Raw genomic sequence first — 57,671 nt, forward strand, 5'->3', positions numbered from 1 at the left:
GGCCTCTGCCGCTGTGGCGAAGCGAGAGCGCAACATGGCGAAGACCGAGTCATTGAGCCGACACGGCTGCGCGTCGTCCAACAAGGCCTGTACGCGGGCGACACCTTCTTCGCGCTTGAAGCCCTGTTCGCGCAGATAGCCCCCAGCCAACGTCAGCTCCTCGTGTAGACGATGGTGATTGCCGCCAGTGATCACCAAGCGTGACACGACCACAACCGCCGGGGCCTCGAGACGACCGTCAGGCAACGTTCGCACCGTCACTCGGTGCAAGCGCTTGTTGTCTTCCTGCGCCCAAACTTCAGCACGCAGCAAACGCAAACACATCTGCACCAAGCGATGATTTAGATGGATGAGCACCAGGTCATCTCGTCCATTGGCGACTTCATGATCGAAGGTCACCGGGCGGATCTTGCCGGTGAATGGATGCTCTAGCCCTTCGCGGCAACGTTCCCAGGCGCCCCCCAGGGGCGGCAGCTCGAAGACTTTACCCGGCGTAATTCCCGCCAATGTCCACGGCTTGAGAGCCGGTTTCTCGGCCAATGCCAAGCCGGTTTCGACCGCCTTCAGGATGTGCTCTGGAGAGAGATGGAAGTCCTCCCGAGTCTCGACCAACTTCTCATGTAGCTTAGCTATTCGGTTAGCGAGGTCTTTTTCAGCCCGGACGAAACTGCGGGCCTGGGCGATCTTCGCGTCCGCCAGTCGGGTATCCAGATTCCGCAACGTCCCTTCGATGAGCCCAGACATCTGCGGTGCGATCACGGGGTTCACGCTGCCCATATCCGCACGCATGGAATCGAGCTTGCGCAAGGCACGCAGGATATCGTCCTGGTGACCACCGACAGCATCCTGGTCTTGGCGAGCATCGACCGGATGCCAAATCACTACCTCTTTCTCACGCTGGCCATGGCGGTCGATACGACCGTTGCGCTGCTCCATGACGTTGGGGTTGTACGGAATCTCCAGGTGAATGAGGTAGTTACAGTGGTTCTGCAGGTCGATACCTTCGGAAGCGGCGTCGGTGGCCAGCAGGATGCGCACGGGAGAAATGTCCGGAGAGGCCTGGAATGCTGCCTTCACTTGCTCTCGATCGTCATGATCCATGCCGCCGTGCAAGATCATCAGGCGATCGCCACCCAAGTCATGAGACGCCAGAATCTGATGCAGCCAGTCGAGCGTGGTACGGTACTCAGTGAAGAGAATCACTCGCTTACCATTCCAGAATCCATCGGTCTCCAGATGCCGATCAATCCAAGCGAGTAGAGCTTTGACCTTGGAGTCGACCTGATTCATCGCCTGCTGAGCCCAATGCCTGAGCTCGTCGAGTAAGATGCGCTCATCTTCACTCAACGGACGTGAGTGGCGCGTGGCTTCCTCGACGGCCTCTTGCTGCGCAACCTCGACATCTGCGTCATTGGCGTAGTCTTCTTCGGCGCGTTGGATAGCCTTGAGCAAGATTCGCTCGGACAAATCCGTCCGCCCCTTGCTAGCTCCGCCACTTTCCAAGGTCGCGAGATGTTTTTCCAGGGTCGACGCGAAGGCAGCCGGCGACGAAAACAAGCGCTTGCGTAGCAGCTGGTTGACGAAGGATGCGCCGGTCACGCCGCCCAACTCCTCATCAGCAGCTTCCCTACTGGCACAGAACTCTTGCAGCTTGCGATGGATCTCTCTTTCTTTGGCGGTGTAGTCGACGGGCAATGCTTCGAGCTTGCGCTGTGCGTAAATCAGGTTCCCGTCCTTATCAGTGATTTCGCTCTTGAGGCGACGAATCATCACCTGAGACAGCTGCTTCGGTTCAGGCATGATATTGCGGGCGAAGCGCTGATCGTCTAACAGTTCCAACAGCGAAGTGAAGGACTCGGTGTAGCCGTTATGCGGCGTCGCAGTGAGGAACAGATGGTGCTGGAAATGCGGAGCGATGATGCGGATGAAACGAGTACGTTGGCTTTCGATAGCGTATTGAGCGCTCGCTGACGGCGCGACGTTGTGGGCCTCGTCGACGACCAACATGTCGAACTTGCGTGGATAGCTGACATGCGCCGGGAGGATATCGCGGAAAGCACGTAAGCCATCACCAGCCTTGGCCCAATCCATCGACGTGATCAGGCGTGGGAACGAGGTCCAGGGATTGGCATGGATTCCACGTTCGCGCCGCATCTCCTTGATGTAAGTGCTGTCGACGATGCGGAACTCCAAACCGAACTTTTCCATCATCTCAACACGCCACTTTTCTTGCAGCGACGCGGGGCAGACGATCAGTACGGTGCGGACGCGATGACGTAGCAACATCTCCTGGATGACCAAACCTGCCTCAATGGTCTTGCCAAGACCTACATCATCTGCGATCAACAGATTGACGCGCGCCATGTCGATCGCACGAACCAGCGGATCCAGCTGGAAGTCCTGAAGGCTCACACCACTACGAAACGGTGCTTGGAGAAAACCACGATCAGCATTGGTAGCGCCTCCCCAACGCACGGCATCGAGAAAGGCTTCCAGAGTATCGGAGTCGTCCTGTCCGGTGATGTCTGGCAAGCCAGCGCGTTCGATGACATGTGCGCCCGGCTCAATCTCCCAGATCACCTGAAGCTCTTCGCCGAGGGCATCCTCATCAATGGAAGCCAGCGTGACGGCATGCTGCTGTACGCTGCCCAACTTGGACGCATCCACTTCAGCCACCACCCACTGCCGACGTCTAACCACGACGAGCTGGCCTGGTTCCGGGATATTGCGGTAGCTGCTGTCTTCCGCAGTTACAGTCATTCTTAACTCCCTAGCACCGTAACCACCTAACTGATGACTACGGATGAGCAAAAGCTTATACGCGACGCACTCCAAGAGCACGCAGGACTAAATACAGTTGGGAATAGGTGCGGAGTCGAGGGCTGAAACGGCAGCGTTCGTGCTGGTAGAAACGCTGTAGATCAATCATCCCTGGGATACCACGGCCTGCCATGATGCGATGTTTGTCACCTTATCCATTGGCTGAGGATGGGTAAAGCCACACTCACAGCTTTTTGCCAGCATGGTCGGCTTACCGGTGCATTCATGCCGAAGGAACAAGCGACCAGAAAGCTAGGACTCTTCCAGTAAGGCTCTCAATGACTCACATGCAGTGGTTGCCAATGCTTCAGATTCGAGCATTGCATCAGCTCACAGGTTTTGAGGACTTCACCTGGCAACAGTGCTTGCGGCAGATGCGCTACTTGATCGCCCTCAGAATTTTCAACGCAATGTCTGGCACCGAGCAGCCATCATGAATTCAGCGAAAAATGCTTCTCCTGGTTAGATCGGAATGCAAGGTTATGGGGCCTCGTAGATGGCCCTTCTTCTCTCCTCCAGCCAGAGTAACTGGCTTCTAGGCAAGATCATGAAGGGCGGTGTTTGAAAATACAAAGCTTCGCAATGCTGGAGATTTCAAGAATAAATCTGTCGTCGAGTACGCCATCATCAGAGTCGAGCCCACACGAGAGTGTCAGATTTTTTGTGTGCGGGCCGATAACGGCTTGCCGTCAGGCTGGCCATGCTTTTACCAGGTCGGCCTGATAAATCGATCTCCGTACAGCATCGCGAATTGATTCATCGCATTTTTCCAATCATGGGCCGCTGAGCCCCAGTTTGCCGTGATGTTCCAAATCGCTTTGTTGCGCACAAGGCCTTCTTCGCGAATCTTGACTCGCAGCGCATCAAAGAAAATGACCGGGTACATCGGCTCCAGCGGCCGCTGTTGCCACGCGCCGATTTCCTCCATCACCTCGGCCGTGACCGAACTGATGAAGTCATGCGAAACATCCGTTCCGTACTGCTCGGAGAGGAATGCGCGAATTTCCCGAACGGTCATGCCTCGGGCATACATGGCGATGATCTTGTCATCGAAACCGGTGTAACGGCGCTCATGTTTGGGAATCAGAATGGGCGCAAAACTACCGTCTCGATCACGGGGGATATCCAGCCGCAGCGGCCCCTCTCCAGTCAGAACCGTCTTGCCAGTCCTGCCGTTGCGCTGGTTGGTTTCATCCACCGGACGCTGCGCGCCCGGCAGATACCCCAGATGGTGACTGAGCTCGGCGTTCAAGGCTCGTTCGATCAGCGCCTTCTTGAACGCCGCAGAGGCATCTTCGATAGCCTCCGCAGTCATCAGGCCCTCACCGAACTGCTCAAGCAGCTCCTTGGGGATTTTTGGTAGGTCACGCAGGGGTTTCTTCTTGGTTGGCATACATGCACCTCTTGCTCATGTTATGCCCGAACACAAAATTTCTGACATGCCCTGGCGGAGAGTTTATCACCGCTTCTGGCTATGCCGAAAATTACAGAACCATCGTCCAGATGCTCGTGCGATTGCATCTCAAGCTCAATTAATAATGGCTCAATGACTTGCCGATCCGAATAATCGATTCAACTACTGTATTCGACCAGTGCTGGAATAAAGGATATTTAAAGGGATAGAACACTTCAAATAACCAGATAAAAGCTATAAGAATCATACATATAAAACATAGTTCGACTCCTGGTGTCGCCGCACTTGATTTCCACAGACTAGGCCCCTCCCGTCACACCCCCGACAACACCCGCATAGCCGCCGAAGCCAAAAACCCTGACCGGCTTTTCTGCTCAGGATGATTAGCAACATAGTCATCAATCCGCTGCAACAGATGCTCGGGCAGGGTGGCATTGAAGCGTACCGATTTACCCAGGTACGGCGTGACGTCGAAGTCCACTACAGCCCACACACCGCCTGCATAGTCTGGATTTTCCAGATGTGCGTCTATCGGCCGACCATTGGGGAGGGGCTCTCCCTCAGCAATGGCGCCCTCGCAGTAAAGCGCCAAGGCTTCGAGCACTTTATCCAGCGCTTCCTCGACCGTTTCGCCACCGCTGAAGCAGCCGGGGGCGTCCGGGACGGTCACGCCGTAATCAGAATCGGGGTCCTTATGGACCACCACTGGAAATTTCATTGAGTTCTCCTGATGGAAGCGGAGCCGGTCACCCCATGGATGTGCAGCACAGCCGCTCCAACAACCGGCCATTTTTCAGGGCCGCGATCAGATTTAGAAAGCGCGCCGGAGCTGTTGCGCCTGATCAGACGCATGTCCTATCCACCACTCTGCATGCCCGTTAAATCAGCGATATGACACATCAAAAATAATACACATCATACACACCATGCTAATGCATACGTGTCGGGCCTACACCGCTAAACCCTAGAGCCAAACAGAGCGATCAGCGCTCACACAGCCTCCACCTCACGCAAAAAATCCCCTTCTCCTTGACCCCAATCACCCCCACCCTAACCACCCCCACCTACCCTATCCAACCCCCCCACCCCAGCCCCCATGGCCAAAAAATTCACCACCCACCCCGCCCACCCCGAACGCATCTGCTGGGGCTGCGACCTCTACTGCCCCGCCAAATCCCTGGCCTGCGGCAACGGTGCCGACCGCACGATGCACCCCGTCGAGCTGTTCGGCGAAGACTGGACCACGTTCGAACCCGATCCACCCTCCACTTCACCGTCCCCCAAAAACAACAATGCCGGTCACTAGGACCGGCATGCCGACACACATTTAAACAACCCTCACCCAAATCACCTCAAAAATTCGTACTCACCGTCAACGACAAACTCCGCGGATCCCCATAGATCGCCCCCGCGTAGAACCCGTAGCGGGTGTAGTACCGCTTGTCGAACAGGTTGTCGGCATTGAGGCTGACGCTGGTGTCGTCGGTCACCTGATACTTGGCCATGGCGTTCCAGATCGCATAACCCGACCAGTTCACGTCAGTGGCGCTGCGGCTTACGCCATTGGTCGGCTGCCCTGCCGGGGTGGACAGTGCGCGGATGTTGGTCTGCGCTGTGACGCCGGCGCCCAGGGTCAGGCGGTCCAGCGGGCCGGACAGGCGATAGGTGGTGGAGGCCTTGAACAGGTGTGACGGGTCGCTGCGGCCGTCGCTGTCGAGGCGGCGGAAGTGCAGGTAGGTGTAGCCGCCGTAGACGTTCCAGTTTTCGGTCAGGGCGCCGGCCAGTTCCAGGTCGATGCCGTCGGTTTCCTGGCCGGAGCCGGCCTTGTAGGCCGTGGCGCCGGTCGGGGTGAGCAGGTCGCCGTCGGTGACCGCCTTGTTTTCCTGCTTGGTGCGGAAGTACGCCGCCGAGGCGTTGAGGCGACCGTCGAACCAGGCGGCCTTCAGGCCGGTTTCGTAGCTCTGGCCACGGATCGGCTCGACCTTGCTGCCGCTGGCGGTTTCCTGGGTTTGTGGATTGAAGATATCGGTGTAGCTGGCGTACAGCGAGTAGGTGTCGTTCAGGTCATACACCGCGCCCAGGTAGGGGGTGACGATGCCATTGTTCTGCTGGTTGCTGCGCACGCCGCCGACGCTGCGTGTGGTCGAGGAATAGTCGGTCACGCGGGCGCCGAGAATGACCGACAGCGGATCGGTGATGCTCAGCCGGGTGGCGGCGTACATGCCCTGCAAGCGCGTGGTGGTCTTGCTGTGGCGGCCGGTTTGCGAGGCGAGCATGTTGTAGTCGCTGTCCACGCCGTTGAGCCAGTTGCTCAGCGGGAAGCCGTTGTTGGCGCGGAACTGACAGCCCAGCGCCGGCGCGCTGACGCGGTTGGCACTGGTCAGGGTGCAGGTGTACTCCGGCGACCAGGCCACGGTGCGGCTGTCGTTGTAGCCGACCATCGCCTGATGGGTGCGGCCCAGCAGTTGGAACGGGCCGGAGAGGTCGATCTGCGCTGATTGCTGGGTGGTGTCGCTGGAGCTGTGCAAACCATTGAGCACGGCGCCGCTGCCGTCCTGGTCCCAGTAGCCGCCGTACACCCCGCGTCCCGATGAGTTGACCTTGGCCAGGCCGCGATGGTTGAGCGCATCGGTGGTGCTCTGGGCGCCTTTGAGGTCCAGGGTCCAGTCGTTGTCGAAGCGGTGCTGCAGCGAGCCGAAGGTGGTGCGGGTGATGTATTCGCCGAAGCTCCAGCTCGGCACCACGTTGCTGCTGCGTGGCAGGTGGGTCTTGCTGCCGTCGCCGTACCAGATCGGGATGTTCGCGCCCCAGCCGCCGCCGACCACCTTGTTGTACTCGTACTGGTAGCCGGCGCCGAGGGTGGTGGCGTCATCCAGGTCGAACTCGAAGTTGGCCAAGGCGGCGCGCGCGCGCTGGGATTCGTTGTCGCGGAACGAGTTGGCGTCTTGTTGGGTGACCACGAAGCGCGAGCGCAGGCGGCCGTCTTCGGACAGCGGAACGTTGAGGTCAGCGCCCAGGCGCCGTTTGTCCCAACTGCCGTAGGTGGCGTAGGCGCTGCCGCCGAAAGTGCGGGTCGGGGCCTTGCGAATCAGGTTCACGGTGGCCGACGGGTCGCCCGTGCCACCGAGCAGGCCGTTGGCGCCGCGAACGATGTCGATGCGCTCGTACAGGTCGAGGTTCAGGGCGTTACCGCTGCCGCTGAAGTCCGAGCCGCCCGGAAATTGCAGGCCGTCGAGTTTCCAGTTAGTGATGGCGTAGCCACGGGCGCGGAAGTCGGTACGTCCGCCCACTTCCATTTTGCTGACGCTGATCCCCGGCGCCGTCTCCAACGCCTGCTCGATGCTGTGCACATCGCGGTCGTCCATTTGCTGACGGGTGATCGTGGTCACCGACTGCGGGGTCTGGCGTGGGGTAAGATCGAGCCCGGTGGAGCTGCGTGTGCTCTCGACCGTGTAGCCAAGCTGCCCGGTGGCGTCGGCGCTGGGCAGCGCGCTGTCCTCGATGCTGGTCGCGCTCAGTTCGATGGGCTGGCCGTCAGCGGCGTAGGCACTGGTGCACAGGCTGAAGGCAACGCACAGGGCGAGCGGCGAGAGACGACTGCCGCCACGGCTTGAGCGTGCGCAATCGCTGGAAAGATTCAGGTGATTCATTTGGGAAGGTTTCGTATTCGCAGATGGTTTTTGCTACGATTCTAGGGATGTGCCCTCCGGGCTCCATGCCCGACATGTACGGGGATGTAATGGAACGTAACGGCGCGCCAGCGCGCGCCACACAGGTGCCCCCGCAATGAGCACGACTCTGCTGGTCGTCGACGACGACGACGAGATCCGCGAACTTCTCTGCGATTACCTGGCAGATGCCGGCTACCACGTGCTGGCTGCCGCCGACGGCGAGCGCATGCGCGAGCAACTGGCGCAACACAAGGTCGAGCTGGTGGTGCTCGACCTGATGCTGCCCGGCGAAGACGGCCTGAGCCTGTGCCGTTACCTGCAAACCCAACCGGGCCTGGCGGTGATCATGCTCTCGGCCAAGGGCAGCACCCTGGACCGCATCATCGGCCTGGAAGTGGGCGCCGACGACTACCTGGCCAAGCCCTTCGAGCCGCGCGAGCTGGTGGCGCGGATCAAGGCGGTGCTGCGCCGCCCCCAGCGCCTGGACGCCCCTGCCGAAGATCAAGCCCAGTCCCTGCAGCGCTTCGCCGGCTTCAGACTCGACCACATCAAGCGCCTGCTCACCCTCCCCGACGGCCAGACCCTGAACCTGCCCCGCTCCGACTACCGCGTGCTGCGCGAACTGCTGGACGCCAACGACCGTGTGGTGTCGCGCGACCACCTGACCCGCAGCGCCTTCGGCCGCGACCACCTGCCCGACGACCGCTCGGTGGACATGTGCATCAGCCGCCTGCGCCAGCAACTGCGCCGTGGTGCCGAGGGCAGCGCGCAGATCCTCACCATCCGCAACGAAGGCTACCTGCTCAGCATCGCCGAGAGGCCGGGCGTCTAAGGTGCGCTTACTGCGCCGGCTGTGGCCCCGCACCCTGTTCGGCCAACTGCTGCTGATCATGATCAGCGGCACGCTGCTGGTGCAGTTGGTGTCCAGCAGCATCTGGTTCGACGTGCGCTTCGCCCAAGTGTTCGAAGCGCCGGTGCGGCTGATCGCGGCGCGCAGCGCGCCGTTGATCGCCCAGGCCGATTGCCACGCCACACCGCCGCGTATCCCTGCCCGTTATCACCTGCGCTGCGCCGAATCACTGCCCTCGCCGCAGGCCGACGACCCGCACAGCCGCCACCGCATCGAACTGCTGCTCAATCAGGCCCTGAGCTACGAACTCGGTCACGCGCTCAAGGCGCGCGTGCTCAAGCTGCAGCTCACCGACGAACTGGGCCGACCGGTGCTGTGGCGCAGCCTGTTCGGCCTGCGCATCGCCCAGGCGCACTTGCAGTTCGCCGTACCGCTGGAGGACGGCCACTGGTTGCTGGTCGATGGCGAAGAGTTGCAGGGCTGGAGCGGTGAGTCGGCCTGGGTGCTGATCAGCGACTACCTGCTACGGGTCTATGCCCTGCGCATTCTGGCCGTGCTGCTGGTGTGCCTGGTGGCGGTGCGCCTGTGCCTGCGCCCGCTGCGGCGCCTGGCCGACGCCGCGCTGGGCCTGGGCCGCAACCTCGAACAGCCGCCACTGCCGCTGGAGGGCCCGGAGGAAGTGCGCCAGGCCGCCCAGGCGTTCAATGCCATGCAGCAGCGGCTGATCGCCATGGTCAACGACAAGGCCTACTTCCTCGCCGCCGTGTCCCACGACTTGCGCACCCCGCTCACGCGCATGCGGCTGCGCCTGGAACGACTCGAGGACGGAGAGCACAAGGTACGGCTGCAGCAGAACATCGCGCAGATGGACGCGATGATCGGCCAGGTCCTCGATTACCTGCATGCCGGGGAGCAGCAGAACCTGCAAGAGGTCGATCTGGACCGACTGGTGGCGCGGGTGTGCGCCGATTTGGCCAGCGCCGAGGAACCGCTGCCGGTGCAGGGCAGTGTCGGCAAGGTGCGCGTCGATGCATTGCTGATGCAGCGCTGCCTGCAGAACCTGCTGGTCAATGCGCTGCGCTATGGGCGCCAGGTGACGCTGCGACTGGACGCTGACTCGACACACATCCGCCTCCACGTCGAAGACCGCGGCCCCGGTATCGACCCGGCATTGCTGGCGACCGTCACCGACCCTTTCGTCCGTGGCGAGACCTCGCGCAACCACCGCTCCGGCGGCTACGGCCTGGGCCTGAGCATCGCCCAGCGCATCGCCGCCAGCCATGGCGGCGCGTTGCATCTGGAGAATCGGGAAGGCGGCGGACTGGTGGTGAGGGTGACGGTAGCGCGGTGATTCAGGGTTTGCGTGCGGCGCGCCGCTGTTCGCGGTAGTACGCCAGGCCTCGGCGCATTTCGCGGTAGCGGCGAGTGTTGAATACCAGCAAGGCGACCAAAATAAGCAGCACGATCGCTATCAAGGAGCCTCTGAACGAGGTGTATGCATAGCAGGGAGCCACCGCGACCATACCTGCGGCCAATACCGCCAACATGACCCATGCACCCCAATAGCGGCCTCGAACGATAGCGATGTGTGATCCTGCAACAATCAGAGCAATGCCCAACGTCACAGCGAAGGAGAACGTCCCATCTCCCTCAAAATCGCGAAGGTAGGTGGCGAATGTCAGCGACACTACGCCACTCAAGCTCACGCAGGACAATAGAAAGCCCAGAATGAACATCGGAAAATAACGGCGCAGGAACGAAGACCGTTCAGAGTCGGGCGATGGATTTTCGTTGTGTGACTTAGTGCTCATGGTTTCGGGGTACGCCCTTTTGAATCTCGCCCCGCACGCTCCTGCCTACGCTTGGCTCGATACTCCGCCAACACGATCCGCATCTGCCGATAAGTGCGGCTATTGAGCACCAACAAGCCAAGCAACGCTGCGATCAAAATGCTTGTGAAGACCATTTTGTGAGGTCCGTAGGCATAGGTCGGAATCAGAAATGCAATTGATCCGATACACAGCCCAGCGACCCACCATGCCCCCCAGTAGAAGCCTCGAACTACCGCAGCATGCGCCGTGGAAAGTGCCAGGATCAAAACGGCTAGACTCGCAGGGTAGGCGATCTCCCGAGTGCATTCGCGGCAGTACGAACTCCATACCAGTGAAAAGGTGCCCGCCATAGCAAAGAGGGACAGAAAGTAGGCGGCTAGAAATATCAGCAGATACCGATCGAGAAATCTTTGCAGCTCAGGATCACGGCTCATTCGCCGAACTCCTCGTAAAGCCCCAGCGCGATACTTTGAGCTTGGCCTTGGACAGTGCTGCTGCCGACGAAGCCTAGGGATGCACCGATCGAATCCTTGATCAGCGTCTGGGTGGCGTGCTTGATTTCGGTGGGCGTGTATCGCTTGGTGAGTGCGCCCGTGCTCTGCTTCAACTTGATCTGCTTGGCCGTCAGTGAAGGATGCTTGATTGCCAGTAGTTCTTTGGTCAACGCACTACGCTGTTGACGGCTGAGGGAGCGAGTAAGGTCGAACCAACTGGCACCAGTGGCGGCCTTACGCACCTGCAGAAAACGCACTGTCGTCAGCGTGGAAGATCCGACGCCGATCAGCGCGACGCCATCCAGAACATTGGTTGCGGCGCGATACCACTCGGACTGATCCAGAGCGTCGTTGGCGGCTGGGTCATTGAGCTCGTTGACGGTCCTGGCTGCCCCAATGAAGCATTGCGCAGTACTCGCCGTTGCCGCCGCATAGCCGGCCACGGCAAGCACTGCGCTGGTACCACCGGAGAACGGCACCGCGATGCTGCCGCTGAACATTACCACCCAGCCAATGATCGCCCCTACGCATGCAAGCGAGGTGTTGACCGCCTCCTTCACCACGCGTGACTCTCGCGGGCTGGTAACAAGCTGATCCATGAATTGCTGAGGCGCTATATAGCGTGGCGCCTCCCGCAAGATGATCCGCTTGGGCTTGATACTGCAAATCGGCTGGAACTCGCGCAGGGTGATGACGTTGTAATCAGCGTCTATGTAGACCACGCCAGCACCGACGATGCCTGGATCGGCATCGATGGCCTTGAACAGTTTGGGCAGGTCGATACGACCTTGAAGACGCTGCCGCGCCATGAATTGCGAAGAGTTGGCCAGTTGATTGACCAGAAGATCCGTCATTGAAAGCGTCCCCGTTCAACACGCAGCGCAGCGCCTGAAACCTCGGCGCTGCACCCGACGCGCCACCGGTCGCACGGGGCGGACCGGCGTCGCGAAAAGGGGCGCGCAGCGCCCCATGGCATCCCATCAAACGTTCGGGCAAGGCACCGGTGCCCAGTCGCCCATGTCCGGGTTGCGGCACATGCTGTTGACCTGATCGGTACCGGCCTTGGCCACTTGCTGGGCCTGGGCCTTCTTGCTGCTGGCGTTCTGCAGGGTCTTCTCGGTGGCCACGGCCTCGCTAGGCACGGTGCTGCTGGCCTTGGACGAGGCTTTCTTGCCAGCCGCTTTGCCGGTGGCCTTCGGCGGCTCGACCGCGGCGACCACTTGCGAGCGCTGCACGCCCACTTGCTTGAGGTCTTGCTCGTAGGCCTGGGTGTAGTTGTTCAGGTTCTCACCCAGACGACCGTTCACGGCGGTCAGCAGGTTGTTCGATTCCTGCAGGCCCGAGACGATCTCGGCCAGGCGCTTGCGGCCTTCGGTGTCGTTGATGCGGTTGGCCTTGCGATTCTGGATCAGGCTGGCGAACTCGCGCTGATAGCACGACTGCGAGGCCTTGGCGTACTGGGTGGTGCGGTCCAGGTCGGCGGCGCTCTTGTCGATGTCGGCGGCGTAGGAGGCGATGCGCTGCTTGTCGTCGCTGATCTGCTTCTGACGCTCGGTGTAGTACCCCGCCGCGCCGCCCACCAGGGCACCGCCGGCCGCGCCGATGGCAGCGTTACGGCCACGCTTGTCGCCATCGACCATGGCACCGGTCAGGGCACCGCCGACAGCCCCCAGCAGCGCGCCGGTGGCGACCGAACGGGTCATGTCACCGTCGGTGGAGCGCAGGTGCTGCACCGGCTCGTAGCAGTTGGGGTAGTACTCCACCTTGGTGCTGGCGCCCACCTTGGACACCGGCGAGCCGGCGCAGCCGGTCAGCAGCACGGTGCTGAAGCCGGCGGCGAGCAGCAGGGCAGTTCGAGCCTTGGAAGCGGAGATCAGTGAGGTGCGATTCATGCGCATGGTCGGGTTCTCTCTCGGGTTGTGCAAATCCGGCCAGCGTCATGCCGGCCGGAGGTTGGGCAAAGGGTTCAGGGTCGTGGAGCGGCCGAGGCCAGCAGCTCCTTGAGAATCGTCGCCGGGTCGGCCCGCCGGTTCTGGCGGTATTCGCCGACGTGGCGAACGAACAGGGTCGCGCGCGCCTCCAGGCTTCGGCCCAGTACCGGCTTGCGCTCCAGTTCCTGCTTGACCTGCTGGAACTGCGCCTGGATCACCGCATCGGTGTAGCGCGTGCCGCTGGCCAGGTTGTCGATGTAGATCGCCAGCGCACCGTCCAGCGCGCTGCGACCGTTGGCGATGGCCGCGCCGTACAGCTTGGCGCTGGTCTGGTCGCCCGCCGCCTGGGCCTTGGCCTGGGTGTTCTGCAGGTTGGTCAGGCGGATGTTGTAGTTGTTGATGGTCTCGGCCACCAAAGCGGCGGACTGGATCAGGTTGCCGGCCGCTTCCTCGCGCTGGCGGGCGATCAGCGAGACATTGCGCTTGAGTTCTTCGTTGACCAGGCCCAGCTCGGCTTGCAGGCGCGGATCGCCGGAACCGGCGATGATGCTGTCCAGGCGTTGGGTCGGGTCGGCGGCGGCGTCGATGTCATCGGTCAGGCCCGCCAATCGGCCTTCCTTCTGCCACTGCTCGAACAGTTCCTGATAGCGCGAACGCGGCGCCGACAGCGCACCGATGGCGACCCGGAAGCCGGTGGTCTCGTTGCGCTGCTCGGTGCCGTCGGCGCCGAACAGCGGGTACTCGCGGCGCATGCCGGTGAACAGTGTAGTCTCGCCTTCGAGGTAGTTGCCGCCCTTGACCACGAAGCCGCCATAGGCACCCTGGCGACGCCCGGCATGCACCAGCTGGAACGACTCCTGGACCATCTCGGCGGCATTGCCGATCACATCGAACAGCCCCAGCGGGTTCGGCAGCTTGGTGCCGATCGGCATCAGCCGCGCCGCCTGGCCGGTGCCGCCGGCCACTTGGTTGTACACCGCCCAGTCGGCAAGCGGCCCCTCGCTGTCGCTGCCCTCGACCTGGCGCGGGAACAACCGACCGTCGAGCTGCTGGCGGCTGACCGCCGAGCCGCCACGGGCCGCGAATTCCCATTCCACTTCGGTGGGCAGGCGCACGAAGCCGATGCCGCCGTCCTCGGCCTTGCTGCCCCGGCCACTGACTGGCAGCAGGTCGCGGTGATGCTTCATCAACCAGGCGCTGTACACCGCCGCGAAGCGCTCGGCCTCGAAGCGCGACAACTTGACCTTGGGCAGGCGCCCGGCCGCTTCGGTGACCGGCTCGCAGGTCGGCGCCGCCTCGCCACTGGCCAGCGACTGGGCCTGGGCCATCACCTGCGCGTACTGCCGCGCGGTGACTTCGTATTTGCCGATGAAGTACATCATCGGCTTGAGCGGGCTGCCGGCCTCGACCTTGGGCAGGCTGCCGGCGATCTGTTTCTGCCAGTCGGACGACAGGTCCTTCACGCTGAACTGACCGTTGATGAAGTCGCGGCGATAGCCGGAGATGAACGACTGCTTGTAGCCCGCCTCGCCCTCGCTGAAGGGATAGCCCAGGTTGACCTCGCGGTCGTCGAGGCTGCCTTGGGCCAGTACGTAGACGTGGCGGAAGACGATTTCGCCGCCGCACGGCAGCGGCAGGCTGACGTCGTCCGGCAGCGGCTTGGGGTTGTCGAGCTTGCTCAGGGCTGCGGGGTCGGGCGTGGCCGCAGCGGCGCTGGAGGAGGATTTGGGCTTGTCGTCGCCATCGGCGGGGGAGCAGGCGCCCAGCGCCATCGCGGCCACGACCAGGGACAGCACCTTCAGCAGCGCGGGGGCCGCTGCGGTTGATTTACACATCACGAATTCCTTGCGAAGCGTCGATCCGCGCCACTCGCCAGCCGCCCAGGGCGGCGGCGGCGGTGCTGGCCAACAGCACGGCCAGCAGCGCGACGAGATAGTGCATGGGCAGCAGATGCGCGGCGTATTCACCCGGCACCTGCATGAACAATCGGTTCAGGCCTTGCTCGGCCAGCAGGTACAACAGTGTTGCCAACAACACCGCCAACAACCCGCTGTACAAGGCCTGCAACACCACGAACAGCAACAGCGCGGCGGTGCCCAGGCCCAGCAGGCGCAGCACCGCCAGTTCGCGCTGCTTGCGCTGCACCGCCGCCACCGCACCCGCCGCCGTGGCCGCTACGGCGCCGGCCACCGCCAGGCTGGCGATGATCCAGAACACCAGGTCCAGGTTGCGGCCCAGCGACTGCACCTGGGCGATCTGCGCGGCCTGGGTCGACACCAGCAGCTTGCGCTCGGCGAAGAAGCGCCGCAGCGGCTCCACATCGTCGAGCGTGCGGGCGTAGAGGCGAAACGCTGGATAGACCCGCGCCGCAGCCGCCACCGCGTCCGGCGCTTCGCCGCTCCAGCCCAACGCAGGCACCGCGCGGCCGTCGCGGTAGTCTTCGGCTGCCTCCAGCAACGCCAGCGAGGCAAACAGGCCGTCGCGCTCGAAGGCCGCCAGCGGCAGCACCGCACGCACATGCAACGGCGTCTGCCGCCACTGCACATCGCCGCCCTGCTGGCGATTGAAACTGCCCAGCAGACGATCCCCCGCCCGCGCGCCAAGCTTTTCTGCAGCGGTGAAGCTCAGCACCACATCGCGCAGATCGGCGGGGTCCGGTGCCACCGCGCCATCGAGCAGCGGATCGCCCGCTGCGGTGGGCAGCATCTCGACCGTCACCCCGCGCCCCTGCGCCGGCAGCAACAGCTCGGCGGTGGCAGCGATCTGCCGGGTGCGCGGGATGGCGAAGGCCACGTCGGAGCGCGCTGCCAGGCGCGCAATGAACTCGGCGCTGAAACGCCCGCCGCCCAGCGCGATGATTTCGCGCACACCGGGGTCGCGTTGCAGGCGCTCGGTCAGGCTGCCGATCAGGCCGAACTTCAGACCGAACAGCACCAGCAGCGGCGCGATCACCGCCACCAACGCCAGCACCGCGCAGGCCGACAGCCGCGCGTCGGTGCGATAGTCCTGCCAGGCCAGCCTGGCGATCAGCAGCGGGCGCATCAGGCGGCCTGCTCCAGGGTGGTGGTGACGCCGCCATCGGCATCGCGGCGGCACTGCATGCGCAGCACCCGCAGCCCGGCGTTGCGCGCCAGCGTCTCGTCGTGGGTGGCGATCACGCAGGTCACCCGGTGCGCCTCGGCCTGGCGCAGCAGCAACTGCATCACCCGCTCGGCGTTGAGCGGATCGAGCGCCGCGGTCGGCTCGTCGGCCAGCAACAGCGTCGGTGCATGGACCAGGGCACGGGCACAGCTGACCCGCTGACGCTGGCCCAGGGAGAGATCTGCCGGCCGCTTGTCCAACTGATCGCTGACGTCCAGCGCCGCCGCCAGCCGCTCCACGCCACCGTCATCGGCCAGGCCGAGCAATTGGCGCGGCAGGCGAATGTTGCCGCGCACATCGAGAAACCCGAGCAGGCCGCCCGCTTGCAGCACATAGCCGAGATGGCGGCTGCGCAGCGCCGCCAGGCGATCGAGCTGGCGCGCCCGCCATAACCCGGCGATGTCCTGCGCGGCACCGTCCACTTCGAGACTGAAACGCTCGGCAGCGTCCGGCGCCAGCACCAGCGCCAGCAGGTCGAGCAAGGTGCTCTTGCCGCAGCCGCTGGGGCCGACCAGCGCCACCTGCGCACCGGCCGCCAGATGCAGCTCGCCGATCTCCAGGCTGTAGCGCTGGGCACCCTGCCCGCGCGTTTTGCGCACCCCCTGCACGTTGATCATCACGGCAGCGTCGACAGTGGGACACGGTACAAGGCGTCGCCCGGCTCGGCCTTGCCGAAACGCACCCAGTTGGCCATGTCATTGTGGAAGGTTTCGTAGAGGCGAATCTTCGACTCCAGCTCGTCGATGAAGTCTTCCTGCTCGGCCACCGACAGCGACAGCCACAGGTCCTGGGTCATGCTCAACGACTTGCTGCGATACGGCAGGCCTTCGAGGTACTCGCCGAGCACGCCACCCTGGGCCAGGTTGGCGCCCTTGCTCAGTGCACTCGGGTCGCGGCTCATGTAGGCGCTGGCGCTGGCGATCTCGTTGAAGAAGTCGCCCGGCGAGCTGCGGGTCTTGCGCGCGGCATCGACGATCAGCTTGAGCGATTGCTGCAGGTCGTTGAGCTGCAGCTTGGTGAGCATCACGCACACTTGCAGGGTCGGCAGCGCCGGGTTGGTCAGGTCGCGGTCGGCGGTCCAGGCGCTGACCAGTTGCGGCGCCTGGCTGGCGCTGCGCCGGCCGAGGAAGTCCATGTGCATGGCGTAGCCCACCGCCTGGGTCTTGGCCGCCAGGCTGGAGCCGGCACCCAGCATCGGCACCGGCTGCGGCTGCTGGCTGCGGACCTGATGCACCAGGTCCGCGAAGGTCGAACCAATTTCCCGCACCCGTTCGCCGAAGGCATTCACTTCACCGCCCGGCACGCCCACGTAGAGATCGCCAATGCGCGGGTTGCTGTCGGCGGTGAGCACGCGGTACTGCTGCTCGGCCGAGCCGTGGTTCTTGATCCCGGCGGGGGTGCGCAGGTGCAGCGCGTAGATCTTGATCTGCTTGCTCAACGCTGCCTGGCGCACTTCGGCCTCGTTCATCTGCGTGCTGCTTTGCGGATCGCTCTTGCGCAGCGCGCCCGCGTCGGTGACCAACAGCACGATGCGTCCGCCATAGCCGGACCAGTCCATGCCCTCGACCGCCTGCATCACGCCGGCAAACGCATCCTCGTTGAACGACTGGCTGGAGACGGTGGTGGCCTTGACCTGCGCGGCGGCCTTGAGGAACCGTGCCGGATCGCGGCCTTCGTCCAGGGTCACCAGGGTCTTGCTCAGGTATTCCAGCCCCGGCGTGCGCTTGATGCTGTTGCGAAAGCCCACCAGGCCGAAGCTGACGCTGTCCAGTTCGCCGCGGTCGGCCAACTGCGCCTGCAATTCGCTGACCACCTGGCGCACGCGGTCGATGTAGGGCTGCATCGACACCGAGGTGTCCACCACCAGCACGATGCCGGTACGGAAGTTGTTGTCGGCTGCGCCCGTGGCAGGCGTCTGGGACGCGTTGGTGGCCTCGCCGGACGCGCCCGCACCGGGATCGATCGAGGCGACGTTAAGCAACTGCGCCGGTTGTCCGTCGGCGTCGAAGCTCTCGCGGTAGTCGAAGATCGGCATCAGGTAGAACTGGTCTTGCGGCACAGCGTTGGCGGTAGGCTCCAGCGCCAGCACCTCGGGCGCCTGGGCCGGATCGTTCTGCGCCTGGAGCAATTGCGCGCGGGCGCGGTTGCTGTCGTCGAGCAACTGCTGCACATCGTCGGGCTGACGCATGAACATCACCGGTGCGCGGCCGGAGCGTTCGGTGAACTTGAGCACCAGGCTCTGCTTCCAGTCACTGGTCTGCTCGGCGGCGAGCCAGCCTTCACGCTGCCCGTCGCTGGCAGCACCGACCTGCACCCAGGACTGACCGTCGACGTCCTTGCGCTGGTAGACGTAGAGCACCGAGAACGCCGGCAGCGGCTCGCCCGCCTGACCTCCAGGACTGTCGGCCAGGCGCGCGCCAGGCTTGGTCAGCACGCGTTGGAACAGCGTCTTCTTGCCGGGCATGAGCAGCGGACGCTGATCGTCCGTGGCGGCTGTCGCCAGAGGCGGCGGTTTCTGGGCGTGAGACGGTGTCTGCACCCCCGGCGGTTCGACGGCAGGCTCGTCACCGCCACTGAACAGCCAGTAGCCACCGGCAGCCAACCCCAGCGCCGCCGCGATGGCCACCGCAAGCAGGGCGACCGCGGGCTTTTTCTTCGCAGCCTTGGACGGCGCGGGCTGGGGCTGGAGAGGTGGCGGTTTGATCGGCTCTGGGCGCGCAGCGGCCTGGGGAATGTCGATGGAGACCGGGGTCAATCCGCCCAACGCCGGCGCCGGCGCGGATACCGAGTCCGGCCCGATGCTCGCCACGGGCATGAACACCGTGCTGTCGCCCTCGGCGGGCAGGCGGTCCAACGCCGCCAATAGCGCATCGGCATCGGCGAAGCGTGCAGTAGGATCCTTGGCCAGCAAGCCGTGCAGGATGTCCTGATAACGGCCGTGCTCGATGGGCAGTTCCGGCAGCGGTTCGGTCAGGTGCGCCAGCGCCGTGGACAGCGCGTCGACACCGTTGTACGGCAGCTTGCCGACGAGGATTTCGTACAGCACCACGCCCAGCGCGTAGAGGTCGGCGCGCCCGTCGATCTCGAGCCCGCGCGCCTGCTCCGGGCTCATGTAGCTGGGCGTGCCGATGGCGAAGCCGGCCTGGGTGAACTGGGTGTGGTCATCCAGCGACTTGGCGATGCCGAAGTCCGACAGCACGGCAGTGCCGTCGGCGCGGAACAGGATGTTGGCCGGTTTCACATCGCGGTGCACCAGGCCCTGGGCATGGGCATAGCCCAGCGCCTGGGCCATCTGCCGCACGTAGACCAGCCCCTGTTCGGCGCCCAAACCCGCCGCGATGCGCTCCTTGAGCGTGCCGGCCGGCAGGTACTCCATGGCCATGTAGTACAGCTCGCCGACATTGCCGATGTCGTGGATGGTGGCGATGTTCGGATGCGCCAGGCGCGCCAGGGTGCGGCCTTCGCGCAGGAAGCGCTCGCAGAAGGTCGGATCGGCCGCCAGGCTGGCCGCCATCACCTTCAGCGCCACCTTGCGTTGCAGCGAACGCTGGGTGGCCAGGTAGACGCTGGCCATGGCGCCCTGGCCAATTTCGCCGTCGATGTCGAAACCGGGGATCTGCATGTCGATGTCGTTCTTCAATTGGCCTTCACCACCACGGCTGTGATGTTGTCGGGGGCGCCACGGGTCAGGCCGAGATGGACCAGCCCGCGTACCACCTGATAGGGGTCGGCGTGGTGCAGCACCTCGCCGATTTCGAGGTCTTCGGCGGTCTTGGTCAGGCCGTCGCTGCACAGCAGGTAGGTATCGCCGGGACGTACTTGCACCGAAAGACTCTGCAATTGGAGCTGATCCTCCACGCCGATGGCGCGGGTGACGATGTTGCCGCGTGGGTGCACGCGCGCCTCGGCTTCGCTGAGCAGGCCACTGTCCTGCAGTTCCTGGACATAACTGTGGTCATGGCTGAGGCGCTCGATGCGTCCGTCGCGCAGGCGGTACAGACGGCTGTCGCCGGCCCACAGGGCGACGCCCTGGTCGCCGCGCACGGCCAGTACCACCACCGTGCTGCCCATCATCGACACGCCCCGACGATGGGTTTCCTCGCGGACCGCGCGGTTGACCCGCACCAGGGTGTCGCGCACGGCTTGGGCGCGCGCCTCGAGCGGCGCAGGCAGTGGCAACTGCCGCAGGCTGTCGACGGTCAGGCTGGCCACGTAATCGCCCGCCGCATGACCGCCCATGCCGTCGGCCACAGCCCACAGGCCATCGGCCGCCAGGTCCAGGCAGGCATCCTCGTTGATCTTGCGCACCATGCCCACGTGGCTGTAGCTGGCGGCACTGTAATGCAGGGTCGTCATACCCCGCCTCCCTCGTCGCCCAACAGGAATGCGGCGAAGTGCTCGCTGCGCGGCAGGCCTGGGTAACGCATCAGGCCCGGCGCGATGCGCTCCGAGCCGCGCCCCCACCACAGGCTCATGCCTTCGCAGGCGCACTCGGCCAGCGCGTGTGCGCGGCCCTCGGGGGTGGTCGCGGCCAAGCGTTGCAGGCCACCGACGCTGGGTACCGATACCGCACCTTGAGTGCCCGTGCTGTCGGCGCCATAAGGCTGCACGGCGCGCTCGAACGCGTCCAACGGCGCCCCCTCCTCCAGCGTGTCCAACAATGCCGCCTCGACCGCCTCGAACCAGGCATCGCTGCCGGCCACGATCGCCGCCAAAGACGTCTGCGGTGCCAGCACCTGAGCGACGGTCAGCGGGAAGTAGCGCCCGACCCGGTCGATGCTGGGCATCACGACGCCAGTCACCGCCTGAGGCCCGCACACGCCGGGCGCCAAGGCAAAGCGCCACAATGGGCTGACCAGGTAGGCCTGTAGCCACTGTTCGCCCAACTGCCGCTGACTGGCTTGAATGCCAGCGGCCAGCCACTGATCCCAGGGCTGGATGAAGGTCTGCGGCAGGTCGCGGCTGACGAAGTCGCCGCGACAGGCGATTTTCCCGTAGAAACCCACGTCGTTCACAAATGCTCCGGCAGGCTGAAACCGCTGACCACTCGGCTGCGGAACGGATTGAACGCGCTGCTGGCACGCAGCTCGTAGGACACGCTGGCGCCATCGACGCGCAGGCGTAGGTTGAAGCGCTCCGGCGAACTGCCGGCACTGAGATCGGACTGATCGAGCAAGCGGAACCACGCCCACGGTCCCTCCAGTGTCATCCCCGAGCGACCGCTGGCCGCCGGGGGCGAGATCGACAGGCGCACCACGCCGATACTGTTGGGGTTCGGCCACTGCAGCGACACCGGGCGACTCGGACCGTGGTCGTAGCTGACCTGCTGACCGTCGAGGTCGAGCAGGAACTGAGTGATCGAGGCGTCCATCGCCACCGGCTTGAGCTCGAAACGCACCCCCGGTTGCAGGCCGCCGCTGGTGCGGAAGAAGGCATCGCGAATGGTCGCGGCGCGCTGGAAGGTGTTCAGCACGCCGCCACCGATACCCAGCTTCTGCGCGGCGCCCGGCTGCCAGCTCCAGGGCGACGTGGCCGTGTTGACGTAGGGTTGCAGGTACTTGCGGAAGTAGTTGTCCATCACCCCGCCCACACCGAAGAACTGGCCGAAGTCTTCCAGGGTGGCATCGCGTGGGCTGCCGGCGCTCAGGGGATAGCGCCCGCTGAGCGACTGACGGTAGACATTGACCACCTCGCTGGTCCAGGCGGCGTTGAGCTGATTGCGCACCCCGCCCATGACGATGGCGTTGGTCGAGCCGACCACCGAACCGACCAGGTTCTGCACCAGCTTGGGCTGGCGCGCCGCGCCCAGCGACACGCGCTGCGAAGCCGCCTGCGCCTGGTTCTTGGCCTCGCCCAGCAAGGCATCGCCACTGGCGCCGACCATGGCGCTGACTTGCACGTACAGCGCGTTGAGGTCGGCCAGCAAGCCGTCGAGCGAACTCGGCTGGCCCTCGCCGCTGGCGACCAGTTCGGCCAGTTCAGCGAAGTGGGCCGTGACCGGGTCCACCTCGCGCGCCTGCGCCTCGGTGCCCGGAATCGGCGTATCGCCCAGCAGGCCACCGAGGCGCTGACGCAACTGATCAACCCCGGCCTGCTCCACCTTGGCCTGGGCCTGGTCGAGCACGGTCGGCTGTTGCAGGTCGGTTTCCTTGGCCACCGCCTGCAGCAGCTTCTTCAGCGGCGAGGTCGGCCCGGACAATACGCGCAGCACGTCGGCAGCCTGCCCGGCACTGGTGATGGGTACGAAATCGAGATCGGCCAGCAGCGCATCCCACTGGCGGATGTAGTCCTGGTAATAGAGCTGGCGCACGTCGTCGGCCAGGCGCTTGGCATCGCTGGCCTCGCTCAGCTCGCGACCCAGCACCCAGCGCTCCTCGGCCAGGGTTTCGGCGTGGGCGACGCTGGCGGCGAGAAACGCTTTGCGGTAACCGTCGACGGTGAAGATGCCCGGCAGCGGATCGGTCAACGGCTTGCCGCTCTTGCGCTGGAACACCAGCGCCGCATCGCGACCGGCCGCGTCGCTGAGGCGAAAATCGCTGACACCGTTCGGCAGTTTCTGACGCTTGACCCGGTCATACACCCGTTGCGCCACCGGCAATTGCTGCAACTGACGGCGGGTGTCGTCGATCAGGCGCTGATCCAGTCGCGCATTGGGCGGGCGCTTGTCGAACAGCGCCGAGAGGTGCTGCTCCAGTGCCTGACGTTGTTCCGGGGCCAGATCGCGCGGCAGATGACGCTCCCAATCCAGGCTGATCCAGGCCTTGATGAAGTCGGCGTCGTAATGCTCGCTGTCGGCGAGCATGAGATAGGCCTTGAGGCCTTCGTAGAGGTAATCCGACGGGCCACCGGCATACAACTGTTCCTCGATGCGGGTAACCAGGCGCGGGGCGAAGATGGCGATCAGCAGCTTGCGGTAGACGCTATCGGACTCGCTCTCGAGCATATCGCCCTGATACAGCCCCAGGCCCTCGGCCCAACTGGGCGGATCGTTGGCCAGGCGGCGCACGGCATTGAGCAACGGCAGCACCTCGATCACTTCGCGCTGCGCCGGGCTCAGTTCCTGAACGCTCTTGCCCAGCGGTTTGAGGCGGCTGTCGACTTCGGCGATGTACTGCTGGTTGGCGCGGTAGCTCAAGGTCCACAAGGTGCCGACCACCAGCACCAGCGCCACGCTCAAGGCCAGGGCACCGCGTGCGATCCATTTGCGTCGGCGCTCCACCTTGGGATCGCTGCCCACCAGCCCACGCTCGGCGAAGGCCACGGCGGTGAACAGCTTCTCGATGAAGTAGCTGCGCCCGGTGCCGGTCTGACGCGCCAGGTGCGCACGGTCCAGGCCCATGCTCTGCGCCATGCTGCCGATCAGGCGGTCGATCGGGCTGCCTTCCTGGGTGCCGCTGGTGAAGTACACCCCGCGCAGCAGCGCCCGCTCTTCGAAGGCATTGGGTTTGAACACGCCGTCGAGGAAGCTCTTGAGGTTGCCACGCAGCGCCGCGAACTGCTGGATGAAGCCATAGACCAGATCGCGCCGCGCCGGGTCGCGTTCCTGCTGGAGGCGTTCGACCAACCGCTGGTTCAGGCGCGTCTCCAGCAGGCCGAACTCTTGCTCGAACTGCGCCACCGGCCCCTCGCCCTGCTGACCCTCATCCAGCGCGAAGGTCATGCCCCACACCTGAGCACGTTCTTCCTTGCTCAGGTTGTCGAAGAACTCCATGAACCCAGGCACCAGGTCGAGCTTGGTGAGCATCAGGTAGATGGGGAAGCGCACGCCGAGTTGGGTATACAGCTCCTGGATCCGCGTGCGAATCGCCGTGGCATGGGCGGCGCGTTCTGCATCGCTGCCCAGCAGCAGATCCGACAGGCTGATGGCGATGAAGGCGCCATCGATGGGACGCCGTGAGCGCTGCTGCTTGAGCAGGTCGAGAAAGCCCAGCCAGGCGGCCTTGTCGACCTGGGCATGGCTGTCCTGGGTGGTGTAGCGGCCAGCGGTGTCGAGCAGCACGGCCTGGTCGGTGAACCACCAGTCGCAATTGCGCGTGCCGCCAACGCCGCGGATGGCGCCTTCGCCCAGTTGCGCGGCCAGCGGGAAGTGCAGGCCGGAATTGATCAGCGCAGTGGTCTTGCCCGAGCCGGGCGGGCCGATGATCACGTACCAAGGCAGCTCATAGAGATTACGCCGCTCGTCGCCGCCCAGACGCGCCTTCTTCAGCAGCACCAGGGCTTCGTCCATGCGCTGGCGCAGGGTCGCCAGTTCTTCGGCAGTGGCCAGGCTGGTAGGGTCCGGCGCCGTCTCGGCCGCCAGGCTTTCCAGCACCTTGGCCGCCTGGCGGCGGGCCTGGACGATGCGCCAGGTGCGGTAGGCGATCCACACCGCGAACAGCAGGATGATCAGGATCCAGCGCGGCGCAGGCGGGGCCAGCACATCCAGCAGCGGCCCCAGGAACCAGATGATCAGGCTCAGGGCGATCAGCCCCAGCACCGGGATCACCCAGCGGATGACGAAACTGAAAAACGCCTTCACTCGACGCCCTCCGCCAGAACTGTGATTTCCACCCGACGATTCTTCGCCCGGCCTTGCGCGGTGTCGTTCGACGCCAACGGCTCGGTGTCGCTCAGCCCCTGGGCGGTGAAACGCTCGGCCTGTCCGGTGCGCGCCACCAGCAGCGACTTGACCTCTTCGGCACGGGCCTGGGACAGCGCCCAGTTCGAGGGGAAGCGGATCGTGGCGATGCGTTGGTTGTCGCTGTGCCCGGTCACGCGCACATTGCCCTTGACCTTGGAGACGGCCGCCGCAATGCGCTGCAGCAGGGGCTCGAAGTCGCCCTTGATGCTGGCGCTGGCCGACGCGAACAGTTCGTCACCGCGAATGGTGACCACCGAACGGTCGACCGCATCTTCGACCGAGACCCGGCCAGCCTTGATGTCATCGGCCAGGAAACCGGCCAGGCGCGGGCGCTCGACGGGCTTGGGCTGCACCACGGGACGGTCCATGGCCTGCACCGGAATTTCCCCCAGCGCGTGAATGCCACGGAACACCGGCTCGGCGTCGGAGGCGAGCTTCATGCGCAGGCCGAACAACAACAGCAACAGCAGCGCCAGGGCCACGGCCAGGCCGACCCATGGCGGGATGAACTGCGCCAGGCGGTCGCGGCTGACCGAGACGCCGCGCCAATGCGGCGACAGTTCGCGCTCGATCTCGCCACGGGCGCCGCGGATGGCTGCGGCGGTGCGTTCACGCAGCGCTTCGAGCTGCGCGCGGCCCCCGTTCATGACCCGATAGCGGCCCTCGAAACCCAGGCTGGTGCACAGGTACAGCAGCTCCAGCAGGTTCAAGCGCTCACGCGGGCTCTGCAGGCAATGTTCGAGCAACTGGAAAGTCTTCTCCCCGCCCCAGGCCTCGTTGTGCACGGTGATCAGCAGGCTTTGCTTGCCCCAGTCGCTACTGCTGCCCCACGGGGTGCTCAGCACCGCCTCGTCGAGGGCGGTGCACAGGGCGTAGCGTGCCAGCAGCACTTCGTTACGCGGCACACCGGCGGCGTCGGCACGCTCCTCGAACTGACGCAGGTAGGCCAGCAATTGTGCGCGCAGGCTGGCCGGGGCGGGATGGGCGATGGTGTTGCGCAGGCGTGTGAGCAAGGCCAGCAGCGGCCCGGCTGCCTGCTCCAGTGGATTGAGCCCGGCGCCCTGCCCAGGCGCCAGCGGCTCGGCCGGCACGCTCAACGGCGGCGGTGCGGGCTGCGCCGGTGTCGAGGGCTGCGGACCACGGCCACCGGGGCGCGGCATGAATTGGGTCCGGTCATTGCCTTGAGGATCGTCGTGCTGCATCGCGGCTTATCCTCGAATGGCCCAGAACGCCAGGCTCAACCCAGGGAACTCGCCAGCGACGTAGAAGGCGAAGCCACCGGAATGCTGCAACTGTTTCCAGTGCTCGCTGCCACGGTCGAGCTCAAAGTAAGTGGAACCGGCATGGAACGGGATCTGCCTGGGCGCCACCGGCAACGGCAACAGGCCGATGCCAGGCAATTGCAGGTTGACCAGGTCGCGGATGTGTTCCACCGAGCCGATCTTGCTCTGCTGGCCGAACCGACTGCGCAGGGTTTCGCTGGGCACATCGGCGCGCACCACCAGGATGAAGCTGGCGCTGTCCAGCAGGCTGCGGTCGGCCAGCATGCCCACGTGCACGCCATAGGCTTTCTCGACGATCGGAATGGCCACCGCCTTGCTGTCGATCAGCATCGACAGGGCTTGGCGCAGGGAGGCCATCAGCGGCTGGAACGTCGCCGCCAGATCATCGTGCTGATAGGCCGGGAAGCTCTCCGGACGCCGGCCGTCCTGGGTGAAGGTGGCGAACTCGCCGGCAAGGGCGACCAGTTCGCTGAACAGCCGCTCCGGGTGCAGCGGGCTGAGCTGCCCCAGGTGCTCGACCAGCGGCTGCGCCCGGTTGACCAGTTGCAGCAGCATGAAGTCGGCGATTTCCGAGGCGCCGCCGTTGGCCGAAGCCACCACGCGCCCGGCCAGCGCTTCGCCGCGTTGATGCAGCAGCCCCAGCAGTTCGCTGCGGAAATTCGCCAACGTATCGCTCACCGCCACGTCCAGTATGGGCGGGATGTAGCTGTCATCGAGCACCAGCGCGCGGTCGGCGCGTTTCTCACGGAGACGCAGCACGCCCAGCGCCGCGTAGTCGCCCAAGCCCTCGCGCTCGGACAACAGACGCAGGGCACGACTGCCCAGGGCCAACGGCGCGCGGTTCTCGAACGGCGCATTGTCGTCGCGCACTTCGCTGACCCGGGCCACGTAACGCGCGCCGTCCAGCGGTTCACCTTCATCGACGGTGTCGCGGGCGCCGGCGCGCTTGAGCGGCAGGCCCAGATAAATCACCGCATCGCGCAGGTCTTCGGGAATTTCCAACGGCGGCGGTGGCAGGTCGTCACGCGGGATGTCGAACGGCGTACCGTCCGGCAACAGGCCACGGGCGCTGATGATCGCCAGCTTGCCCTGGGCCAGCAGGCCCTGGTCGATCAGCAACTCGGAGAAGCCCCAGGCGGCCGTGGACAGCGGGCGACTGCGGGCATCGATGAACGTCTCCAGATAGCGGTCGTGCTGCTGGAAGTGCTGGGTCGTGATGAACATGCCTTCCGACCAGACCACGCGATTGTTCCAGGACATGGGTTCTCCGTTTGCCTAGCGGGCAGGGACAGGTTGTGGTGTGGCCACGGCGCTGCGCACGGCGCGCACATCGAGGCTGATCTGGTAGTCGTGTGGCGGCACCGGCAGCACGCTGCGCCATTGCGCCCGATCGACCTCGCGGTAGCCGACGACCAGGCCGACCAGGCGCGTGGCCGGGTTCAGCGGACGGTCGAGTTGCAACTGCCGACCGGGCTGCAGCAGCACCTCGTCCTGATCGACGAGGTCGACCCCCAATGTGGCCTGAGCGCGCTCGGCCAGGGCGAAATAGTCAGCGCGCTCGAAGGCGGCGGCGTTCTTCAGCTCGTAGACCCTCACCCGTACCGGCGCGGGCGTGCCGTCGGCGCCCGGATTGAGGCCAGCGGCGGCGCTGAAGTACAGGCTGACGCCGGGCGCCTCGTGGTCAGCCGACGCGGGTGCGGGCGCGTCTTTGCTGCAGGCACCGAGCAGCACCAGGGCCAGGGCCGCGATCAGTCGTGTTGCATTCATGTTCGTCCTCATGACGTCCTGTAACTCTTCCTGTCCTGAAGCACGGCCTCAGGAACGTTGCATTCTTGCGGTATGGGCTTCGTAGGCGCGGCTGAACTCGCGGCCGAACAAGTCCTGGAAATCGTCCTGCGCTTCGCGGGAAATCTGCCCGTAGAGCTGGGTGAACTGCTGCCACAGATGGGCCTGGCGCGAGCCACCGAACAGCTTGGCCAGGCCTGCCGCAGGCGCCAGCCGCGCTTCCAGTTGCCCAGGCTCGAAGCGGGTCAGCAGGTGCTTGATGGCGGCTTCGACGCCGGCCATCACTGCCAGTTGGTGGGCACGCAAATCATCGAAACTGTCGCGCACGGCCTGGTCGGCCGGCATGAACGCCTGACTGCCCTGGCGCAGCAACAGCAGCAAGGCCTCATCGGCATTGGGGGCGAACTTGAGCGGGTTGTTCTGCACGGGGGCGATGGTGGTCTGCTGCATGCGGAACTCGCCCTTGAGGCTGCTGCGCGCGCGCAAGACATCGATCAGCCCTTCGACCATCAAGCGGTAGCTGCGCCCGACGGCCTCCATCTGCGCAGCCGCATCCTCGGCGTCGAAACGCAGGTGGTCGATCCCGGCACCGCGCAGGAATGCCTGTAGAAGACCCTGGTCAGCGGCAGGCGGGGCGGGCGGCGCTGCCGCGACGGACGTTGAGGGCGGCGGCTGAGGCGTCTGCGGCGGGGCGATCGACGGCGCAGGCTCAGCCGCCAACGGGCTTTCGAAAGCCGGCATGGGCGGGATGTCTGGCGCGGCAGCGGGCACAGGCGCAGGCGCAGGCGCGGGACTGTCGTCGAAGGGGTTCCAGTCCGCTGGAATGGCCCCGATACCAGGCGCTGCAGGAGGCGGCGGCGCAGGAGCGGGCGCAACGGGCGCAGGTGGCCGGAAATCGTGTTGTTGGGCCGGTACGTGGTCGGGCTGGCTGGCCGGAGGCACACTCGATGCACCCAGGAAATCGAACAAATCTGGCAGGGTGTCGTGGCTGGATGCCCCCTGCAGCAACGCCGCAGAGGCCGGAGCGATGGGCGAGCTCGACGCTGCGACCTGATTGGCCATCAGCGCCTCGAAGCTCTGAGCGCCCGGCTGACGACTCTCGTCGACGGAAAAGCCCGAATCGATACGCGCCTGGATCTCGTAATCGCCGATCCGGATGAGTTCGCCGTCCATCAACGGTTCACTGTTTCCACGGCGAAGACGCACGCCGGCCTGAACCAACTCGATACCGTTGGTACTGCTATCCGTTATGTAGTAACGGCCCTCACGGAATTGGACTACACAATGACTAGAAGATACCAACCGCTCAGGATCAGGTAATACCCAGTCATTGTTAGGACTTCTTCCTATGCTGACGGCACCATTTTCCACCGTGATCTCCGAGCATTGCCCTGGGGTGATCTTGTGGTAACTAGTGATAGTTAGGCAAAGTGCCATCACGCCTCCTGCATAGACTATAAACCTTGATTCCATTCAAATGGATGGACTGCTTTGCGCTACAGGATCAGACCTTGAAATCCACGTAATTTCAAAGGAGATGCGCTATTTATCGCTACAGAACCTGACAATCTAACTCACTCAAGCTGCACTTTGATGTCAGTTTCAGCGGCCGGCTGAAATTCTGCTGAAACGATCACACTCGGGTGTTCAGCGCGCTAGCTTACCTTGACAGCATTTTGGAAATAAACCATAAATGCGCAACTTTGAGCTGCAGCCGCTGATATCGGTTCAATATCAACCCTTAAAGTTCACCAGCGTTTTGTGCGCTGGTTCACACTTTTGAATTTTGACCCTGCGCCATTTGCAGAGCCCCGCCACGGGCCGATATGGAGATCGATATCTGGTGAACTCCCAGGCACTGCTAGCCGCTGTTTCAGATGACTTCCCTTGTGGCGAAGACCTGGAATACGACGCCGACTTCCTGCAACTCGAACGCGATGCCCAAGGGCGTCCGGAGCGGGTCATGGGCGATGCGGTACAGCCGGCCGAACCGCCTCAGTGGCGCACCCTCGAACAGTCCTGCATCTCCCTGCTGCAACGCAGCAAAGACCTGCGCATTACCCACTTCCTGGTTCAGTCCAACCTTGCCCTGCACGGTTTTGTCGGCCTGGCCGACGGCCTGGAACTGATCCGCGATCTGCTGGGCGAGTACTGGCTGCACCTGCACCCGCAACTCGATGCCTCGGACGACAACGACCCGACCGTGCGCGTCAACGCCTTGGCCGGCCTCACCTGCGAAGCCAACATCGCCTTGCTGCGCGAAGCCGTCCTGGCACGCTCGCGCGCGTTCGGCCCGGTGACCCTGCGTGCCGGCCTGCACGCCGCTGGCCTGCAGCACTTCGCCAGCGAAGACCTCAGCATCGAAGCCTTGGCCGCCGCACTGCGCGATGCCGACGCCGAAGAGCTCGAACAGACGCGCCAGGCCCTGACCCGAGCGCGCGAAGCCTGCGAAGCCATCGAACGACGGGTGAGCGACCACGTTGGATCCGCCTCGGGCGTCGACCTGAGCGCGCTCAAGCAGCCGCTGCGCCTGGCCTCGCAAGTGCTCGCCGACTACGCACCCGGTGGCTCGCCATCGGCCACGGTACCCGACACGCCTGCGCATGAACCGCTCGACAACGACCAGGCACCATCGGCCAGCGCCGCTACACCGAGCGCCCGCCCGCCAGCGCGGCCCGGCGAAGTGAACAGCCGCGACGATGTCCGCCAGAGCCTCGACCGGCTGCTGCAGTACTACGCCCGCCACGAGCCTTCGAGCCCACTGCCCGTGCTGCTGCGCCGGGCCAAGCACCTGGTCGATGCCGATTTCGCGACCATCGTGCGCGACCTGATTCCCGATGGCCTGTCGCAGTTCGAGAACCTGCGCGGGCCCCAGGACGACTGATACCACCGACAGCCGCAACGAACGACAGCGCCCCCAGCGGCGACCAGGAGGAACCACGTGGCCAAAGACAGCTCCCAGAAATTCATCGCGCGCAACCGCGCGCCGCGCGTGCAGATCGAATACGACGTCGAACTGTACGGCGCCGAGAAGAAGGTCCAGCTCCCCTTCGTCATGGGCGTGCTGGCCGATCTGGCCGGCAAGCCGGAAGAACCGCTGCCGGCCGTGGCCGACCGCAAGTTTCTGGAGGTCGATGTGGACAACTTCGACTCGCGGCTCAAGGCGATGAAGCCTCGCGTGGCGTTCAACGTCCCCAACGAACTCACCGGCGACGGCAACCTGAGCCTGGACATCACCTTCGAGAGCATGGACGACTTCAGCCCGGCCGCCGTCGCGCGCAAGGTCGATGCCCTCAACCAATTGCTCGAGGCACGTACCCAGTTGGCCAACCTGCTGACCTACATGGACGGCAAGACTGGCGCCGAGGACATCATCCTCAAGGCCATCAAGGACCCTGCGCTGCTGCAGGCCCTGGCCAGTGCCCCGAAACCTGCCGACAACGAGCCGAGCGCCTGAGGAGCCCGCCATGACCGACACATTGCGCGACAACCAGGCCGCCGAGGCCAGCACCGAGCAGACCAGCGACTTCGCCAACCTGCTGCTGCAGGAATTCAAACCCAAGACCGAACGCGCCAAGGAGGCGGTGCAAAGCGCCGTACGCACCCTGGCCGAGCAGGCCCTGGCGCAGACCAACCTGATCTCCGACGACGCCATCGGCTCGATCGAGCAGATCATCGCCGCCATCGATGCCAAGCTCACTGCCCAGGTCAACCAGATCATTCACCATGACGACTTCCAGAAGCTGGAAAGCGCCTGGCGCGGTCTGCACTACCTGGTCACCAACACCGAGAGCGACGAGCAACTGAAGATCCGTGTGCTCAACGTGTCCAAGACCGACCTGCACAAGACCCTGAAGAAGTTCAAGGGCACCGCCTGGGACCAGAGCCCGGTGTTCAAGAAACTCTACGAAGAGGAATACGGTCAGTTCGGCGGCGAGCCCTACGGCTGCCTGGTGGGCGACTACTATTTCGACCAGTCGCCGCCCGACGTCGAGCTGCTCGGCGAGCTGTCCAAGGTCTGCGCCTCGATGCATGCCCCGTTCATCGCTGCCGCCTCGCCGACAGTCATGGGCATGGGCTCATGGCAGGAGCTGTCCAACCCGCGTGACCTGACCAAGATCTTCACCACCCCGGAATATGCCGGCTGGCGCTCGCTGCGCGAATCGGAAGACTCGCGCTACATCGGCCTGACCATGCCACGCTTCCTGGCACGTCTGCCCTACGGCGCCAAGACCGACCCGGTCGAAGCCTTCGCCTTCGAGGAAGACACCGACGGCGCCGACAGCAGCAAATACACCTGGGCCAACGCGGCCTATGCCATGGCAGTGAACATCAACCGCTCGTTCAAGCACTACGGCTGGTGCTCGCGCATCCGCGGCGTGGAATCGGGCGGTGAAGTGCAGGGCCTGCCGGCGCACACCTTCCCCACCGACGACGGTGGCGTGGACATGAAGTGCCCGACCGAGATCGCCATTTCCGACCGCCGCGAAGCGGAACTGGCGAAGAACGGCTTCATGCCGCTGCTGCACAAGAAGAACACCGACTTTGCTGCCTTCATCGGCGCCCAGTCGCTGCAGAAGCCGGCCGAATACGACGACCCGGACGCCACCGCCAACGCCAACCTGGCCGCGCGCCTGCCGTACCTGTTCGCCACCTGCCGCTTCGCCCATTACCTGAAGTGCATCGTTCGCGACAAGATCGGCTCGTTCAAGGAAAAGGACGAGATGCAGCGCTGGCTGCAGGACTGGATCCTGAACTACGTCGACGGCGATCCCGCGCACTCCAGCGAAACCACCAAGGCCCAGCATCCGCTGGCCGCCGCTGAAGTGGTGGTGGAGGAAATCGAAGGCAACCCTGGCTACTACAACTCGCGCTTCTACCTGCGCCCGCACTACCAGCTCGAAGGGCTGACCGTGTCGCTGCGCCTGGTCTCGAAGCTGCCGTCGGCCAAAGGGGCCTGATCGACGCTTGACCTTCCGGGGAGTGGTTTCCCTCTCGATCGAGCCGGGAAGCCTTGTAAACCTGCGGACCTTGTCCGGCAGGTGAAGCAGTGCCCCCGGAACTGTACGACCTCACGACGAACGCCAACCGACGCGAAATATCGAGGACATCATGGCTGTAGACATTTTCATCAAGATCGGCGACATCAAGGGCGAGTCCGCAGACAAGGCCCACAAGGAAGAAATCGACGTGCTGAACTGGAGCTGGGGCATGTCCCAGTCCGGCAACATGCACATGGGCAGCGGCGGCGGTGCCGGCAAGGTCAACATCCAGGACCTGTCGATCACCAAGTACGTCGACAAGTCCAGCCCGAACCTGATGGCCCACTGCTCCAGCGGCAAGCACATCGACAAGGTCAAGCTGACCGTGCGCAAGGCCGGTGGCGAGAGCCAGGTCGAGTACCTGATCATCAACCTGGAAGAAGTGATCATCAGCTCGCTGAGCACCGGCGGCTCGGGCAGCGATGACCGCCTGACCGAGAACGTCACCTTGAACTTCGCCAAGGTCACCGTGGACTACCAGCCACAGAAAGCTGACGGCACCAAGGACGGCGGCGCCATCAAGTACGGTTGGAACGTGCGTCAGAACGTCAAGATCTGATCGCGCACGCTGGCGCCCTCACCAGGCGCCAGCGTTCTCTTGTACACCAGATTTGTCCAAGGTAATCGGTCATGGCCAAGCCTTCTTTCATGAACCTTTGGAATGCCTACCCCATTGTTGCAGCACCTTGCGACGGACCTTGGGACAACCAATGTGCGATTCGTATGAGCATCGCGCTAAATGGCGAGCATACGATCAAGGTCAACGCCAGAACGTACAGTGGGCCGCGTTGCGCCCATGGGCACGCCAGAGGCGCTGAGTCGTTGGCGAACTGGCTATGGAAACTCACCTTGGAGCGCCTATGCAATTGAGCGGCAGCGCCATGGACAGAAAGAAGCTCAATGGCAAACGCGGCCTCATCTTCTTCAAGGATTGCTTTGCACGCTCGGGACAGTCCTTCGAACACCGTAGCGGGGACCACATCGATCTTTGGGATAGAGGCCGGGTAACAGGCTCCTTCGCCGATCAAGCACATCGCTCCAAGGCCGTCTGGTTCTGGGAGCTAACATGAAGAGGCTGATCAAGGTCGTACCCGGCCTTCTAGCCCTACTTGCCATGAATGCGTGTGGCGAACACCTAACGTCATCTGCGCCGCCCAACTCACAAGTCACCCTTGGCGGGCAAACGCTTGCGCTGGTGAGTCACCAAGGCCGCTGCGCCTTGCAAAAAAGCGATCAATCGCTTTTGGAGCTGCAGATGCCGTGGCCATGCCAATTGAGCCCCGAACGCAACACTGGCCGGCCTCGAGTGGAGCAGTTCAGAGGAGCACAGGTCATCATTGTGAGCCATGTCGAAGCCGATCCCTCAACGCCTGGGCGATGTGATAGCCAGTATCAGGCCGTGCGCCTGATGGACAGCGTGCTCGAACCTTCCATCTTGGCAAAAGGTGGGAGCTGCATGACCGGTCCCTTGGACCAGAAGGACTTCGTGGGGCTATTCACGTGGTAGCCGACATCGCCGCCCGCGACCGCCTGCAACCCTCGCTTCTCGATCGTCTGACCGACGATGATCCCGGCAATCCGCAGGAAGCTCCGGACAAACGCGTACTGTCGCTGCAACAGCTCAAGGCCTCGGTCCTGCGCGACTTGGCCTGGCTACTGAACACCACCTCGTTGCTCGACAGCGACGATACCCTGAATACCCCGGCCGGCACCTCGGTGATCAACTACGGACTGCCTGCGTTGGCCGGCAACTGCGCCACCAACATCGACCTGCTGGCGCTCGAACGCATCATTCATCAGGCCATCGCCACCTATGAGCCGCGTATCCTGGCCCACACGCTGCGGGTTCGAGCACTCACCGCGCCGGCTGAAATGAACGCCAACGCCTTGAGCTTCGAGATCGAGGGCGATCTCTGGGCTCAGCCTGCGGCCCTGCCGCTGCTGTTGCAGACCGACCTGGACCTGGAGTCCGGGCAGGTGCGCGTGACCACGGCCGATCGTCGGAGACGCGCATGAATCCGCGCCTGCTCGAACTGTACAACCAGGAACTGCGCCACATCCGCGAGAGTGCTGCTGAGTTCTCCCGTGAATATCCCAAGATCGCCGGGCGCCTGACGCTCTCCGGCATCGAATGCGCCGACCCTTATGTCGAGCGCCTGCTCGAAGGCTTCGCCTACCTGACCGCACGGGTGCAGTTCAAACTCGACGCCGAGTATCCGACCTTCACCCACAACCTGCTGGAAATCGCCTACCCGCACTATCTGGCACCGACCCCGTCGATGACCATCGTGCAGTTGCAGACCGACCCCGACGAGGGCTCGCTCAGTGCCGGTTTCCCGCTGCCGCGCGGCAGCGCATTACGCGCCAACCTGGGCCGCGATTCGCAAACCCCCTGCGAATTCCGCAGCACGCAAGAGGTGACCTTGTGGCCGCTGCAGGTGGCGCGCGCAGAGTACTTCGGCAACCCAGGCGCCGTACTCGGCCGCCTCGCTGCCAGCGAGCCCAAGGCCCGCGCGGCCTTGCGCCTGACCCTGCGCAGCGGCGCCGAGATTCCCTTCTCCAGCCTGCCACTCAAGCACTTGCCGTTGTACCTCAATGGTGCCGACGAGATGCCCTACCGCCTGTACGAGCAGTTGCTCGGCAGTGCCTGCGCGGTGTTCGCCCGCCAGCCCGGCGCCGACTGGGTCGAGCGCATCCCGCTGGAACAGGCGCTGCGCCCATGCGGTTTCGACGACCATGAGGCCGCCCTGCCGGTGGTGCCGCAAGCCTTCCAGGGCTACCGCCTGCTGCAGGAGTATTTCGCCCTGCCGCAACGGTTCCTGTTCGTCGACTTCGCCGGGCTCGAGCGCGCAGTCAAGCGCTGCAACGGGCAGGAGCTGGAGCTGCTGGTCCTGTTCGAGCGTTTCGATTCGACCTTGGAAAACAGTGTTGGCGCCGAGCGCCTGGTGCCCTTCTGCACCCCGGCGATCAACCTGTTTCCACGCCGCACCGACCGTATCCACCTGACCGACAAGGTCAACGAACACCACGTGATCGCCGACCGTACCCGGCCCACCGACTTCGAAATCCACTCACTGCAGGCCGTCACCGGTCACGGCACCGGCTCGGACCAGTCGTTCCTGCCGTTCTATGCGGTGCGCGACCCATCGCGCTACGGTCGCGACCAGGCCTACTACATCCTGCGCCGCGAACAGCGCGTGCTGTCCAGCGAGCAGCGGCGTACCGGCACGCGCTCGAGCTACCTGGGCAGCGAGACCTTCATCAGCCTGGTCGACGGTCAGCAGGCGCCCTACCGCCACGACCTGCGCCAGTTGGGCATCAGCGCGCTGTGCAGCAACCGCGACCTGCCACTGTTCATGACCGTGGGCGACGGCCGCAGCGACTTCAGCCTGGCCGACAGTGCGCCGGTTTCGGCGGTGCGCTGCCTGGCCGGTCCCTGCCGGCCCAAGGCCAGCCACGCCCATGACAACCGCGCCTGGCGCCTGATCAGCCAACTGTCGCTGAACTACCTGTCGCTGACCGAACAGGGCCAGGGCGCGGCAGCGTTGCGCGAACTGTTGCGCCTGTACGGCGACAGCCAGGACAGCGCCTTGCACCTGCAAATCGAAGGTCTGCGCGAGGTCAGCGCCAAGCCTTGCACCCGGCGCCTGCCGATGCCAGGGCCGATCGTGTTCGGTCGAGGCCTGGAAATCACTCTGGAATTCGACGAGAACGCCTTCCGTGGCACGGGGGTGTTCCTGCTGGGTGCGGTCTTCGAACGCTTCCTGACCCGCTACGTCTCCATCAACAGCTTCACCGAAACCGTACTGCGCACCACTGAGCGCGGCGAGATCATGCGATGGAAAGCCAAGCCCGGACGCAGGCCGACCCTGTGAACATTCTCCAGGACATGCAGGCCGAGCCCTGGGCCTTCGACTTCTTCCAGGCGTTGCGCCGTCTGGAAGCCGAACACCCGGAGTTGCCGCGTTTCGGCCACGCCCAGCGCTTGGCCGACGAGCCCGTGCGCCTGGGTCAGCACCTCGATTGCAGCTTCGCCCCGGCGACCCTGGCTTCGGTGACCCACAACGACACCGGCCCGGCCCGTCTGGAGCAGTTCTTCTTCGGCCTTGGCGGTCCCAACGGCCCGCTACCGCTGCACCTGACCGAATACCTGCGCGAGCGCCAGCGCAATCACGCCGACCACACCAGCAAGCGCTTCCTCGACATCTTCCACCACCGTCTGCTGACCCTGTTCTACCGGGCCTGGGCCGAGGCACGGCCGACCGTCAGCCACGACCGTCCCGGTGACGACTACTGGGCCGCGCGCCTGGCGGCCCTGAGCGGCCGCGGCCAACCCGAACTGCAAGACCAGGGCATCCTGCCGCACACGGCCAAACTGCACTACTCCGGTCACCTCGCCGCGCAGACGCGTTATCCCGACGGGCTATGCAGCATCCTGTCGAGCTACTTCGACGTACCGGTGCGCATCGAAGAGTATGTCGGCCAATGGCTGGAGCTGCCCGAGCGCAGCCGTCTGGGCGTGCAAGCCAACCGGCTCGGCGTGGACTTGTGCCTGGGCCGTCACGTGTGGGACCGCCAGCACAAGTTTCGCCTGTGCATCGGTCCGCTGAGCCTGGAGCAGTACCACGCCCTGCTCCCCGGTGGCCAAGCCTTCGTCGAACTGGCGGCTTGGGTCGCCGAATACCAGGGCCACGAACTGGACTGGGAGCTGAACCTGATCCTCGCCCGCGACCAGGTGCCTGCACTGCAACTCGACGCCCGCCGGCGGCTGGGTTTCGACACCTGGCTGGGGCAACCCGAACACGATGCCAACGACCTCAAGCTGGCCCGCTACTACGCCGAGCAGCCGGTTCAATCCCCCCGTACAAGGAGTCCGCAACATGGGTGAAATCAGTCGCGCCGCGCTGTTCGGCAAACTCAACAGCGTGGCCTACAAAGCCATCGAAGCCGCCACGGTGTTCTGCAAGCTGCGCGGCAACCCCTATGTGGAACTGGTGCATTGGTTGCACCAGTTGTTGCAGTTGCAGGACAGCGACCTGCACCGCATCGTGCGCCAGTTCAACGTCGAGCCGGCGCGCCTGGCCCGGGATCTCACCGATGCCCTGGACCGCCTGCCGCGCGGCTCCACCTCGATCACCGACCTGTCTTCGCAGGTGGAAGAAGCGGTGGAGCGTGGCTGGGTGTACGGCAGCCTGATGTTCGGCCAGAGCCAGGTGCGAACCGGCTATCTGCTGGTCGGCATTCTCAAGACGCCAAGCTTGCGCAACGCCCTGCTGGGGCTGTCGAGCGAGTTCGCCAAACTCAAGATCGAGGCCCTGAGCGAGCGCTTCGACGAATACGTCGGCGACTCTCCCGAGAACGACCTGGGCGCCAGCGACGGCTTCAACGCGGCGGTGCCAGGCGAGGCCAGTGGCGCTGTCGCCCCCGCCGCGATGGGCAAGCAGGAAGCGCTCAAGCGCTTCACCGTCGACCTCACCGAGCAGGCGCGCAGTGGCAAGCTCGATCCAATCGTCGGACGCGACGAGGAAATCCGCCAACTGGTCGATATCCTCATGCGCCGCCGGCAGAACAACCCGATCCTCACCGGCGAAGCCGGCGTGGGCAAAACCGCCGTGGTCGAAGGCTTCGCCCTGCGCATCGTCGCCGGCGACGTGCCGCCGGCGCTCAAGGACGTCGAATTGCGCAGCCTGGACGTCGGCCTGCTACAGGCCGGCGCCAGCATGAAGGGTGAGTTCGAGCAGCGCCTGCGCCAGGTCATCGAAGACGTCCAGGCCTCGCCCAAGCCGATCATCCTGTTCATCGACGAAGCCCACACGCTGGTCGGCGCCAGCGGCGCAGCCGGCACCGGGGATGCCGCCAACCTGCTCAAACCGGCCCTGGCCCGCGGCAGCCTGCGCACCGTGGCCGCCACCACCTGGGCCGAGTACAAGAAGCACATCGAAAAAGACCCGGCACTCACCCGGCGCTTCCAGGTGGTGCAGGTCGATGAGCCGAGCGAGCCCAAGGCCTTGCTGATGATGCGCGGGGTGGCCTCGACCATGGAGAAACACCATCAGGTGCAGATCCTCGACGAAGCGCTGGAAGCGGCCGTCAAGCTGTCGCACCGCTACATCCCCGCGCGGCAATTGCCGGACAAATCCGTGAGCCTGCTCGATACCGCCTGCGCACGCGTGGCCATCAGCCTGCACGCCGTGCCCGCCGAAGTGGACGACAGCCGCCGGCGCATCGAAGCGCTGGAAGTCGAGTTGCAGATCATCGCCCGCGAGGCGGCCATCGGCGTGAACACCACCCAGCGTCAGGCCTCGGCCGAGCGCCTTCTGGCCGAAGAGCGCGAGCGCCTGCAAACCCTGGAAAGCCGTTGGAGCGACGAAAAGGCGCTGGTCGACGAGTTGCTGGCCACCCGCGCACGGCTGCGTGAGCAGGTCGGTGTCGTCGACCAGGACGTGGACGCGCAGGGCAGCCATGAACTGCGTGAGCAACTGATCGACCTGCAACAGCGCCTGAGCGTCTTGCAGGGCGAAAGCCCATTGATCCTGCCCACCGTCGACTATCAAGCCGTGGCTTCGGTGGTCGCCGATTGGACCGGCATTCCGGTCGGGCGCATGGCGCGCAACGAGATCGAGACGGTTCTCAACCTCGACAGCCACCTGGCCAAGCGCATCATCGGCCAGGACCACGCCTTGAAGATGATCGCCAAGCGCATCCAGACCTCTCGCGCCGGGCTGGACAACCCGAACAAGCCCATCGGTGTGTTCATGCTGGCCGGCACCTCGGGCGTGGGCAAGACCGAGACGGCGCTGGCCTTGGCCGAGGCCCTGTACGGCGGCGAGCAGAACCTGATCACCATCAACATGAGCGAGTTCCAGGAGGCGCATACCGTCTCCACCCTCAAGGGCGCGCCACCCGGCTATGTCGGCTACGGCGAAGGCGGTGTGCTGACCGAGGCTGTGCGTCGCCGGCCGTACAGCGTGGTACTGCTCGACGAAGTGGAGAAGGCTCACCCCGACGTGCACGAAATCTTCTTCCAGGTGTTCGACAAGGGTGTCATGGAAGACGGTGAAGGGCGGCAGATCGATTTTCGCAACACGCTGATCCTGCTCACCACCAACGCCGGCACCGAGCTGATCGCCGACATTTGCCAAGATCCAAAGACCCTGCCGGAGCCCGACGCGGTAGCCACCCTGCTGCGCAAGCCGCTGCTGGAGATCTTCCCGCCCGCCCTGCTCGGCCGCCTGGTGACCATCCCCTACTATCCGCTCAGCGATGCCATGCTCCAGGCCATCACTCGCCTGCAACTGGAGCGTATCCGCAAGCGCGTGGAGGCTACGCACAAGGTCGGCTTCGCCTACGACGACGCGGTCGTGGAACTGATCGTCTCGCGCTGCACCGAAACCGAGAGCGGCGGGCGGATGATCGACGCCATCCTCACCAACGGCCTGTTGCCGGACATGAGCCGCGAGTTCCTCACCCGCATGCTCGAAGGCAAGCCGCTGGCCAGCGTGCGCATCACGGCTCAGGACAACGAACTGCACTATGACTTCAGCGCGGCCGATTGAGCGCCGCACCCACGGGATCCTCCATGCTGTTCACGCAAACGACGCGCCTGGCGCAGATCAACAGCCCCTTGGGGCCGGACGTGCTGATTCTCAGCGAGCTGGGCGGCAGCGAAGAGTTGGGCCGGCTGTTCGAGTTCGAGCTGAGCCTGACCAGCCAGAACCCAGCAGTCGATCTCAACCTGCTGCTCGGCGCGCCCTTGAGCGTTTCCGTGCAGACCCACGGCCTGAGCCAACGACACTTCCATGGCATCGTTGCACGCTGTAGCCAGTCCGTCGCCCGTGGCCAATTCGCCAGCTATCGGGTCACGTTGCGGCCCTGGCTGTGGTTGCTGACGCGCACCAGCGACTGCCGGATTTTCCAGAAGATGACGGTGCCGCAGATCATCCAGCAGGTGTTCCGCGACCTGGGGTTCTCGGACTTCGAGGACCGTTTGAGCCGCAGCTACCCCGAGCGCGAGTACTGCGTGCAGTACTGCGAGACCAGCTTCGATTTCGTCAGTCGCTTGATGGAAGATGAGGGCATCTACTACTACTTCCGCCATGAAAAAGCCCGTCACGTCCTGGTGCTGGCCGACGCGTTCATCGCCCACCACAAAGCACCCGGTTATGAGGCCGTGCCGTTCTACCCACCGGATGGCCAGCACCGCGAGCGTGACCACATCAACGACTGGCATCTGGCCCGCGAGGTACAGCCAGGCTCGCTGGAGCTCAACGACTACGACTTCGAGCGTCCCAGCGCGCGTCTGGACGTGCGTTCGGTCATGCCACGGCCACACTCCGGCGGCGCCTATCCGCTGTTCGACTACCCCGGTGGCTACAGCAAGACAGAGGATGGCGAGCAGTATGCGCGCACGCGCATGGAGTCGTTGCAAAGCCTGCACGAACGCATCGACATGCACGGCAACGCCCGAGGGCTGGCCTGCGGCCACCTGTTCGCCCTCACCAGCTTCTGGCGACTGGACCAGAACCGTGAGTACCTGATCGTCGCAGCGCGTTATCACATCATCCAGGAGTCACTGGAAACCGGCGGCGGCAGTGGTTCAGGCCAGTTCGAAAGCGACCTGACCTGCACCGATGCATTGCAGACCTTCCGTTCGGTTTCCAGCACCACCCGGCCAAAGGTCATGGGTCCGCAGACCGCCCTGGTGGTCGGCCCCAAAGACGAGGAAATCTGGACCGACGAACACGGCCGGGTCAAGGTCCACTTCTACTGGGATCGCCATGACCAATCGGACGAGAACAGCTCCTGCTGGATTCGTGTTTCGCAATCCTGGGCCGGCAAGAACTGGGGCGCGATGCAGATTCCGAGGATCGGCCAGGAAGTCATCGTCAGTTTTCTGGGAGGTGATCCCGACCAGCCGATCATCACCGGTCGTGTCTACAACGGCGAGCAGACGGTGCCCTACGACCTGCCGGCCAACGCCACCCAGAGCGGCATGAAAAGCCGCTCGAGCAAAGGCGGCAGCGCAGCGAACTTCAATGAGATCCGCATGGAGGACAAGCGCGGGGAGGAACAGCTGTACGTGCACGCCGAGCGCAACATGGACACGGTGGTGGAGCAGAACGAGACGCTGTCGGTGGGCGCCAGCCGGGTGCAGACGGTGGGCATGCTGGAAACCATTACCATCGGCCAGGACCGAATCAGGGCAGTGCGCCGTGACGACATGCTGATGGTGGGCGCCAGCAAGACCGACAGCGTCAGTACCAGCTACCTGATCGAGGTAGGCGAAAACCTGCGCCTTGTGTGTGGCAAGAGCGTGATCGAGCTCAACGCCAGCGGCCAAATCAACATCAGTTGCGAGCAATTCAGTTTCCACGCCAGTAAGGACGGGGAAATCAACACAGATGGCACCCTGGATCTCAATGTCGGAAGCGGCGCCCAGACCTCACCGGACAAGCAAGGTGTAAAGAAGGACATCGACGACGCGGTCAAAGCCCTCTTTCCGAACTCAGGCAAGTAACGAGACCTTTCATGAACTACCGCCTCAATGAATTTTGCCTCGCGCTGCCCGATACCGACGTGCGCGATACCAGCATCAACATCCTGCGCTTCGAGGCGCTGGGCACCTCGCTGATCGTTAGCCGCAGTGCGCTCGCGGATGACGAAACGCTGCAGAGCAACTTCGATGGTCAATTGCAGCGTCTGCAACAGCAGGTCAAGGACTTGCAATTCCAGCCGGCTCACCCGGTGAAGGTGGGCGCTGCAAAGGACATCGATGCCATCGAGCTGAGCAGCCAGTTCAGCAAGGGCCAGGAAATGGTCTACCAATACCAATTGGCGCTGGTGCTGCCGGGTACGCGCAAGATGTTCGCCCTGAGCTACGTGAAGCCCTCGCCCCTGGGTGAAGCCGAAGCGTCACACTGGGCCGCCATCAAGCAGTCGCTCGACTTCGACAATCTAGGCTGAACCGGTATGTCGGACGCATTCTGGGCAGCGCGCGAGGGTGACGCGCTGATGCACACCTCGATGATGGCCGATATCGTCGGGGGCGTGCTGGAAGTGGCAGCCAACGTGGCGATCGGCGCACTGGCCACCGCGGCCGTGGGCGCAGCGCTGGGCATCACCGTGGCTACCGGTGGGCTGGGCTGCTTCGTGCTGGGCGCTGCCGTCGGCCTGGTGGTCGGTGTGGCCATGGCCAAGAGCGGCGCCGATACCGGACTGAGCCGATTATGCGACGGCATCGGCAACGCCCTGTTCCCGCCTTCGGTGCAGGCGCACATCGCTACCGGCTCGGGCAACACCCACACCAACGGCAAGCCTGCCGCCCGTGCAGCAGGCATCGTCACCGGGCCGGTGGGGCCGGCAGCGGACGCCTCCGGCCAACCAGCGGGCGAGGAGCCGGAAGAAAGCTTCCTGGACATGGCCAAGGGCTTCTTCTCCCAAATGTGGCGGCCGACCGTGGCGACACCGGCGCCCAATACCCAGGAAGCGGAAGACGACAAGATCCTCTGCGACAAACATCCGGCGATGCCGCCGCAGTACCTGGCCGAAGGCTCCAGCAAGGTGCTCATCAACGGCCACCCAGCCTGCCGCAGTGGAGATCGCAGCACCTGCGAGGCGGTAGTGGTGGACGCTGGCGAGATTTCCAGCAACGTGCGCATCGGCGGCGAACCCATCGTGGTGCGCGAGATCCGCAGCGGCAAGACACCCGGCATCGGACTGGCGATCACCGCGCTGATGCTGCTGCGTGGGCGCGGCGGCAAGTTCTACAGCAAGTTCGGCTGCATGCTCATCGGTGGAGTGACCCAACTGGTCACTAGCCAGGTCACCAGTGCCCTCACCTCGGCCATCGTCGGCTCGCCCAACCCGGTACATACACCGACCGGCGCCAAGCTGCTCAATGGCGAGGACGATCACGACTTCGACCTGCCGGCCCTGCTGCCCATCACCTGGCAACGCTACTACAACAGCCACGGCCAACGCGAAGACGGGCTGCTGGGCACCGGCTGGAGCGTGCCGTACGAGGTCTACCTCGAGCTCAAGACGCACACGCAAGGTGGCGAAGAGCTGGTATTCGTCGACGAGCAGGCCCGGGCCATCGAAATGGGCATTATCGTGCCAGGCGATGCGGTCTATAGCGCGGCCGAAGGCTTGAGTGTGCGTCGCGACCACAACGGCGAGGTGTTGATCGAGGACCGCGACGGCCGCTACCGGTTGTTCCAGCCCTGCCCCGCCAACCCCATGCGTCTGCGCCTGAGCCAGATCGGTGATCGCAACGACAACCGCCTCTTTCTCGATTACGACGACAGCGGACGGCTACGTGGGCTACGCGACACGTTCGACCAGACCGAAGCGCTCTTGAGCTACGACCCGCAATGGCCGCAGCGCCTGAGCCAGATCGAGCGGCGCCTGACCGACGCGAGCGTCGAGCCACTGGTGAGCTACGGCTACGATGGCGCTGGTCGCCTCGCGCAGGTCAAGAATCGCCACGGGCAGGTCACGCGCCGCTTCAGCTACGACACTGGCGGACGCATGGTCGAGCACCAACTGCCCACCGGTTTGAGTTGCTACTACCAATGGGCGCAGACGGCGGATGGCTGGCGAGTGATTCGTCACTGGACGGATGCAGGTGATGAGTACAGCTTCGAGTACGACCTGACAGCGGGCATCACACGCGTCACCGACGGACTGCAACGGGTCACCACACGCCACTGGAACGACCAGTATCAGATCACGGCCTACACCGACGCCTTGGGGCGCACCTGGCGTTTCGACTGGAACGCAGACCGGCAACTGCTCGGCGCCAGCGACCCGGACGGCGGACGCTGGTCGTTCAACTACGACGAGTCCGGCAACCTCAGCGAGACCTTCGACCCTCTGGGCCGCTGCGTATCGACGCAGTGGCTGGAGCATTGGGCGCTGCCCCGCTCACGCATGGACGCCGCCGGCCACTGCTGGCGATACCACTACGATTCCCGTGGCAACTGCATCCGCGAGACCGATCCGCTCGGCCAGACGACCCACTACCGGTATGACCCACACGGTCAGGTGATCGAAATAACCGATGCTGCAGGTCGGGCCAAGCAGTTGCAGTGGACCGACTTCGGCGCCCTGCGTGCCCTGACCGACTGCTCCGGCTACACCACGCGTCTGGATTACGACCACCGAGGACATCTGGCAGCGCTCATCGACGCCCACGGCGAACGTACCGACTACCAGCACGATGCGTCCGGACGACTGGTGCAGGTGCGCCTGCCCGACGGCCGCACTCAATCTTTCGACTATGCCGTGGGCGACCGGCTGGCTCGTCATACCGACACTGCCGGCCATCAGCGTCAGTTCCAGTACGATGCGCGCGGCCAGTTGCGGCAGTTGATCGATCCCTTGGGCCGTACCGTGGAGTACCGCTACGACCTGTACGGCCGATTGCTCAGCCTGACCAACGAAAATGGCGAGCAGTACCGCTTCACCTGGGATGCCGCCGATCGTCTGGTCGAGCAGCGGGACCTGGACGACAGCGCCAAACGCTATCACTACGACGCTCTCGACTGCCTCTCGCGGCTCGACTACCTGCCCGGACCGCACGGGACCGGCCTGGCGCTGGTGTCCCCGACGCCAGCGGCCGTGATCAGCCATTTCTTCGAGCGTGATGCTGGCTGCCGGCTGCTGGCCAAGGTGACCGACGATGGCCGTACGGAGTACCAGTACGACGCCCTAGACCAACTGCTGCAGGCCTGCTTCACCGACAACCAAGGCAAGCGCGAGACCGTCGCGTTCGCTTTCGATGCCCTCGGCCGGCGGACCCAGGAGCAGGGCAGCAATGGAACCCTTCATCACCGCCATGACGCACTGGGCAATCGCCTGCAGACCTGGCTGCCGGATGGGCGTACGCTCAACCAGCTGTACTACGGCAGCGGCCATCTGCATCAGGTCAACCTGGACGGCAAGGTCATCTGCGATTTCGAGCGCGACCGCCTGCACCGTGAGGTGCTGCGCATTCAGGGCGGGTTCGAGACGCGCAGCGAGTACGATCGCGCCGGCCGCATTCGCTCGCGCCTGAGCCACCCCCGAACAGTACCCCGACGTCTGCCCGCACCGTTGCAGCAACGCTTCGAGTACGACCTGGCGGACAATCTGGCCGTGCGCTTTCGGCAGAGTCCCCAAGGTATCGTCCAGCAACACCTGCAACACGATGCCAACGAGCGAATCGTCAGTAGCAGCCAGCCCCATGCTGCGCTGCCCGACGAAGTCTTCGCCTACGATGCAGCCGCCAACCTGCTCGATACGCCGTCGCTGGGCTGGGTACGGCATAACCGCGTGCTCACCTATCAGGACAAGCGCTATCGCTACGATGCCTTCGGCAGGCTGATCGAAAAGCGCAGCGCCAGGCGTGGCCTACAGCGTTTCGCCTACGACGCCGAACACCGCCTGATCGAGGTGCGCAGCCACAACAACGGCCGCGAGCGGATCGTGCGCATGACTTACGACCCTCTGGGCCGGCGTATCGAAAAAAGTGAACACGACGAGACGGGACGCCAGTTGGGCCTTTCGCGTTTCGGCTGGGATGGCTATCGCCTGCTGGAGGAAGTCCGGCATGGCCAGCACAGCCTTTACCTCTATGACGACCAGGACAGCCATGAGCCTCTGGCGCGCGTTGAAGGTGTAGGCGCTCACCAGCGGGTGCATCACTACCAGAATGACCTCAATGGCCTGCCGGAACGCCTGAGCGACGACACCGGCCAATTACTGTGGCAGGCCCAGTACCAGGTGTGGGGCAATACCGTCCAGGAAGTTCGCCAGGACGGCTTGGTCCAGGAGCAGAACCTGCGCATGCAGGGTCAATACCTGGATCGCGAAACCGGCCTGCACTACAACACCTTCCGCTTCTACGACCCGGATATCGGCCGCTTCACCCAGCCTGATCCGATCGGCCTGGCGGGCGGGCTGAATCTTTATCAGTACGCCCCGACACCGGCGACCTGGATCGATCCGCTGGGGTTGGAGGTCTGCAGGCTGAACAAAAAGAACATGGCGAAGCTGGACGCCAAGAAACCGACCAACATGGTCCGGCCGCATCGCCATCATATCGTTCGCGAATATGCACCGCGAAATTGGAAGCAGGAGAATCGCGACTACATCCTCAACGCCCAGGCGATCATGAAAAAGCACAAGATCAACCTGAATACGGACTTGAGGAATTTCACCTGGGCGGAGAATGGCCGTGGGACGCACAGCGTCGCTTCGGCCAGGAAAGTCTACGAGCGCCTACGAGAAGCCGACGGCGGGGGGCGCAAAGCGGTGATCAAGGAACTCGCCGAGTTGGGCAAAGAATTTACAGCAGGAGACTTCAGCAAATGAACGACGCCCAGCCACTCTTCGAACAGCACGAAGCCGAACTGCGTCGCCTGTACGAGGACATCGCAGAGGGCAAGGTTTCGAAAGTACGTGCCTTCGTGCAGGAGCATGCGAATCTGCTGACCCTGCCCCGCTACGGCAAGGGCGACGAGCAAAGCCTGCTGCACATCGCGGCCCGAAATAGCCAGCACGAAATCTGCGCGCTATTGCTGGACGCAGGCCTGGAGCCGAATCGAACTTTCATCGATGGCGGCCACGCTACCGCGCTGGCTCTGGCAGCCAGCGAGGGCGATCTGGCAACGTGCACATGCCTGCTGGACGCAGGCGCCTGGCCAGACGGCTCGCCCTGGAGCGTGCGCCCGCCCCTGTACGCAGCCGCCCAAGGTGGCCACGACGACGTGGTGACGCTACTGCTTCAGCGAGGCGCAGGCCCCGACCGGCTGCACCTCTACCTCAACAGAAGTCCTCTGGACGCCAGCCGTGTGTGGGGCCACCCAAGCACCGAGCGGCTGCTGCAAGACAACGGCGCCCACGGCACGCAGGATCCCGAGACCGGCGTCGAAGACAGTGCAGCGCAGACCCTGGTCAACTTCGTCGACCAGACCCTCGGGCACGTGCTGCCCACTGCCTTCTCGCCCCCCACCAATGACTCGCGCATCGACCTGCACATCAGCCTGATCGACGGCAAGACCACCCACAAGCTCTTGTTCACCACTGGCCTGTACCAGGCCACGCCGATGACCGAGTTGTGCCTGTGCCTGCCAGGCGAATGGCCCCTGCCGCAGGCCGGAATCCCCGACGATGCGGCACGACGCTTCCCGGTCAGCCTGCTCGAGCGCCTGGCTGCGCTTACCTTCGAGGAGGCGCCGCTGAGTGAAGGCACATTGATCCTGCGCAGCGACACACGCTTTGCCGACCTGGCCTGGCCCGAGAAGACCGATGCCTTGCTGACGGTCGACAAGCCCTGGAACAAAGCGGCGGACAGCCGAACGCACACGCCGGACAGCGTTTACCTGCTGACGCTGGCTCCGGTGGCCTTCAAAAAGTGTCCGACCGGCAAGGCCTTGACCTCACTGATCGAGCGCAAGCGCAAGGGAAGCTGGAAGACACTCGCCCTGGCGTTGCCAAACCCATCACGGTGAATTCGCACCTCGCGACCTTGCACGCAAAAACGAAACAGCCCCGACAAATGCCGGGGCTGTTGGTTACGCCAAAACCGGATCAGAAGATGCTGATCGGGTACTCGACGAACACGCGCACTTCGTTGCCGTCGTCGTTGTAGCCATTCTGACGCACGGCATCGTTGGTGCGCAGGAACGAGCCGCGCAGCTTGACCGACAGGTCTTTGGCCGGGCCTTCCTGGACCACGTAACGGACCTGGCTGAAGATCTCGCGTTCCTTGCCTTCGCCCCAGCCCTGCGGGTTGCCGACGGTGCGGGTGTTGATGTTGTCACCCACCACATAGGCGATCTTGTAGGTCAGCCCCGGAACGCCGAAGGCGCCGAAGTCCAGGCCGTAGCCAAGCTGCCAGGAACGCTCGTCCTCGGCGTTGAAGTCGGACCAGTAGGAGTTGGCCAGGTAGATGGTCGAACCGCCGTCGCCCACGCCGCCTTCGTTCTGGTACCAGCCGTAGTTGTAGCCGGTGCTGCCGGTGCTGCGCTGGTGGGCCAGGGTGAAGGAGTGCGGACCATAGGCGTAGGTCGCCGCCAGGCTCCAGATGGTGTTGCGGTCGCCATTGAGGCCGGCTTCACGCACGTACTGGCTGTCGATGTCCGACTTGTAGCCGTTGAAGTCCAGGGTCAGGGACTGGTCGGCGGCGATCGGGAAGACGTAGTTCAGGCCCAGGTAGTGGCGCTTCATGACGTCTTCGTTGTCCGCGGTGTACAGCGAGGCAGTGAAGTTGTCGGTGAACTTGTAGCTGCCGCCGAGGACGTTGATCGACTTCAAACCACCGCCGTCACGACGCTGAGCGCTCTTGCGCGCTTCCTGGGTGAAACGACCGGCGTTCAGTTCCAGCCCTTCGATTTCCTTGGAGGTGATCAGGGTGCCGGTGAAGCTTTCAGGCAGCAGGCGCGAATCGTCGTATTGCAGGACCGGCAGCGCGGGCATCTGGTCGCCGTACTTGAGCACGGTGTTGGAGATGCGGAACTTGACGGCACCGCCAGCGCGGGCGAGGTCATTGGCCGCGTCGCTGCGACCTTGAGCGTCAGTGGTGTTTTCGCGCTTGAAGAAATCGATACCGCCGCCGCCGTTGCGGCCCTTGCCGCCATCCAGGCGCAGTGCATACAGGCCGAAGGCATCGACGCCGACACCGACGGTGCCCTGGGTGAAGCCGGAGGAGAAGTTGGCGATCACACCCTGGCCCCACTGGGACTGGTCGTTGACGCCGTGCTTCTTGTCACGATTGATGAACGCGTTACGCAGAAGGACGTTGGCGTGGCTGTCCTCGATGAACCCTTTGCTCTGGGCTTGGTCGTTGGCCTGGGCCTGAGTGGCGGCGATGAGTGCCAGCGCAACCAGGCTGATCCTTGTATTCAACATGTTGTTTTCCTTACTACCGAATCAGAACGCTCTGCTACGTAAACGCCAGGAACCAACGCCCCTTCGTAGGTTCGACGCGTGTATCCAAACGGAGGGCGGCGCTGCTGTGCAGAGCGCGCGCCTCGTCCGGCGCTCGGCCATGGGATGGCCGGCAGGCGTAGAGGCCGCATCCTATCCGCGCGCGCGAACGAATGTCAAAAAAACGTGAAATGAAGGTTGATATAACCAAATTGAAGCTTTGGGCTGGTGTAAATCCGTGGAGATTGGCTCACAGGGAGTTATTCCTTCTCTTTTTCGGACGTGTGTACCAAAGCCAGCGCCCTCTCGCTGGGGTCCCAAGCTACTGGCGGGAGGCGAGTTACAAATTGATACATACGTCATGATTCAAGCTGACAAATAGCGAAGCAGTAGCAAATAGCAAGCATTACCATTCGCATCCTTTCTCGCGACCCTTTGTCGGATGCCATGCCATGCCTGCTCCCCGCCGCTTCAGATCCCTACCCTTGGGCTTTTCGCTGATGTTCAGCACCAGTCTCGTCAGCGCCGCCACCCTGCTCCCGGAAATCTCGATTTCGGCCGACACCGACCGTGAACGCGACAACCCCAGGGTCAAGGACGTCAGCACCGCCACCCGTACCTCGACCCCGGTACGCTACGTGCCGCAGGCCATCGACACGGTCAAGACGGCCAATGTACTGGACTACGGCAGCAATAGTCTGGGCAAGGCGCTGGAGGGCATTCCCAACGTCAGCAGCGGCGCCGACACACGCTTCGACAGCCTGCGCATTCGCGGCTTCGATGCCAGCAACGATTTCTATCTGGACGGCGTGCGCGATGACAGCCAGTACGTGCGCGACCTGCACAACATCGAACGCGTCGAAGTGCTCAAAGGCCCGGCGGCAGTGCTTTACGGTCGCGGCAGCCAAGGCGGCATCGTCAACCGGGTGAGCAAGGCGCCGGAGCATGGTCGTCGCTCGACCCTCGAAGTCCAGGGCGGCAGCGAGGACCTGCGCAGCCTGTACGCCGACCTCAGCGCCGACCTGAACGATGACATCAGCGTGCGCCTGAACATGGGCAATCAGGACAACAACAGTTTCCGCGACGGCATCGACGGCAACCGCCAGTTGTTCGCCCCGTCGATGAGCTGGCAACTGAGCCCCGAACTGAACTGGTTGGTGCAGTACGAATACAGTCGCTACAACCGTACGCCTGATCGCGGCATTCCCGGCGTCGGTGGTCGTCCGGCCGATGTGGGTCGCAGCACCACCTATGGCGATACGCAGCGCGACTTCATCGACGACCGGGCGCAGTCGCTACGCTCGCGGCTGAACTATCAGCTGGGCGACAACTGGCAACTGCGCCACACCCTGAGTCTGTTCAAGCTCGACAGCGAGTTCGACAACACCTACCTCACCGGCTACATCCCCAGCACCCAGCGGGTGGTTCGTCAGCGCTGGCAGCAGGACCTGAACACCCGCAACCTGTTCAACAACCTCGAAGCCGAGGGCCAGGTCAGCACCTGGGGGCTGGACCACACGCTGTTGCTGGGTGTGGAATTCGGCAACCAACGCCGCGACCCCCGGTTGTACACCGCGCGCGCGGTCAACGCCGGAGGCCAGGCGGTGCCAACGCTGGACCTCAACGCCCCGAACCGACGGCTGCAACACACCGGGCCGATGGTGGCGTCGAGCTACAACCACACGGTGGTCGACAGCCGTGGTCTCTACCTGCAGGACCAGATCCGCCTCAACGATCAATGGCAACTGCTCGCCGGCCTGCGCTTCGACCAGTTCGAGGTGCAGACCCAGAACAGGCTGCGGGGCATTTCCGAAAAACAGAACGACAACAGCACCAGTCCGCGCCTTGGTGTGGTGTACTCGCCCTGGCAGGCGCATTCCTTTTACGCCTCCTGGAGCAAGACCTTTTCCCCGGTCGGCGGTGGCCTGATCGGCATCACTCCCGGTGCAGCAGGCAACACTAACGAGACCGCGCCGGAGAACACACGGCAGAAGGAAATCGGGGTCAAGAGTGACTGGCTCGACGACCGCCTGAGCACCACCCTCGCCGTCTACGAACTGGAGCTCTACAACCGTCGCACCAGCGATCCGGACAACCCGGGTATCACCGTGCTCACCGGCCTGCAGCGCTCACGCGGGGTCGAACTGACCGCCCAGGGCAAGCTGGTGGGCGACTGGTACCTGCGCGGCGGCGTCGGTCTGCAGGATGCCACCATCGTCAAGGACAACAACGGACTGGCGGGCAACCGAGTCAACAACGTGGCGCGGCGCAATGCCAGCCTGTTCCTGACCTGGAAGCCGGAGTTGGGCTGGTACGCCGAAACCGGCCTGACCCTGGTGGGCCAACGCTACGCCGACAACCAGAACACCACCGTACTGCCCGGCTATGGCCGCTGGGATGCGCTGGTCGGGTTGCGCACCCATGACTGGGACGTGCGCGCGGCCCTGTCCAACCTCACCGACAAGACCTACTACAGCGCCGCGACCAGCGCCGCGCAGATCCAGTTCGGCGACCCGCGCAGCCTGGTGGTGACCGGCACTTACAGCTTCTGATGCAGCCAGGCTCTATCCAGAACGCCGACTCTAGGCTTCAATACGCGTTTTTTGCGGATACACCCGAGGATTCACGGCATGGCTTCCAACACCAAGCAACAGAAACGCGCCAAGCGCGCCGCCTCCAAGGCCAAGCAGAACCGGATGGTGCGCAGTGGCCAGGCGGTCAAGGCCAGCTCGGGTGAAAGCACCAGCGTCGAGCAGGTGTTCAACAAGGCCATGGATTCGGGCAGCTACGACGCGTTGTTCGAGAAGATGAAGCAGGCCCAGGAGAACGGCCTGGAGGCGATGATTTCGGTGTTCCTGGTCGACCCGCTGCTGGCGCTGGTGCTCAAGGGTCACAAGGAAGAACACGCCACCGACTATATCGTCTTGGTGTTCACCGCCTACCGCGCCTGGCTCGATGGTGCCGATGACGCGGCCACCATGGTCTGGCTGGAAAGCGATGAATTCCAGGCGGCCTATGTGGCGGCGTCGGAAGCAGTGGCCAAGCAGCAGCAACAGCAGAAACAGTTCGGCTGACGCCATTTCGCAGCCATGAAAAAGCCCCTCGGGTCGATCCCGAGGGGCTTTTGCGTAAGTCGCGCAGGCAATTACTGCAGCGACGGTGCCTCGCCCGCTTCCTGCATGCGCTGCAGTTCCTGGGCGTACAGGGCATCGAAGTTCACCGGCGACAGCATCAGCGCCGGGAACGAGCCACGGGTCACCAGGCTGTCGAGGGTTTCACGCGCGTACGGGAACAGGATGTTCGGGCAGAACGCGCCCAAGGTGTGGCTCATCGACTGCCCGTCCAGGCCCGAGATCAGGAAGATGCCGGCCTGCTGGACTTCGGCGATGAACGCCACTTCGTCACCATTCTTGACGGTGACCGACAAGGTCAGCACCACCTCGTGGAAGTCGCCTTCCAGGGCCTTCTGACGGGTGTTCAGGTCCAGCGAGACGCTCGGCTCCCACTGCTGGCGGAAAATCTGCGGGCTCTTGGGCGCTTCGAACGACAGGTCGCGCACGTAGATGCGCTGCAGCGAGAATTGCGGGCTGTTCTCTTCGGCAGCGCCGTTGGTCTGTTGGTCAGTCATGGCAGATCCTTGTCTGAAAAAGGGTTGAAAAGGGGCGTGAATCAGGCCTCGAGCAGGGCGTCGAGCTTGCCCGAGCGCTCCAGCGCAAACAAGTCATCGCAACCGCCGACATGGGTGCTGCCAATCCAGATTTGCGGCACCGAGGTACGGCCGGCCTTCTGCGCCATCTCGGCACGCAGTTGCGGCTTGCCGTCGACACGGATTTCCTCGAAGGCCACGTTCTTGCTCGCCAGCAGTTGCTTGGCGCGCATGCAGTAGGGGCAGTAGTCGCTGGAATAGACGATGACCGGTTGCATATCACTTCACCAGGGGCAGGTTGTCGGCTTTCCAGCTGGACACGCCGCCGCTGAGCTTGGCGGCGGTGTAGCCGGCTTTGAGCAGGTCGCGGCAGACGGTGCCGGACTGCTGGCCCATCGCGTCGACGATGATCAGGGTCTTGTCCTTGTGCTTCTCCAGCTCGGTCATGCGGCTGGCGATCTTGTCCTGGGGAATGTTCAGCGCGCCGACGATGTGCCCGGCAGCGTACTCCTTGCCTGGACGGATATCGATCACCACGCCTTTGTCGGCGTTGACCAGCGCGGTCAGTTGACCGTTGCTCAGGCTCTGACCGCCACGGCGGATCTCGTTGAGAAGCAGCAGGATCAGCAGAATGAAGAAGATCGCAACCAGGATGAAGTGATCTGTCGCAAATTGAATCAGGTGAGCAACCATCAGGGGTGTTCCAGGCGATTGAAAATGCCGGCCAGTATACACAGCCACTCAGGCCGGCCAAAGCCCGCCGGGCCGGTGCGAAAACCCGCCTTGCGCAGGATACGGCGGTGCGCTGGTCGCGCGGCCCGACGAATATTCGCCGCCTCTGGCCGATTTCCCCTAAAATGCGTGTCTTTATCATCTTTGAACAACCGTGAGTTTGATCGATGACGAACCTCCCCAAGCCCCTGGTCCTGATCATCCTGGATGGTTTCGGTCACAGCGAAAGCCGCGAATACAACGCCATCCTCGCCGCCAACACGCCGGTCTACGACCGCTTGCGCGCCACCCAGCCGCATGGCCTGATCTCCGGCTCCGGCATGGATGTCGGCCTGCCGGACGGGCAGATGGGCAACTCCGAAGTCGGTCACATGAACCTGGGTGCCGGGCGCGTGGTGTACCAGGACTTCACGCGGGTGACCAAAGCCATCCGTGACGGTGAATTCTTCGAGAACCCCGTGCTTACCGGCGCCGTGGACAAGGCCGTGGCCGCTGGCAAGGCGGTCCACCTGCTGGGTCTGCTATCCGATGGCGGTGTGCACAGCCACCAGGATCACATCGTCGCCATGGCCGAACTGGCCGCGCAGCGCGGCGCCGAGAAGATCTACCTGCATGCCTTCCTCGATGGCCGCGACACCCCGCCGCGCAGCGCGCAGTCATCCCTCGAACTGCTCGACGCCACCTTCGCCCGACTGGGCAAGGGCCGCATCGCCACCCTGATCGGCCGCTACTTCGCCATGGACCGCGACAACCGCTGGGACCGCGTCAGCGCGGCTTACAACCTGATCGTCGACAGCGCCGCCGACTACAGTGCCGACAGCGCAGTGGCCGGCCTGGAAGCGGCCTATGCCCGTGACGAGAGCGATGAATTCGTCAAGGCCACGCGGATCGGCGAGGCCGTGAAGGTCGAGGACGGCGATGCGGTGATCTTCATGAACTTCCGCGCCGACCGCGCCCGCGAGCTGTCGCGCGTCTTCGTCGAAGCGGATTTCAACGAGTTCCCTCGCGCGCGCCTGCCGAAACTGGCGGCCTACATCGGTCTGACCCAGTACTCGGCGAAGATCCCGGCTCCAGCCGCATTCGCCCCGGCCAGCTTGCACAACGTGCTCGGCGAGTACCTGGCCAACAACGGCAAGACTCAACTGCGCATCGCCGAGACAGAGAAGTACGCCCACGTCACCTTCTTCTTTTCCGGCGGCCGCGAAGAGCCGTTCGAAGGTGAAGAACGTATTCTCATTCCGTCGCCGAAGGTCGCCACCTACGACCTGCAACCGGAAATGAGCGCACCGGAGGTCACCGACCGCATCGTCGAAGCCATCGAGCAGCAGCGCTTCGACGTGATCGTGGTCAACTACGCCAACGGCGACATGGTCGGCCACACCGGCGTATTCGACGCCGCCGTGAAGGCGGTCGAAGCGCTGGACGGCTGCATGGGCCGTATCGTCACGGCACTGGAAAAAGTCGGCGGCGAAGCGCTGATCACCGCCGACCATGGCAACGTCGAACAGATGGAAGACGAATCCACCGGCCAGGCGCACACCGCGCACACCACCGAGCCGGTGCCGTTCATCTATGTCGGCAAGCGCAAGGTCAAGGTCCGCGAAGGCGGCGTGCTGGCGGACGTGGCGCCGACCATGCTCAAGCTGCTGGGGCTGGAGAAACCCGTCGAAATGACCGGCACCTCGATTCTGCTCGACGCCTGAGCCGGTTCACCGCTGCACAATGAAAGCCCGATGCGATTGCATCGGGCTTTTTGCGTTTCAAGGGTTCAGCGAAAGCGATAGCCAACGTTGACCATCATGGCGTTGCCCCCCAGCAGCACCGCCTCGATGCCCACCGGCCCCAGGTGGGTGCCCAGCGCGGGAATGATCACCGGTGCCACGCCAAAGCGATTGAGCGGCAGCTTGTCGCGGTACTTGCCGCGATAACCCTGCAGCAAACCGGCACTGACCTTGGCGTACACCGGCCATCGGTCATGCTGCCAGGCCTTGCCGCCGTAGGCGTAGACCGAGCGCTGGCGGAACGAATTGCGGAAGGTTGCAGCACCGTACAGCAGGCCATCGGCGCGATTGCGCTCCAGGCCGATGAGTTCCTGACGCTCGTTGTGGTCCGGGTCGGGATTGAAGTGTCGGGTGTAGACACTGGTCTGCAAGGTCCAACTGTCCTGCTCGGTGGATGCAGCAACGGACGGAATGAGGACGATCAGCAGCAAGCCTGCGCACAACAGGCAGTGCCCTAACCGGAGCAAAGGGAAGGATATCGACATGGAAGCTCTCGCACAGCAGGAAGAGGACGGGCAGACGGATCGGCGTTTGCCACGCAAGGGCCGTCGATGGTAAGCGCGGTCGTCGCAGCGCTTCATGCCGAGCTTTCCGACCTTCACAACGGATAAGTCCGATATTTCATGCGGCTTTCCTGACAAACGCGGCCCTCCTGCCGCTGGCAGGCGTTTTTTTTGCAAGCCCGGGCGGGCATACTAGGCCAGTCTCCATCCCTGGTACGCCCGATTCCATGCGCCGCGCCCTCATATTCCTCGCCCTGTCATGCCTGCTCGCCCCGGCTATCGCCGACGAGCGCGCCCAGACCCAGCAACAGCTGGACGCCACTCGCCAGGACATCGCCGAGCTCAAGAAGACGCTGGGCAAGCTCCAGGAAGAGAAAGCCGGCGTGCAGAAAGACCTCAAGTCCACTGAGACCGATATCGGCAATCTCGAGAAACAGGTGGAGGCGCTGCAACAAGCGCTAAAAAAGACCGAGGGCGAACTGGAGCGCCTTGACCACGAGAAAAAAAAACTCCAGTCCGCCCGTACTGAACAGCAACGGCTGATCGCTATCCAGGCCCGTTCGGCCTACCAGAGTGGCCGCGAGGAATACCTCAAGCTGCTGCTCAACCAGCAGAATCCCGAGAAGTTCGCGCGCACCCTCACCTATTACGATTACCTGAGCAAGGCGCGCCTGGAACAACTGCGCACCTTCAACGAGACCTTGCGCCAACTGGCCAACGTCGAGCTGGAGATTTCCGGGCAGCAAGAGCAACTGCTGGCCCAGCGCGCCGACCTCGACACCCGCCGCCAGTCGCTGGAAGCCGAGCGCAGCAAGCGCCAGCAGGTGCTGGCCAAGCTCAACAGCGACATGAAAGCCCGCGACCAGAAGCTCCAGGCCCGCGAGCAGGACCAGGCCGACCTCGCCAAGGTGCTCAAGACCATCGAGGAAACCCTCGCACGCCAGGCCCGCGAAGCCGAAGAGGCGCGGCAGAAGGCACTGCTGGCGCGCCAGGAAGAAGAAAAGCGTCGCCGCGAACAAGCCCTGGCCGATGCTCGGCGCGAGGCGCCCGAAGCGCCCGAAGCGCCGCCGAAGAAGGCCCGCACCGTACTTGGCCCGCTGGTTTCCAGCGACGGTGCCAACTACGGCGGCGCCTTTTCCGCGGCCCGTGGAAAACTTCCATGGCCGGTCAATGGTCGACTGCTGGCACGCTTCGGCGATACCCGTGGCGGTGACG

The 57,671-nt window shown here is 64.0% G+C and carries 43 protein-coding genes and 2 pseudogenes (2 of these 45 cut by a window edge); 21 read left to right on the top strand and 24 right to left on the bottom strand.

All coding sequences use genetic code 11. From position 1 onward, the window contains the following. The 3 genes and pseudogenes from drmD to Q7C30_RS05290 all read right to left on the bottom strand — a co-directional run. On the bottom strand, positions 1–2,760 hold the 5' portion of the coding sequence (gene drmD / locus Q7C30_RS05280) for a DISARM system SNF2-like helicase DrmD (RefSeq protein WP_317870913.1). It extends 366 nt beyond the left edge of the window; 2,760 of the gene's 3,126 nt are visible here — the first part of the coding sequence; the start codon lies at positions 2,758–2,760; its stop codon lies beyond the left edge, outside the window. Positions 2,761–3,628: 868 nt separating this feature from the next. Then, positions 3,629–4,213: pseudogene (locus Q7C30_RS05285) on the bottom strand (transposase); the annotation flags it as partial. Positions 4,214–4,547: 334 nt separating this feature from the next. Beyond that, entirely contained in the window at positions 4,548–4,952 is a 405-nt protein-coding gene (locus Q7C30_RS05290) for a type II toxin-antitoxin system HicB family antitoxin (RefSeq protein ID WP_317870914.1), read from the bottom strand. 378 nt (positions 4,953–5,330) lie between these two features. Here Q7C30_RS05290 and Q7C30_RS05295 point away from each other — a divergent pair, with 378 nt between their 5' ends. Further along, positions 5,331–5,540, top strand: a complete 210-nt coding sequence (locus Q7C30_RS05295) for a DUF3079 domain-containing protein (RefSeq protein WP_317870915.1) — start codon at positions 5,331–5,333, stop codon at positions 5,538–5,540. A gap of 46 nt (positions 5,541–5,586) precedes the next feature. Here the strand turns inward: Q7C30_RS05295 and Q7C30_RS05300 are convergent, their stop codons facing one another. Continuing rightward, positions 5,587–7,884 carry a TonB-dependent siderophore receptor gene (locus tag Q7C30_RS05300; protein ID WP_317870916.1) on the bottom strand — a complete coding sequence of 766 codons (2,298 nt, stop codon included), beginning with the start codon at positions 7,882–7,884 and terminating at the stop codon, positions 5,587–5,589. A gap of 136 nt (positions 7,885–8,020) precedes the next feature. Between Q7C30_RS05300 and Q7C30_RS05305 the strand changes: the two genes are divergently transcribed. After that, positions 8,021–8,737, top strand: a complete 717-nt coding sequence (locus Q7C30_RS05305; RefSeq protein ID WP_317870917.1) for a response regulator transcription factor — start codon at positions 8,021–8,023, stop codon at positions 8,735–8,737. Position 8,738: 1 nt separating this feature from the next. Beyond that, the gene (locus Q7C30_RS05310; RefSeq protein WP_317870918.1) at positions 8,739–10,106 is read left to right on the top strand and encodes an ATP-binding protein; all 1,368 of its coding nucleotides are present in this window, start codon (positions 8,739–8,741) and stop codon (positions 10,104–10,106) included. Between the two features lies 1 nt (position 10,107). Here Q7C30_RS05310 and Q7C30_RS05315 read toward each other — a convergent pair whose 3' ends face one another. The 15 genes from Q7C30_RS05315 to tagH form a co-directional block, all read right to left on the bottom strand. Beyond that, positions 10,108–10,566, bottom strand: coding sequence for a hypothetical protein (locus Q7C30_RS05315; RefSeq protein ID WP_317870919.1), 459 nt, complete (start codon positions 10,564–10,566; stop codon positions 10,108–10,110). Further along, positions 10,563–11,021, bottom strand: coding sequence for a hypothetical protein (locus Q7C30_RS05320; protein WP_029612680.1), 459 nt, complete (start codon positions 11,019–11,021; stop codon positions 10,563–10,565). Before Q7C30_RS05320 ends, Q7C30_RS05315 begins: the two co-directional genes overlap by 4 nt. Continuing rightward, positions 11,018–11,935, bottom strand: a complete 918-nt coding sequence (locus tag Q7C30_RS05325; RefSeq protein ID WP_317870920.1) for an NAD synthetase — start codon at positions 11,933–11,935, stop codon at positions 11,018–11,020. Before Q7C30_RS05325 ends, Q7C30_RS05320 begins: the two co-directional genes overlap by 4 nt. Positions 11,936–12,061: 126 nt before the next feature. Beyond that, entirely contained in the window at positions 12,062–12,979 is a 918-nt protein-coding gene (gene tagQ, locus Q7C30_RS05330) for a type VI secretion system-associated lipoprotein TagQ (protein ID WP_039582648.1), read from the bottom strand. A 68-nt stretch (positions 12,980–13,047) separates the two neighbouring features. Then, the gene (locus Q7C30_RS05335) at positions 13,048–14,847 is read right to left on the bottom strand and encodes an SUMF1/EgtB/PvdO family nonheme iron enzyme (RefSeq protein ID WP_039582646.1); all 1,800 of its coding nucleotides are present in this window, start codon (positions 14,845–14,847) and stop codon (positions 13,048–13,050) included. Continuing rightward, a complete protein-coding gene (locus Q7C30_RS05340) occupies positions 14,840–16,054 on the bottom strand; it encodes an FtsX-like permease family protein (protein WP_317870921.1) in 1,215 nt (404 codons plus the stop codon). The genes Q7C30_RS05335 and Q7C30_RS05340 overlap by 8 nt, the downstream gene beginning before the upstream one ends. After that, positions 16,054–16,770: an ABC transporter ATP-binding protein gene (locus Q7C30_RS05345; RefSeq protein WP_317870922.1), complete on the bottom strand. Its 717-nt coding sequence runs from the start codon at positions 16,768–16,770 to the stop codon at positions 16,054–16,056. The genes Q7C30_RS05340 and Q7C30_RS05345 overlap by 1 nt, the downstream gene beginning before the upstream one ends. Then, the gene (locus Q7C30_RS05350) at positions 16,770–19,781 is read right to left on the bottom strand and encodes a serine/threonine-protein kinase (RefSeq protein WP_317870989.1); all 3,012 of its coding nucleotides are present in this window, start codon (positions 19,779–19,781) and stop codon (positions 16,770–16,772) included. Before Q7C30_RS05350 ends, Q7C30_RS05345 begins: the two co-directional genes overlap by 1 nt. 8 nt (positions 19,782–19,789) lie before the next feature. Continuing rightward, positions 19,790–20,509, bottom strand: coding sequence for a protein phosphatase 2C domain-containing protein (locus Q7C30_RS05355; protein ID WP_039582640.1), 720 nt, complete (start codon positions 20,507–20,509; stop codon positions 19,790–19,792). Continuing rightward, entirely contained in the window at positions 20,506–21,168 is a 663-nt protein-coding gene (tagF, locus tag Q7C30_RS05360) for a type VI secretion system-associated protein TagF (RefSeq protein WP_317870923.1), read from the bottom strand. Before tagF ends, Q7C30_RS05355 begins: the two co-directional genes overlap by 4 nt. Continuing rightward, positions 21,165–24,671, bottom strand: a complete 3,507-nt coding sequence (tssM, locus tag Q7C30_RS05365) for a type VI secretion system membrane subunit TssM (RefSeq protein WP_317870924.1) — start codon at positions 24,669–24,671, stop codon at positions 21,165–21,167. Before tssM ends, tagF begins: the two co-directional genes overlap by 4 nt. Beyond that, positions 24,668–25,975 (bottom strand): DotU family type VI secretion system protein, encoded by a 1,308-nt coding sequence (locus Q7C30_RS05370; RefSeq protein WP_039582637.1) that lies wholly within the window; start codon positions 25,973–25,975, stop codon positions 24,668–24,670. The genes tssM and Q7C30_RS05370 overlap by 4 nt, the downstream gene beginning before the upstream one ends. A gap of 6 nt (positions 25,976–25,981) precedes the next feature. Next, the gene (tssK, locus tag Q7C30_RS05375) at positions 25,982–27,316 is read right to left on the bottom strand and encodes a type VI secretion system baseplate subunit TssK (protein WP_295486394.1); all 1,335 of its coding nucleotides are present in this window, start codon (positions 27,314–27,316) and stop codon (positions 25,982–25,984) included. Between the two features lie 15 nt (positions 27,317–27,331). Next, positions 27,332–27,823 carry a type VI secretion system lipoprotein TssJ gene (gene tssJ, locus Q7C30_RS05380; protein WP_317870925.1) on the bottom strand — a complete coding sequence of 164 codons (492 nt, stop codon included), beginning with the start codon at positions 27,821–27,823 and terminating at the stop codon, positions 27,332–27,334. Positions 27,824–27,871: 48 nt separating this feature from the next. Further along, positions 27,872–29,278: a type VI secretion system-associated FHA domain protein TagH gene (tagH, locus tag Q7C30_RS05385; RefSeq protein ID WP_317870926.1), complete on the bottom strand. Its 1,407-nt coding sequence runs from the start codon at positions 29,276–29,278 to the stop codon at positions 27,872–27,874. Positions 29,279–29,684: 406 nt separating this feature from the next. Here tagH and tssA point away from each other — a divergent pair, with 406 nt between their 5' ends. The 14 genes and pseudogenes from tssA (at position 29,685) to Q7C30_RS05455 (ending at position 48,377) form a co-directional block, all read left to right on the top strand. Next, positions 29,685–30,725: a type VI secretion system protein TssA gene (gene tssA / locus Q7C30_RS05390; protein WP_317870927.1), complete on the top strand. Its 1,041-nt coding sequence runs from the start codon at positions 29,685–29,687 to the stop codon at positions 30,723–30,725. 57 nt (positions 30,726–30,782) lie between these two features. Further along, positions 30,783–31,298, top strand: coding sequence for a type VI secretion system contractile sheath small subunit (gene tssB, locus Q7C30_RS05395; RefSeq protein WP_029613826.1), 516 nt, complete (start codon positions 30,783–30,785; stop codon positions 31,296–31,298). Positions 31,299–31,308: 10 nt separating this feature from the next. Then, positions 31,309–32,802, top strand: a complete 1,494-nt coding sequence (gene tssC / locus Q7C30_RS05400) for a type VI secretion system contractile sheath large subunit (protein WP_317870928.1) — start codon at positions 31,309–31,311, stop codon at positions 32,800–32,802. A 151-nt stretch (positions 32,803–32,953) separates the two neighbouring features. Continuing rightward, positions 32,954–33,442 carry a type VI secretion system tube protein Hcp gene (locus Q7C30_RS05405; protein WP_029613828.1) on the top strand — a complete coding sequence of 163 codons (489 nt, stop codon included), beginning with the start codon at positions 32,954–32,956 and terminating at the stop codon, positions 33,440–33,442. A gap of 71 nt (positions 33,443–33,513) precedes the next feature. Further along, positions 33,514–33,953 (top strand): annotated as a pseudogene (locus Q7C30_RS05410) (type VI secretion system amidase effector protein Tae4). Further along, entirely contained in the window at positions 33,950–34,390 is a 441-nt protein-coding gene (locus Q7C30_RS05415; RefSeq protein ID WP_304483492.1) for a hypothetical protein, read from the top strand. The pseudogene Q7C30_RS05410 and the gene Q7C30_RS05415 overlap by 4 nt, the downstream one beginning before the upstream one ends. Continuing rightward, positions 34,384–34,899, top strand: a complete 516-nt coding sequence (gene tssE, locus Q7C30_RS05420; protein WP_029613831.1) for a type VI secretion system baseplate subunit TssE — start codon at positions 34,384–34,386, stop codon at positions 34,897–34,899. The genes Q7C30_RS05415 and tssE overlap by 7 nt, the downstream gene beginning before the upstream one ends. After that, on the top strand, positions 34,896–36,758 hold the full coding sequence (gene tssF / locus Q7C30_RS05425) for a type VI secretion system baseplate subunit TssF (RefSeq protein WP_317870929.1): 1,863 nt from the start codon (positions 34,896–34,898) through the stop codon (positions 36,756–36,758). The genes tssE and tssF overlap by 4 nt, the downstream gene beginning before the upstream one ends. After that, positions 36,722–37,771 (top strand): type VI secretion system baseplate subunit TssG, encoded by a 1,050-nt coding sequence (gene tssG / locus Q7C30_RS05430; RefSeq protein WP_317870930.1) that lies wholly within the window; start codon positions 36,722–36,724, stop codon positions 37,769–37,771. The genes tssF and tssG overlap by 37 nt, the downstream gene beginning before the upstream one ends. Then, the gene (gene tssH, locus Q7C30_RS05435; RefSeq protein ID WP_317870931.1) at positions 37,764–40,439 is read left to right on the top strand and encodes a type VI secretion system ATPase TssH; all 2,676 of its coding nucleotides are present in this window, start codon (positions 37,764–37,766) and stop codon (positions 40,437–40,439) included. Before tssG ends, tssH begins: the two co-directional genes overlap by 8 nt. A gap of 23 nt (positions 40,440–40,462) precedes the next feature. Beyond that, positions 40,463–42,400 (top strand): type VI secretion system tip protein VgrG, encoded by a 1,938-nt coding sequence (locus Q7C30_RS05440; protein WP_317870932.1) that lies wholly within the window; start codon positions 40,463–40,465, stop codon positions 42,398–42,400. Between the two features lie 11 nt (positions 42,401–42,411). Next, positions 42,412–42,846: a DcrB-related protein gene (locus Q7C30_RS05445; protein WP_317870933.1), complete on the top strand. Its 435-nt coding sequence runs from the start codon at positions 42,412–42,414 to the stop codon at positions 42,844–42,846. A gap of 6 nt (positions 42,847–42,852) precedes the next feature. After that, a complete protein-coding gene (locus tag Q7C30_RS05450) occupies positions 42,853–47,238 on the top strand; it encodes an RHS repeat-associated core domain-containing protein (protein WP_317870934.1) in 4,386 nt (1,461 codons plus the stop codon). After that, a complete protein-coding gene (locus Q7C30_RS05455; protein ID WP_317870935.1) occupies positions 47,235–48,377 on the top strand; it encodes an ankyrin repeat domain-containing protein in 1,143 nt (380 codons plus the stop codon). Before Q7C30_RS05450 ends, Q7C30_RS05455 begins: the two co-directional genes overlap by 4 nt. 79 nt (positions 48,378–48,456) lie before the next feature. Here Q7C30_RS05455 and Q7C30_RS05460 read toward each other — a convergent pair whose 3' ends face one another. Next, positions 48,457–49,776, bottom strand: coding sequence for an OprD family porin (locus Q7C30_RS05460; RefSeq protein WP_029613835.1), 1,320 nt, complete (start codon positions 49,774–49,776; stop codon positions 48,457–48,459). 470 nt (positions 49,777–50,246) lie between these two features. On the opposite strand from Q7C30_RS05460, the gene Q7C30_RS05465 reads away from it, so the two are divergent. Together Q7C30_RS05465 and Q7C30_RS05470 are read left to right on the top strand one after the other, a co-directional pair. Next, positions 50,247–52,346 carry a TonB-dependent siderophore receptor gene (locus tag Q7C30_RS05465; RefSeq protein ID WP_317870936.1) on the top strand — a complete coding sequence of 700 codons (2,100 nt, stop codon included), beginning with the start codon at positions 50,247–50,249 and terminating at the stop codon, positions 52,344–52,346. 78 nt (positions 52,347–52,424) lie between these two features. Further along, positions 52,425–52,868: a hypothetical protein gene (locus tag Q7C30_RS05470; RefSeq protein WP_029613836.1), complete on the top strand. Its 444-nt coding sequence runs from the start codon at positions 52,425–52,427 to the stop codon at positions 52,866–52,868. A 71-nt stretch (positions 52,869–52,939) separates the two neighbouring features. Here the strand turns inward: Q7C30_RS05470 and secB are convergent, their stop codons facing one another. Genes secB through Q7C30_RS05485 form a run of 3 tightly spaced genes read right to left on the bottom strand, consistent with a single transcriptional unit; the run spans position 52,940 to position 54,133 of the window. Then, positions 52,940–53,422 (bottom strand): protein-export chaperone SecB, encoded by a 483-nt coding sequence (gene secB / locus Q7C30_RS05475; protein ID WP_039582608.1) that lies wholly within the window; start codon positions 53,420–53,422, stop codon positions 52,940–52,942. A 41-nt stretch (positions 53,423–53,463) separates the two neighbouring features. Further along, complete coding sequence (gene grxC, locus Q7C30_RS05480) at positions 53,464–53,718, bottom strand: glutaredoxin 3 (protein ID WP_029613837.1); 255 nt, start codon at positions 53,716–53,718, stop codon at positions 53,464–53,466. 1 nt (position 53,719) lies between these two features. Further along, on the bottom strand, positions 53,720–54,133 hold the full coding sequence (locus tag Q7C30_RS05485) for a rhodanese-like domain-containing protein (protein ID WP_317870937.1): 414 nt from the start codon (positions 54,131–54,133) through the stop codon (positions 53,720–53,722). Positions 54,134–54,339: 206 nt separating this feature from the next. Here Q7C30_RS05485 and gpmI point away from each other — a divergent pair, with 206 nt between their 5' ends. Further along, on the top strand, positions 54,340–55,875 hold the full coding sequence (gene gpmI, locus Q7C30_RS05490) for a 2,3-bisphosphoglycerate-independent phosphoglycerate mutase (RefSeq protein ID WP_317870938.1): 1,536 nt from the start codon (positions 54,340–54,342) through the stop codon (positions 55,873–55,875). 65 nt (positions 55,876–55,940) lie between these two features. On the opposite strand, the gene Q7C30_RS05495 is transcribed toward gpmI, so the two are convergent. Continuing rightward, a complete protein-coding gene (locus Q7C30_RS05495) occupies positions 55,941–56,438 on the bottom strand; it encodes a sn-glycerol-3-phosphate transporter (protein ID WP_317870939.1) in 498 nt (165 codons plus the stop codon). Positions 56,439–56,683: 245 nt separating this feature from the next. On the opposite strand from Q7C30_RS05495, the gene Q7C30_RS05500 reads away from it, so the two are divergent. Continuing rightward, positions 56,684–57,671, top strand: the 5' portion of a protein-coding gene (locus Q7C30_RS05500) for a murein hydrolase activator EnvC (RefSeq protein ID WP_039582605.1). Its footprint extends 314 nt past the window's final position; only the first 988 of its 1,302 coding nucleotides appear in the window; the start codon lies at positions 56,684–56,686; its stop codon lies off the right edge, out of view.

This window comes from Pseudomonas sp. RAC1 (assembly GCF_030658255.1).
Classification (GTDB): domain Bacteria; phylum Pseudomonadota; class Gammaproteobacteria; order Pseudomonadales; family Pseudomonadaceae; genus Aquipseudomonas; species Aquipseudomonas boreofloridensis.

What these genes read in the sequence shown, in the direction of transcription:
- Q7C30_RS05290 (WP_317870914.1), bottom strand. Translation starts at nt 4,952, where the DNA reads ATGAAATTTCCAGTGGTGGTCCATAAGGACCCCGATTCTGATTACGGC.
- tssC (WP_317870928.1), top strand. Translation starts at nt 31,309, where the DNA reads ATGACCGACACATTGCGCGACAACCAGGCCGCCGAGGCCAGCACCGAG.
- Q7C30_RS05440 (WP_317870932.1), top strand. Translation starts at nt 40,463, where the DNA reads ATGCTGTTCACGCAAACGACGCGCCTGGCGCAGATCAACAGCCCCTTG.
- Q7C30_RS05485 (WP_317870937.1), bottom strand. Translation starts at nt 54,133, where the DNA reads ATGGTTGCTCACCTGATTCAATTTGCGACAGATCACTTCATCCTGGTT.
- Q7C30_RS05335 (WP_039582646.1), bottom strand. Translation starts at nt 14,847, where the DNA reads ATGTGTAAATCAACCGCAGCGGCCCCCGCGCTGCTGAAGGTGCTGTCC.
- Q7C30_RS05450 (WP_317870934.1), top strand. Translation starts at nt 42,853, where the DNA reads ATGTCGGACGCATTCTGGGCAGCGCGCGAGGGTGACGCGCTGATGCAC.
- Q7C30_RS05445 (WP_317870933.1), top strand. Translation starts at nt 42,412, where the DNA reads ATGAACTACCGCCTCAATGAATTTTGCCTCGCGCTGCCCGATACCGAC.
- grxC (WP_029613837.1), bottom strand. Translation starts at nt 53,718, where the DNA reads ATGCAACCGGTCATCGTCTATTCCAGCGACTACTGCCCCTACTGCATG.
- secB (WP_039582608.1), bottom strand. Translation starts at nt 53,422, where the DNA reads ATGACTGACCAACAGACCAACGGCGCTGCCGAAGAGAACAGCCCGCAA.
- Q7C30_RS05495 (WP_317870939.1), bottom strand. Translation starts at nt 56,438, where the DNA reads ATGTCGATATCCTTCCCTTTGCTCCGGTTAGGGCACTGCCTGTTGTGC.
- Q7C30_RS05345 (WP_317870922.1), bottom strand. Translation starts at nt 16,770, where the DNA reads ATGATCAACGTGCAGGGGGTGCGCAAAACGCGCGGGCAGGGTGCCCAG.
- Q7C30_RS05370 (WP_039582637.1), bottom strand. Translation starts at nt 25,975, where the DNA reads ATGCAGCACGACGATCCTCAAGGCAATGACCGGACCCAATTCATGCCG.
- Q7C30_RS05295 (WP_317870915.1), top strand. Translation starts at nt 5,331, where the DNA reads ATGGCCAAAAAATTCACCACCCACCCCGCCCACCCCGAACGCATCTGC.
- Q7C30_RS05340 (WP_317870921.1), bottom strand. Translation starts at nt 16,054, where the DNA reads ATGCGCCCGCTGCTGATCGCCAGGCTGGCCTGGCAGGACTATCGCACC.
- gpmI (WP_317870938.1), top strand. Translation starts at nt 54,340, where the DNA reads ATGACGAACCTCCCCAAGCCCCTGGTCCTGATCATCCTGGATGGTTTC.
- Q7C30_RS05470 (WP_029613836.1), top strand. Translation starts at nt 52,425, where the DNA reads ATGGCTTCCAACACCAAGCAACAGAAACGCGCCAAGCGCGCCGCCTCC.
- Q7C30_RS05460 (WP_029613835.1), bottom strand. Translation starts at nt 49,776, where the DNA reads ATGTTGAATACAAGGATCAGCCTGGTTGCGCTGGCACTCATCGCCGCC.
- Q7C30_RS05315 (WP_317870919.1), bottom strand. Translation starts at nt 10,566, where the DNA reads ATGAGCACTAAGTCACACAACGAAAATCCATCGCCCGACTCTGAACGG.
- tssH (WP_317870931.1), top strand. Translation starts at nt 37,764, where the DNA reads ATGGGTGAAATCAGTCGCGCCGCGCTGTTCGGCAAACTCAACAGCGTG.
- tssJ (WP_317870925.1), bottom strand. Translation starts at nt 27,823, where the DNA reads ATGAATGCAACACGACTGATCGCGGCCCTGGCCCTGGTGCTGCTCGGT.
- Q7C30_RS05355 (WP_039582640.1), bottom strand. Translation starts at nt 20,509, where the DNA reads ATGACGACCCTGCATTACAGTGCCGCCAGCTACAGCCACGTGGGCATG.
- Q7C30_RS05465 (WP_317870936.1), top strand. Translation starts at nt 50,247, where the DNA reads ATGCCTGCTCCCCGCCGCTTCAGATCCCTACCCTTGGGCTTTTCGCTG.
- Q7C30_RS05325 (WP_317870920.1), bottom strand. Translation starts at nt 11,935, where the DNA reads ATGACGGATCTTCTGGTCAATCAACTGGCCAACTCTTCGCAATTCATG.
- Q7C30_RS05415 (WP_304483492.1), top strand. Translation starts at nt 33,950, where the DNA reads ATGAAGAGGCTGATCAAGGTCGTACCCGGCCTTCTAGCCCTACTTGCC.
- tssG (WP_317870930.1), top strand. Translation starts at nt 36,722, where the DNA reads ATGGAAAGCCAAGCCCGGACGCAGGCCGACCCTGTGAACATTCTCCAG.
- tssF (WP_317870929.1), top strand. Translation starts at nt 34,896, where the DNA reads ATGAATCCGCGCCTGCTCGAACTGTACAACCAGGAACTGCGCCACATC.
- Q7C30_RS05305 (WP_317870917.1), top strand. Translation starts at nt 8,021, where the DNA reads ATGAGCACGACTCTGCTGGTCGTCGACGACGACGACGAGATCCGCGAA.
- Q7C30_RS05405 (WP_029613828.1), top strand. Translation starts at nt 32,954, where the DNA reads ATGGCTGTAGACATTTTCATCAAGATCGGCGACATCAAGGGCGAGTCC.
- Q7C30_RS05320 (WP_029612680.1), bottom strand. Translation starts at nt 11,021, where the DNA reads ATGAGCCGTGATCCTGAGCTGCAAAGATTTCTCGATCGGTATCTGCTG.
- Q7C30_RS05300 (WP_317870916.1), bottom strand. Translation starts at nt 7,884, where the DNA reads ATGAATCACCTGAATCTTTCCAGCGATTGCGCACGCTCAAGCCGTGGC.
- tssK (WP_295486394.1), bottom strand. Translation starts at nt 27,316, where the DNA reads ATGTCCTGGAACAATCGCGTGGTCTGGTCGGAAGGCATGTTCATCACG.
- tagH (WP_317870926.1), bottom strand. Translation starts at nt 29,278, where the DNA reads ATGGCACTTTGCCTAACTATCACTAGTTACCACAAGATCACCCCAGGG.
- Q7C30_RS05455 (WP_317870935.1), top strand. Translation starts at nt 47,235, where the DNA reads ATGAACGACGCCCAGCCACTCTTCGAACAGCACGAAGCCGAACTGCGT.
- tagQ (WP_039582648.1), bottom strand. Translation starts at nt 12,979, where the DNA reads ATGCGCATGAATCGCACCTCACTGATCTCCGCTTCCAAGGCTCGAACT.